Below are 57,671 nucleotides of genomic sequence, written 5' to 3'. Positions count from 1 at the left end.
ATTCTTTATACCTCTGGCTCAACAGGCCAACCAAAAGGAGTGGTTCATACTACCGGTGGTTACCTCGTTTATGCATCAATGACACATGAATACGTGTTTGACCTAAAAGAAGACGACATCTTCTGGTGTAGCGCTGATGTGGGCTGGATCACAGGGCACAGCTACATTGCCTATGGGCCATTAGTAAACGGCTGTACGCAAGTGGTTTTTGAAGGTGTACCAACGTATCCAACGGCGGGTCGTATGGGTGAAGTGATTGATAAGCACAACGTGACTATCCTTTACACTGCACCAACAGCTATCCGTGCTTTAATGGCGAAAGGTGATGAGCCAACAGCTACCTCAACACGTAATAGTTTACGTATCATGGGTTCAGTGGGTGAGCCGATTAACCCTGAAGCGTGGGCTTGGTATTACGAGCACATTGGTAACGAAAACTGCCCAATTGTAGATACGTGGTGGCAAACAGAAACTGGTGGCATCATGATCACACCGTTACCAGGTGCGACAGATATGAAACCTGGCTCTGCAACTCGTCCTTTCTTTGGTATTGCACCGGCACTTTTTGATGCTGAGGGTAATACACTAGAAGGCGCGGTTGACGGTAACCTTGTTATTTTAGATAGCTGGCCATCACAAGCACGTACAGTTTATGGCGACCATGAACGCTTTGAACAAACCTATTTCTCAGCATACCCAGGCGTGTACTTCACAGGTGATGGTTGTCGCCGTGATGAAGATGGTTACTACTGGATCACTGGCCGTGTGGACGACGTACTTAATGTATCAGGCCACCGCCTAGGTACGGCAGAAATCGAAAGTGCATTGGTTGCTCACGAAGCTGTAGCAGAAGCTGCTGTAGTTGGTTATCCGCATGACATTAAGGGTCAGGGCATTTATGTTTACATCACACCAAATGAGGGTGTTGTAGTCAGCGATGAACTAACAAAAGAAGTGCGTAACTGGGTTCGTAAAGAACTAAGCCCAATTGCTTCACCAGATATGATCCAATGGTCTCCGGGTCTACCGAAAACACGTTCTGGTAAGATCATGCGTCGAATTTTACGTAAAATTGCGGCAAATGAGCATCAACAGCTAGGTGATACATCAACTCTTGCCGATCCAAGTGTGGTAGATGAACTAATCGAAAACCGATTAAATCGTTAAAATCACGTTAAAAACTTGATTAGAAGTTGATTCTAAACGTAGTATATCGGCTGTCACTTAGAAATAGGTGCCAGCCGAATTTATTAGGAGTGAACCATGAGTCAGTTTTTAATAGCGGACGATCATCCGTTATTTCGTGAAGCGCTGAAAGGGGCATTAAGTGCTAAGTTCGCTGATTTAGAAGTGTTTGAATCGGAAAACTTTGAGACCACTTTACAGGTGTTAAACGAACAAGAAGATCTTGATATCTTACTACTAGACCTTCACATGCCAGGCAATGGCGATTTATACGGCCTTATTCGCATTCGCGAAGATTATCCTAGCTTACCAATTGCTGTTGTTTCTGGCAGCGAAGATATTAACGTTGTCTCTAAAGTAATGGCCTATGGTGCAATGGGATTCATTCCAAAATCATCATCGTCAGATGATATTGCCATGGCAATCAAACACATTCTTGAGGGTGATGTGTGGCTACCATCAGAATTAAAAGATAAAGTCTCTGATGTTGATGGCGAAGATAAAGAAATTGCCGCTCAAGTCGCATCGCTTACGCCACAGCAATATAAAGTTTTACAATACTTACACGAAGGCTTGTTAAACAAACAGATTGCTTACGAGTTACATATTTCTGAAGCGACAGTGAAAGCACACATTACTGCAATTTTTAGAAAGCTAGGTGTATATAACCGTACTCAAGCGGTATTAATTGCCTCTAAATTACAACTAGAGCCTATTGAGTCGGCATAACAAAGATAATAACAACAATAAAGAGGCCATACAGCCTCTTCATTTTATTGCTTAAGCGAACACCACGGTTCGATTTCCATTGATAAACAGTTTATGTTCAGACGCGAGTTGCAGCGCTTTGCAAAACACCGTTTTCTCAACATCTTTCCCCATTTTTGCCATCATCTCAGCGGTATCCGCATGGCTAACATGTGTCACATCTTGTAAAATAATCGGCCCTTCATCAAGCTCGTTATTAACAAAGTGAGCGGTCGCACCAATTATTTTTACACCGCGCTCAAATGCCTGATGGTAAGGCTTTGCACCAATAAAGGCAGGCAAAAACGAATGGTGAATATTAATAATCTTACCTTCAAAGCGCGCCACAAATTCAGGGCTTAAAATACGCATATATTTAGCTAGGCCGATAATGTCAGGCTGATAGCTGGCAATTAAATCACCCACTTGTTGATCATGCTCAGCACGGCTTAAACCTTCGTGCGATACTACATGAAACGGCACGCCAAAGCCTGCAGCCAGTGGCGCTAAATCTGCATAGTTGGCAATCACAGCCAGTACTTCGATGTTTAATGCTTTTTCGAATTGCTTAAGTAATACCCCCCCTAAACAGTGTGCTTCTTTGGTGGCCAGTAATACCACTTTGGTTTTTTCACTGCTGTGCAGCGCAAGCTCTGCGCCATCAGGAAGTAGCTCAGCAAGGCTTGGTAAAAAATCATCTGAAATAACGCCGCTTAACTCTGTACGCATAAAAAAGCGTTTAGCGTCTTTATCTACAAATTCGTTATTACGTGTAATGTTTAAATTATGCTGATGACAAAGACCGGTGATCTTGGCAATTAGACCAACATCATCATCGCATTGTGTGGTTAAAATCGTGTTCATAGTCCTCATTCTAATCCCGTTTGTGTGAGCCTCATTATTTGCTAATTTTTTAGCGCTGCATAGCGCAAATTGAACTATCTAATAATTTATCTGACTTCATTGTCTAACCTTACAAAATGTAATCATTATTTACTTTTCGTGTAAAAGTAAGCTGCTTTCACTATAAATGTGATTTTCTGTCCATAATTATGATTAATTGAGTGCCTTTCTATACCTTTTTCTACACTTTTTAACCTTAACGTAAGTAACTGTAAGTGAAGGTAATTGTTTGTAAAACATAGAATTTTATTGCTTTAGTTGAGTCAAAGTAGATTATTACAAACAATAAGGAATAAACTCCATGAAAAGTACTCTGCTTAAAACAATTGTTGCCACAAGTTTGCTTTCGGTGCTGGCTGCCTGTTCTAGTGACGACAGCAGCAATAGCAACAGCGGCTATGTGCAACTGTACAATGGCTCTTATAATAGCCCCTATACACGTTTATTTGTTGATGACACTGAACGTTCGGGCGCAGATTTTGGTGATGTATCAACCCGCCATAATTACAGCTCGGGTGAGTATGAGCTGAGTTTTCAGTATGTTGATGTCAACGATAGCTATATCACTATTGATGAAGAAACCATTAAAATTAAAGACGATCAAACCCAGTTGCTAGTAATGAATGGTGATTTTGCTGAGCCAACGTTTACTGAGCTAAGTGTGCCATCTTCAAGCGATGAAGATGAGTTTAATGTTGGCTTTTTTAATATCGTCGGCGAAGACAATATTTACGACGTTTACATTGCCACTGATGACGGGTTATTTGATAGCGCTGAGTTACTGATGACTTCGCAGTACCTGGTAGAGCCAGAACTAGCTACGCTTGAGGAAGGTTATTACACTATTTATGTCACTGCTAGTGGTAGCACTGATGTGATTTTTGAATCACCAAAATTGTATTTTAATGATGAAGCAACTTACATGGCGATGATCCGCCCAAGTTATGCAACAGAAGAAGACGGCATTACCCTTGATGTAGTGACGGCAAGTAGCTCGGTGACTCAACTAAACCACCAAGACGCACAAGGCCAGTTGCGATTTATTAACACTATTGATGATTACACACAAACCCAATTTAAAGTAACCAGAGGAACAACGTCTACTAATACCGAAGTTGTAAGCAACGATAGTTACTCTGAATACATGAGTATGTCACCAAATAGTTACAGCGTAGCCATGTTAGATGAGGCTGGCAACAAGATTGTTGATAACTTCTTAATGACATTAGAGCGTGAGCAAAGTGCGGTTGGTCTATTCTACAATGACAAAGACTACGGCCCTCGTATGATGACCATTGAAGAAAACCTAACACCTAGCAGCTACAGCCACACAGTTACTGTGGTGAATTTAATTGATAACTATGCAGGCCAACAGATTGACGAAGTCGATGTGTATTTCACTCTCAATGGTGAAACCGTTGATGATACTAGTAATGTCGTTGAAGGTTTAGATCAATACGACCAAAAAGAGCAGGTGGTTGATAACGAAGTTTATACAACCTATGTGGTGTTTGAAGACAACGGCCAGCAGATTGTGCTATTGCAACAAAGCGACATGGATTTTACCGAAGAAGGTAACTATATCTTGGTGATTGAACATGATGAAACCACTGACTCAGGTTACAAAATGACCTTAGAGCGAACGGTGACTGAGCAGTCTTAATTGGCTTGAACGCAATATCGTTGTTTCTTTACTCTTGCTAAGTGTTTATTATATAAACAATTAAGGTTTTTGCTTTTTTGTTTAAAGCGTACACATGGAGTGAGTATGGACGACGGTATTGCGTTACTAGTATTATTAGCACTAGTTGTTGTAGGTGGCTCGATTGCTGGCATTATTGCCTTTTTTCAACTCTCTAGTTTGAAGCGTGAAGTAGCTGCTCTTCGAGTAGAACTTAACGCGACATATATCCATAATCCACAAGCAAATACTGTAAATTCGTTTGATAATTTAAACGAAGATCTGACCGACACTTCAAAACGAGAACCAAAGCCTGAAGCCATTAATAAGCCAAGTGAGGCAATGGCTAAAAAGCCACAGCAAACGAAACCTAAGCCTGCAACTTTTAATCCGCTAGTTAGCCAACTAGTTACACAAATCAAAGCCAATTGGCTAACTTGGGTAGGAGCGGTTGCACTTGCCTTTGGTGGTATCTTTTTGGCCCGCTATTCACTTGAAGCCGGTTTATTATCCGAAACCATGCGACTCATACTTGGCGCTATTTTTGGCCTGAGTTTAATTGTTGCAGCTGAGGTTTTACATCGTAAAGGTATTACCTTTGAAGGATTTAGCAACTATATTCCCGCGGCGCTGGCAAGTGGCGGCTTTATTAGTTTGTTTGCATTGACCTTACTGGCCTACAGTCATTACGGCTTACTCCAAGCCTTACCAGCATTTAGCATTTTAACCTTGGTTTCTTTGGCTGCAAGCTGGATGGCATTACGTTTTGGCCCCGTGCTGGCTGTAATTGGTATTATTGGCGCTTACAGTGTGCCTGTATGGGTAGATACTGGGAGTAATGACTTTATTGCACTCCTTACTTATGTTGCTTTTGTCAGTGTATCAGCTTCGCTAGTCGCACATTACGTAAAACGGCATTGGTTGTGGTATTTGTTATGGGCGGGGCATTTAGGCTGGTATTGCTTGGTTGCAATGAGTGCAGCTAAAAACCTGCACTGGTTTATTAACCTTTATGCGCTGTTTAGCATTGTATTGTTAATTGCGATTCCACGTTTAGGGCTGAGTATTAAACAAGTTGAATACCGCCCACACCGCTTTAAAACACTTCTGAAACAACTGCCCGACAACCCTCTGTTATTAGCTGTTGTCATGCCACTTTATCTTTTACTCATCAGTCATAATGATCTGCTTACTTGGCAGCTTAGTATGTTGTCGTTAGTGGCTTTACTGTTGTTTTTGGTATTAAAAAACAGTGCATGGGATCACTGGCTGATAATTGCTGTAGTGAGTGTGGTGTGTTTGCTAACAGGGCAATACAATGCTGTTGATTACTCTGAGCAGCTTTTTGTTTTTAGACAAAATTACGGAGCAGGGCTGTTTTTTATTGCTTTGTTTGCTGGTTATGGTTTTTTGTTTGGTCGTAAATACCCTAAACGCTTTGGCTTTACCTTACTCGCTTCACTTTCAAGCTTTGTGATTATTAGTTGCTTATATGTCATCACTCCTGATCATGCCTTAATGACGGCATACCCGGTTTGGTGCTTTGTATTACTGGCACTGTCTGCTTGGTTATTTAAGTTATCAATTAATAGCACGAATCCAATGCAAGTATTTAGTTACTGGCTTGGCGGCAATGCCAATATTAGTTTGGCGTTAACCATGCTTCTTGAAGGGAGTAGCTTAACCTTGGCACTCGCTGCGCAAGTGTTGTTGATCAGTTTTTATGTCAATAAACATGCACTCAGCATTCCGACTTGGCCGCTAAAAGGTTTAGTTGGTGCTTTACTTGTTAGGTTAAGTTTTGCACCTTGGTCAGCTGATTACAGTGATGCGCTATTACTTGGTGTGCACTGGAGTTTAGTTGTTTACCCTGTGTCTGCTTGCTTATTTTACTTGGCAGCAAGACACTGGCAGCAGCAGTCTGTTCGGGTGTGGCTAGAAGGTGCTACGCTTCATTGTATCGCTTTATTCATTACCACAGAGACTAGCTATCAGTTAGTGGGGCACTATCCTGATTTTGAGAACTTGTCTGTGTATGAGCACATTTTGCTGACCTGTAACTGGGGTATATTGGGCTGTGTTTACCTGATGCGTTCACGTTTTACTGCGCAATTAGCTAAGCTCTATCAAATGGCAGGTTTTGCGTTATTAGCATTAAGCGGTTTGTTAGTTCTGAAAAGCTTTACCGCAGTAAATCCGTTTTTTGAGCCGATAAATATTGGCAGTTGGCCGATTATTAATTGGCTACTATTACTTTGGTTAGTTCCAGCCATCATTGCAATTTGGGCAAGCCAACTGACAAAATCTCAGCGCTTTTTGCATAAGTTTTTTAGTGCATTTGCAGGTGTGATGAGTGTTTTATATATCAATGCGGAAATTCGCCACAACTGGCAAGGGGAGTATATAAATCTTGCTTTACCGACCTCAGATGCAGAGCTGTATAGCTACTCTTTAGTTTGGCTTATTATTGGTGCTTTGGTGGTCGTGGCGGGGCAGTTAAAAACTATTACGGTTTTACAAAAGTTAGGCCTTGGTTTATTAGCGCTGGTGGTATTAAAAGTGTTTCTGATAGACATGGCAAACTTAACCGGATTATTACGTGCTATTTCGTTTATCGGCTTAGGCTTGTCGTTAGTTGCACTTAGTTGGTTGTTCCAAAAATTTAAGGCAAAGCCTACTGCTTTGCCTTAAATTAAGGAATACATGGTGTTAAGTGCTGTGGTTAAGCAGGGCTTTGAGTTTAGCGGGCTTAACGGGTTTGCTAAGGTAATGAATTTGCTCAGCTTTGGTTTGTTGTTTTAGCGCTTCATCACGTACTGCTGTGATTAAAATTGCCGGTACTGGGCTTTGCCAAATTTCTCTTAATGTTTTAATTAGCGTGATACCATCGCAATCATGGCCAAGCTGATAATCCATTAAGATCACATCAGGTGCGCCGTGGTCTTTAGCATAGGCCATGACAGTTTCAACTTGATCAAAGAGCTGATAATTGGCTTGCCATTTTTGCAACAGACTTGCCATAGCATTTAAATTCTCCGGATCATCATCAACCGCAATAATGTTCATTGCACTGCGATTTTCAACGCCTTTTTTAGGCGTGTCTTTTTGTTGAATAAACTGGCTTTCACCATATGGCACTTCAATACTAAAGCGGCTACCTTTGCCGGGCGTTGAAGTGACATCCATACGTAGCGAAAGCAAGTCGACCATCCGTTTTACTACCCCTAAACCAAGTCCAACCCCTTTGTTATCGCCCGCTTCAATACGGTAGAAATCATTAAATATTTTTGCTTGCTCCACTTCACTTATACCCGGGCCTGTGTCCCACACTTCAATACGTAAATGGTGTTTGCGTTTGCGACACGCAATTAAAACTCGGCCGCTTTCGGTGTACTTAACCGCATTTGACACCAAGTTTTGAATAATTCGTCGTAAATAGGTGATATCGCTGTGTACGATTGTCCCTTTTGAACGCACTGTAAGCTTTAAGCCTTTTTCACTCGACATAATGGCGTATTCATTTTTTAGCGGTGCAAGTATGTCATCAATACTAAAATGACGTGGCGTTGGGCTCATTGCCCCTTGCTCTAGCTTGGCAATTTCTAACAGTGCCGACATTAAATGTACGGTTGAATCTAAACTTGCGCCAAGCTTTTCAAAGTTGTTTAAGTTGTTGCTCGAAAGGGTTTTATCATCGATGGCAGCAAGGTAAAGGCGCGCCGCATTCAGCGGTTGTAAAATATCGTGGCTTGCTAAGGCTAAAAATCGCGTTTTACTATCGTTGGCTTGCTCAGCCTCTTTTTTCGCTAAAGTAAGTGCTTGCTCAGTTTGTACTCGGCTATCAATTTGCGCTTGTAAATCTCTATTTATGGTGCGTATTTCTTGGGTACGCGCTTCGATGCGGTTTTCAAGATCCATGTTTACTTCTTCGAGGGCGTTTTGCGTTTCGATATGCACAGTAATATCAGAGAAGCTTGTCACAAAGCCGCCATCAGGTAATGGGTTACCTATCATTTCAAATACTTGGCCATTTCGGCGGTGGCGAATAAAGTGATGAGGTGTGCCGTTTTTAAGATGCTGTACACGCTTTTCTACATGACGTTCAACCTCACCCGGACCACATTCACCGCGCTCTGCGTTATAGCGGATCACTTCTTCAATAGGTTGGCCAACCTCCAGAAACTCATCAGGGTAGTTAAACATTTCGGCATAGCGTTTATTCCAAGCAACCAAATTTAGCTCTTTATCAACAACCGAAATACCATGACTGAGGTTCTCAAGGGATGTGAAAAGTAAATTTTGATTAAATTGCAGTGCTTGTGTGGTTTCATCAAAAAAGTTAACCACTTCTTCAAATGCCATGCGTTTACCAGAGGCAACCGTGTGGATCAGCGCTTGTGCTGAAGATGCGCCTAGCACACCGGTTAAGGCTCGCTCACAATAAGCGATAAACTCAGGATCTGGATGTGCGTTGTTGTCATCCAAGTTATGTGACAACGCAAAGTGAGCCAGTACTTGTTGCGAGCGTTGAACGCCTAAAAAGGTTTGTAGCAGCACTTTAAAGTCGTAAACGGTGGCTTTAACGTTTTTATTTAAGCGTCTGGCAAATACAGCTTGCTCTTTAGGGTTAACAAAGGCTGCAGCCTGAATCTTATCAATTAAACGCTCATCTGCACCGAGCGAAAAACTAATATAACAGCCAATATTGGCAAACAAGGCGATTAGGGTGCCACGTGTAATAAGTGTTTGTTGCAGCTCCGTATTTAGGCTATTACCCGCATCTAAAATAGGTAACATTAAGAATAATACCCAACAAATGAAGCCTGCTAATAATCCGGCATAAACGCCATAAGCGTGGCCTTTTCGCCAGTATAAGCCGCCAACAATGGCTGGGAGTAATTGCGACACCAAAGAAAAAGCCACCAACCCCATACTTGCCAGTGCTTTACCATGACCAAACCATTGCTGGTAGAAATACGACAAAATCAAAATACCGGCAATGGTGAAGCGCCTCACTAATAAAATTTGTGATTTATAGCTGCTGGTAATGAGGTTACGTTTAAACTTACGGCGTAGCATTAACGCTAGTACCACATCGTTTGAGATCATGGTGCTGAGGGTGAGTGTAGCCACTACAATCATTGCCGTGGCTGCTGATAGACCACCAATAAATACAAAAGTCGTTAAGAAGGCATTTTCATGGATCAGTGGTAGGGCTAATACAAAGCTGTCGGGCGAAAATCCACTACCAATACCAGGGTGAATAGCGGCAGTTGCAATAGGAAAAATCATTGCCGCAGTTAGCAGTAAATACAACGGGAACGCCCAACGTGCAGTAAAAAGATGGCGTTTATCTTGGTTATCAACCACGGTGACATGGAACTGCCTTGGTAAACAGATAATCGCTGCTGCCGCCATCATTGATTGGCCGATAAAGTTGAAGCTAAAAAAGTCAAAATTATGCCAATGCTGCCAAACTGAACCTGTTAATTGCTCTGCTTGTACCTCACTGAGGTTAAACAAAGTGTATAGTGCAAGTCCTGCCACAGCGACTAAAGCTAGTAACTTCACCATAGATTCAAAAGCAACAGCGAGCATCAGCCCTGAGCGATATTCGGTAACATCCACTTTGCGGGTGCCAAAGAATATCGCAAACATTGCCATGATTAAGGTTGCAGATAACGCCAACATAGAGCCTGAAATACGGCTATCGTTTTGTAGTAATAAGAAACTACCACTGAGAGCTTTTAATTGCAGAGCAATGTAAGGAATCGTCGCTAATAAAGCGATAATTGTCACCATAATGGCGGTAGTTTGTCGTTTACCGTAGCGCGCTGAAATAAAGTCGGCAATCGTGGTGATATTTTGCTTTTTACTCACCAAAACTAATTTGCGCAAAAAACCTTGGCCAAAGAAAAATAGCAACGCAGGGCCAATTAAAATCGGTAAGTAATTCCAACTGTTAGTAGCGGCTGTTCCGACTGAACCGTAGTAAGTCCAAGACGTACAGTAAATGCCTAATGAAAAAGAATAAACAAATGGATGGTGACTAATTCTTTTTGCAAGAGGAGTGGTTTTGTCCCCCCAATTTGCCAACCAAAACAACACGCCAATGTAGGCGAGTGCAACAAATAAAAGCGCAGCTGTCATGTTTAAATTCAGTAATTATTGTAATAACACTACCTTACCAGAATTATGCGTGATTTCGATGGCTAGATTTTTTGCAATAAAAATTAATAAAAAGCAAGTTGTTGATAATAAATGGATAGTTCTGTTTTATGCACGGTTATTAGACTAATGTCGCAGATCATTCGTTTTTACTATTTTCGCTATTTCGCAAATTTATCTTTATAGGTTAAGTTGTTGTTAATTATTGTTTTTTACCATTCATTAACAAATAGTGTTTTACAGTTTACGTAAACGTAAGCTGACTGTTACGACTATGGTCTCAATTCCATAAATCAGAACCCTTGCTAACTTAGTTAATGACAACTAATACCACTCATTACTTTTTTGTAATGCATAAGGGGATAAAAATGGCTTTTAAAGATGAAGAACAAGCAAAAGCTTATTGGGCGGAAAACCTCGCACTGCTATTTAAACTATTAGCAATTTGGTTTGTCGTTTCATTTGGTTTTGGCATTTTACTAGTAGACGTACTCAATGAGATACGTTTCTTTGGGTTTAAACTCGGCTTCTGGTTCTCCCAGCAAGGCGCTATTTACACCTTTGTAGCTTTGATTTTTGTTTACGTTTTCAAAATGAATACGTTAGATAAAAAATACGGCGTAGACGAATAGGAGCTAAGCAATGGATGTTCAAACACTCACGTTTATTATCGTCGGTTTAAGCTTTGCGCTTTATATCGGCATCGCAATCTGGGCCCGTGCGGGGTCAACAAATGAATTCTATGTTGCAGGTGGTGGTGTACCGCCGCTGGCAAATGGTATGGCAACTGCTGCTGACTGGATGAGTGCGGCATCGTTTATCTCAATGGCGGGTATTATCTCGTTTGCGGGTTATGACGGTGGTGTATATCTAATGGGTTGGACAGGTGGTTATGTACTACTTGCGTTATGTTTAGCACCTTACCTGCGTAAATTTGGTAAGTTCACAGTGCCAGATTTTATCGGCGACCGTTATTACTCACAAACTGCACGCGTTGTTGCGATTTTATGTGCGATCTTTATCTGTTTCACATACATCGCAGGTCAAATGCGTGGTGTAGGTGTGGTTTTCTCTCGCTTCTTAGAAGTGGATATTGAGACCGGTGTTTACATTGGTATGGTGATTGTATTCTTCTACGCTGTACTTGGCGGTATGAAGGGGATTACTTACACGCAAGTAGCTCAGTACTGTGTACTTGTATTTGCTTACCTTGTTCCAGCAATCTTCATTTCAATGATGATGACAGGTCACTTCTTTCCACAAACAGGTTTTGGTGCAACGCTTAGCGATGGCTCAGGACAGTTTGTACTTGATAAACTAGATGGGCTCAGTACTGAACTTGGCTTTGCGCAATACACCGAAGGCTCGAAGAGCATGATTGATGTATTCGCAATCACAGGTGCGTTAATGGTTGGTACTGCAGGTTTACCGCACGTAATCGTTCGTTTCTTCACTGTTCCTCGTGTTAAAGACACGCGTATCTCAGCTGCATGGACACTTGTTTTCATTGCAATCGTTTATACAACAGCACCTGCTGTAGCGTCATTCGCTCGTGTAAACATGATTGATACAATTAATGGTAAAGACGGTAGCGGTACAGAGTATGCAGAAGCACCTGCATGGGTTAAAAACTGGGAAAGAACAGGCCTAATCACCTTTAACGATAAAAATGGTGACGGCAAAATGTTCTACTCAGCAGGTAAGATTGATGATCCAAACAGCGCAAACGAAGTTAAAGTTGACCGCGACATCATGGTACTTGCAAACCCTGAGATTGCAGACTTACCAGCATGGGTGATTGCATTAGTAGCAGCAGGTGGTATCGCAGCAGCGCTATCAACAACAGCAGGCTTACTATTGGTGATCTCGACCTCGGTTTCGCACGATTTATTAAAACGTACCTTAAAACCAGATATTAGTGATAAACAAGAGCTACTTGCTGCGCGCTTAGCAGCGATGATAGCGATTGTGATTTCAGCTTACTTTGGTATTAACCCGCCTGGATTCGTGGCCTCGGTTGTTGCCTTTGCCTTCGGCTTAGCAGCGGCGAGCTTCTTCCCAGCCATCATTATGGGTATCTTCTCTAAGAAGATGAATAAAGAAGGTGCGATTGCGGGTATGGTGACAGGTATTACATTCACAGCGGCTTATATTATCTACTTCAAGTTCGTAAGCCCTGAATTGAATGCACCTGCAAACTGGTTATTTGGTATTTCACCTGAGGGTATCGGTCTTATTGGTATGATTGTTAACTTTGTAGTTGCAGCTATCGTACTTAAACTAACGGCTGAAACACCAGTTGAAATCCAAGAAATGGTTGAAGGTATCCGTAACCCTAAAGGTTCTAGCGCAGCACACGCGCACTAATAAAACCATTTTATGAGAACACACTCTTGAAGATCAAAAGCCCGACTTAAGTCGGGCTTTTTATTTATTTAAAACAGGGGTAGTGTAGATATTGTCTCTATTTTATAGCGAGAATGACCATGAATACCGAGCAACAGGAAGTCGCCCAATTTGTGATGCAACAAACGCCGTTTAATCAGCTAGATAGCGCTGCATGCGAGTATTTTGTTAATCATCTCGATATTATTTATCTGACCCGAGAGAATCAAAATCAGTGGTTAAGCTCTGATAATTTACGGTTATTTTTAATTCGCTCTGGCGACTACGACTTAGTCGACCCAAAAGGCGATGTGATCACTAAGTTATCAAGTGGCGATTACTTTGGTTTTCCTTCACTGTTAACTGGCGAAGCGATTCAAAATAGCATTGCAGTGCAAAAGGAAGGCATTGTTTACATGCTAAACCAAGCGGCATTTGATTACTTACGCCGAGAGTACAAGGTGTTTGAGCAATACTTTGTTCGCGCCCATAAAAATCGTTTATTGTCGTCTCATTATAAAAGTCAAAACGACAGTTGGTCGGAGAAAAAAATTTGCGAATTGATGAATCGCAAAGCGGTCACTTTGGCGCCAGAGGCAAGTATTCGTCAAACCGCTAAAAAAATGAAACAGCATGGTGTTTCGTCGATTATGCTAACTGAACATGATCGCCTCGTAGGGGTCGTCACCGACAGAGACTTACGCAATCGCGTATTGGCCGATGAGGTTGACCCTCAAGAGTCAGTAAGTAGCATCATGACCTGTAAGCCCAAGTTTATTTTTGAAAATAATCGCGTGTTTTCGGCATTGCACTTAATGCTTAAGCACAATATTCACCATTTACCTGTACTTGATGAACATCACAAACCGCTTGGTATGCTCACCAGCACAGATTTGCTGCGTCAGCAAAAAAGCGATCCAGTGCAATTGATTGGACGAATTTATAAAGCGCATAGCGTGGTAGATTTAAAGCGTTATTCGCAAGAGATACCCGGCTTGTTAAAAGGCTTTTCAAACAATATTGATGACATCTCCTTGATTGGTAAATTATTAAGTGGCTTAACCGATGCACTGACTTCGCGGTTAATCCGTTTGTTCCAAGAAGATAATGGCGCGGCACCAACCAGCTTTAGTTTTATTTGTTTTGGTTCACAAGCAAGGGAAGAGCAAACATTGCATTCAGACCAAGATAATGGCTTGTTACTACCTGATGATTTAACAGACGAACAACAAGATTACTTTAAGCGTATGGGCGAGTATGTCTGTGAGCATTTAATTGAGTGCGGCATAAAACGTTGTCCTGGCAATATCATGGCGAGCAATGCAGAGTGTCGAATGGGCATTAATGCTTGGACAGAAAAGTTTCATAAGTGGATCACCTCACCGACACCTGAGGCGATGCTCAATTGTAAGATATTTTTTGACTTACGTTTTATAGAAGGTTCCACTACCTTATATGCACGCTTTTGTGAGCAGCTAAAACGCATTTCTAAAAATGACTTGTTCTATGCGGCTATGGCGAGCGACATTAAAAATACTCCAGTGCCCATTGGTTTGTTCAATCAGTTCAAATTAGAAAAAGACGATAAACAGCATAAATATCTCGACTTAAAAAAACGCGGTGTGGTGATCATTAACGACATAGTGCGTTTATATTCCCTCAAAGCGGGTATTCAGCGCGCTAATACCCAAGAGCGCATAGACGCGTTAATGAAATTTTCGCTACTCAATAAAGATGACCTATATAACTTAAAAGACTGTTGGCGCTTTTTAACTCAACTGCGTTTAGGCACGCAAATTAACGAAGAAGGACTGCCTAGCAACTGCATTAACCCAAATGCGTTGAATTCATTGGAGCGACATCAATTAAAAGAAGCATTTTATTTGGTTAAGCAAGCGCAGCAAGCCGCCGCATTTAAGTTTGCTCGCGGTAGTTTATAGGAGAGGGTATGGTTAAACGCTGGTTAAGTCGGTATTTAGCGCGAAAGCAACTCTTGGCAGCTGATGCCTATAAAGAGCGCTATGTAGTGATAGACATGGAATTAACGGGACTTGACCCTCGCCAGCACGAAATTGTCTCGGTGGCGTGGGTAATGATAGAAGAACAATGTATTAAACTCAGTGGTGCGCAGCACTTAATAAATAAAGACGTGCAAAGCTTAGAGCAAAGCCCGATTTATCACGGTATCGCTAAACATGATATCGCTGCAGGTGAGAGCCTCGAAACCATTCTTGGTAAGCTGCATCAGCATTTTGGTGAGTGCATTCTAGTGTTTCATAACGCGGCACTTGATTGGGGGTTCTTAAAACAGGCGTGCAGAACGCTTGGTTTAGATGCAAAAGCGCGTTTAATTCTTGATACCTTCGTTATTGAAAAAAAACGCCTGCACCAGCAAGGCCACGAAATTGGCCACGATGATTTAACACTTAGCGAATGCCGCAAGCGCTACAACTTACCGCATTACAGCTCGCACCATGCCCTCACTGATGCGATGGCAACAGCCGAGTTATTCTTAGCACAGTGTCATCAAATTAGTCGTGGTAAGGCATTGAAAGTAGGGGAGCTTATGTGAATCAGTTAGAATTAAAGGTGCCCCCAGTTGCGCTGGTTTTGATCATTGCGTTGATGATGTGGGGCACAGCAGAGTTGTTTACGAGTTTTAGCTTCTCGTTTTTTGCATCATCTTTTGTAGCACTACTCATTGCATTTTCAGGTGTGGTGTTTGCTTTATTAGGTGTTTATCAATTTCGCAAGCAAGGCACGACCGTTGATCCTCGAATTCCAGAACAGTCAGCAAGTCTTGTTACCAGTGGTGTTTATCAATTTAGCCGTAACCCAATGTATGTAGGTATGTTATTAATGCTAGTTGGTTGGGGAATCTATCTTGGTAATATTGCGAGTTTTATTATGCTGCCGATATTTATTCTTTATATGAATCGATTTCAAATTATGCCAGAAGAAACGTTTATGGCAGAGAAGTTTGGATTAGCATACCAGCAATACAAAAAATCTGTTCGTCGCTGGTTATAAAGGGTTAAAGAAAGAGACTGAGGTTGCTAACGCAGATTTATTTACCTTGCCCTCTTATAAAAACTCTTCAGGTCGATTACAATACCGCCATCTAAAAGGCAGCTGCCTTTATCTGCAAGCAAATAGAGTGGATTTTCTTCTTCATGGCAATCAAACTTGCAATTAATGGTTTTGGTCGAATCGGGCGCAATATCGTCCGTGCCCTGTATGAATCTGGGCTTGAAGATCAAATCAAAATTGTCGCTATTAACGAATTAGCCGACCCAAAGGGCATTGCCCATCTCCTTAAATACGATACATCTCATGGCCGCTTTTCATTCCCTGTTAATCTTGGCGAAGATACTTTAACGGTTGCTAACGACTCTATAGCCTTATTTGCAGAAGAAAACCCTGCAGAACTGCCTTGGCAAACACTAGATGTTGATGTGGTTCTTGAATGTACTGGGGTGTATCACTCACGTGAACATGCAGAGCTACACTTAGCTGCGGGCGCAAAAAAAGTATTGTTTTCACAGCCAGCAGATGCTGATGTTGATGCCACAATTGTGTATGGTATTAACGATGATGAGCTAAAAGCAGAACATACGATTGTTTCAAATGGTTCATGTACCACAAACTGTATTGTGCCAGTGATTAAAGTGTTAGATGACGCATTTTCGATTGAATCTGGGGCCATTACGACGATTCATGCCTCGATGCATGATCAACAAGTGATTGATGCGTATCATCATGATTTGCGTCGTACTCGCGCTGCAAGCCAGTCTATTATTCCGGTAGATACAAAGCTTGCACGTGGTATTGAGCGCATTTTGCCTAAGTTTCATAGTCGCTTTGAAGCTATTGCTGTTAGGGTACCAACTATCAATGTGACGGCGATGGATTTAAGTGTAACAGTGAATACCGATGTGAATTTAGCGACTGTCAATCAAGCACTGAAGTTAGCAGCAAAAGACCGTCTTGAAGGTATTTTAAGCTACACAGAAGAGCCATTGGTATCGGTAGATTTTAATCATGACCCACATTCTTGTATCATAGATGGCACTCAGACACGTGTTAGTCATAAACGACTGATAAAGTTGTTAGTGTGGTGCGATAATGAGTGGGGCTTTGCTAATCGTATGCTCGACACTGCGCGTGCGATGATGGCTGTAAGCCAATAATGTATAAATATAATATTAGTATCGTTAACTAAGGAGAAGTCCATGTCGGTCATTAAAATGGCAGATTTAGATTTAAACGGCAAACGCGTGTTAATTCGTGAAGATTTAAATGTGCCTGTAAAAGAAGGTAAAGTGACCTCTGATGCACGTATTCGTGCAGCATTACCAACTATTAAATTAGCGTTAGAAAAAGGCGCTAAAGTAATGGTGATGTCACACCTTGGCCGCCCTACGGAAGGGGAATATGATGAAGCGTTTTCACTCGCCCCTGTTGTTGATTATTTAAATAATGCTCTTGAGCAAACTGTTCGTCTTGAAAAAGATTACCTTGATGGCGTTGATGTAGCAGACAACGAAGTGGTTGTTTTTGAAAACGTTCGTTTTAACGTTGGCGAAAAGAAAAACGACGAAACACTGTCTAAAAAATTAGCTGCATTATGTGATGTTTACGTAATGGATGCATTTGGTACGGCTCACCGTGCACAAGCATCGACTCACGGTGTGGGCTTATTTGCTGATGTTGCATGTGCAGGTCCACTTCTTGCGGCCGAGCTAGACGCACTAGGTAAAGCGCTTGATAACCCAGCTCGTCCTTTAGTGGCTATCGTTGGTGGCTCTAAAGTATCGACTAAGTTAACTGTACTTGATTCGCTATCTAAAGTGGTTGATCAACTTGTAACGGGTGGTGGTATTGCTAATACCTTCATCGCGGCAGCAGGGCACCCAGTAGGCAAGTCTTTATATGAAGCTGATTTAATCGATGAAGCAAACAAATTAAGTGCAGCTGCAAAAGCGAATAATGGCGAAATTCCTGTACCAACAGATGTTGTTGTAGGTAATGAATTCTCTGAATCTGCAGTAGCGACACTAAAAGATGTGACTGAAGTAACAGATGAAGACATGATTTTTGATATTGGCCCTGATACAGCAAACCAATTAGCAAAAATTATTGCTAATGCGGGTACCGTTGTATGGAATGGTCCAGTTGGTGTATTTGAATTTGATCAATTCGGTAACGGCACACGTGCTATTGCAGATGCGATTGCTAACTCAAATGCATTCTCGATTGCTGGTGGCGGTGATACGCTTGCAGCGATTGATAAATACGGCATTGCCGATAAAGTTTCTTACATTTCAACCGGTGGCGGTGCTTTCCTTGAATTTTTAGAAGGGAAAAAACTACCAGCAGTTGCTATGCTTGAAGAACGTGCTAAGTAATTAGTGCGAAAGCCAGCGTAGTTGTTAAGTAATTACGCTGGTTTAGCTGTTTATAAAATACCTCTCACCCTCATTTTATTTACAGCTATTACGGTAGGCGACAGCTTCTCGCGATGCAGTGATGCATCAAAAAATAACTTATATCCGTTCAAACTAGATGGTAGGTAACTACTGTCGATACAATTTGGAGAATACCAAATGGCTTTAATCAGTATGCGACAACTTCTTGATCATGCAGCTGAAAATGGTTATGGCGTACCTGCGTTTAACGTTAATAACCAAGAGCAAATGCGTGCAATTATGGAAGCGGCTGACAAAACAAACAGCCCAGTAATTGTACAAGGTTCTGCAGGCGCTCGTGCCTATGCCGGTGCCCCTTTTATTCGTCATATGATTTTAGCTGCCGTTGAAGAATGGCCACATATCCCAGTTGTAATGCATCAAGACCACGGTACATCACCGGGTGTATGTCAGCGTTCAATCCAATTAGGCTTTTCATCAGTAATGATGGATGGCTCATTAATGTCTGATGGTAAAACCCCTTCAAGCTACGAATATAATGTTGATGTAACACGTCAAACAGTTGAAATGGCGCATGCTTGTGGTGTGTCTGTTGAAGGCGAGTTAGGTGTTTTAGGTTCACTTGAAACAGGTGAAGCAGGTGAAGAAGATGGCGTTGGTGCAGAAGGTAAACTGTCTACGGATCAAATGCTAACAGATCCAGAAGAAGCGGCTGACTTCGTTCGTAAAACGAAAGTGGATGCACTGGCTATCGCTTGTGGTACATCACATGGTGCGTACAAATTCACTCGTCCACCAACAGACGATATCTTAGCGATTGATCGCATCAAAGAGATCCATGCCCGTATTCCTAACACTCACTTAGTAATGCATGGTTCGTCTTCAGTGCCACAAGAGTGGTTAGAAGTGATCAACCAATACGGTGGTGAAATCCCTGAGACTTATGGTGTGCCATTAGAGCAGATCATCGAAGGTATTAAGTACGGTGTTCGTAAAGTAAATATCGATACCGATCTTCGTTTAGCATCAACAGGTGCAATTCGTCGTCACTTAGCTTTAAACCCAGCTAACTTCGATCCACGTAAATACTTAGCAGAAGCAACGAAAGCAATGACTGAGATCTGTGTTGCTCGTTACGAAGCCTTTGGTACTGCGGGTCAAGCGGCGAAGATCAAGCCTATCTCTTTAGATGATATGCACCTTAAATACTTATCGGGTGAACTTGATCCACAAATCAAGTAATTGATAATAAGTTGAAAAAGCCGGTTTTGTGCCGGTTTTTTATTGCCTTGATCAAGACGGATCATCGGTTTACTTACTCATGCACCTCAGGATCAGTGTTTTACTAACCCTGGCTTTCACGGATCATTATTTTACTAGTTGTAGACTGATCAGGGGCTTTTCTTTGTTCACCTTTTAAACAATGGGCTGATTGCCCTAACATTAAATCAACAAGTTAGCGTACTCTCTAAGTAAAAAACTGATCTGTGATTGATCAACTTAGTAAAAACCTGATCCTGATCTGATTTAGTTGGTAGATCAGTGATCCGTGATTTTTATTTGAAATATCCTCTCCTTGCCTTGACCAAAAGCCCTTTATGTTCGATTTTTAAGTTACTGCTTAAATTAAGGATCGCTACCATGAAAAAACCTGCCATGATGTTGTCGAGCTTTGCTATGTGCTTTATTTCCTTTCATAGTGCTGCCGAAGCAGTAGATGTATATGGACGGGCTCATTTAGGGATTGCTAACAGCGACACTGGAAATGGCAGTGAAACTTCCATAGAGAGCTACAACTCACGAATGGGGATCAAAGGTAGTGGTGATATAAGTGATGGTTTAAAAGCCGTATATAAATTTGAATTTGCGGTTAATGCCGCTGATCAAGACAGCGATGGTAAAACTGAAGAGAATATTACCGCACGTAATCAATATGTAGGTTTACAAGGCAGTTATGGGCAAATTGTGATAGGCCGTCATGATACTGCGTTGAAGGTCGCACAAGGCAAAGTTGATTTAATGAATGACTTTAATGGTGATATTAAGGCTTTGTTTAATGGTGAAAACCGTCTTGGTGATGTGCTGCATTATAACTCACCAATAGTTGGTAATATGCAGTTTGTAGTGACCTATATTGCTGAAGAAAACTCCAAACAAAATGATGAAACAGGTATTTCTGCAGCGATAACATATGGTGATAGCAAGTTTAAAAAAGCGCCTTATTTTGTAAGTGTTGCCCACGACAGTAAAGTAGCAGGTTACGATACAACACGGTTTACTGCGCAAGGTAAATTAGGTGAGCTAACCTTAGGCGGTATGTATCAACAAAGTGAAAAAGTATCGGGTTCAAACAAAGAAGATGGCTTTTTAGTCAGTGCCTCTTATAAAATTGATAAATATAAATTACTCGCACAATATCAAGACTCTGATGGTGACTTTGGTAAGCTCAAAGATTCAGGCAGTGGTACCTCAGTCGGTGTGGAGCGAAGCCTGTCAAAACAAGCACGTATGTATATGTGGTATACGCAATTTTCACTAGATAATAATTCTGATGAAGATCATTTAGCAGTCACTTTAAGGTATGATTTTTAGCCTGAAAAGGCTGTTTTTTCCTTAAAATTGCTTATTTTTACGCTGATTTTTTGAAGTTTTTGAATTACTCGTTAGACTTTCATAAAAATGTCATACTTAGTCATAATAATGAAACCAGTTCGCTAACGTAAGAGATAAATTGGAATGTCACGTAAAGTACTAGTCGTCGATGACGAAGCGCCTATCAGAGAGATGCTGGTTTTTGTTTTAGAACAAAATGGTTTTCAAGCAATTGAAGCAGAAGATTATGACTCTGCTATTGAAGCGATGGTTGAGCCATACCCAGATATGGTTTTATTAGATTGGATGTTACCTGGTGGTAGCGGAATCCAAATCGCTAAAAAGTTCAAGCAAAATGAATATACTCGTCAAATCCCTATCATAATGCTGACAGCGCGCGGTGAAGAAGAAGACAAAGTGCGCGGATTAGAAGTAGGTGCTGATGACTACGTAACAAAACCTTTCTCACCAAAAGAATTAATGGCGCGTATTAAAGCGGTTATTCGCCGTGTTTCACCTACTTCATTAGAAGAAGCTATTGAAGTTCATGGTTTACGCCTTGACCCAATTTCACACCGTGTAACATCAGAAGGTAGTGAATTAGATATGGGACCAACAGAATTTAGACTACTGCATTTTTTCATGACTCATCCTGAACGTGTTTACAGCCGTGAACAATTACTTGATCATGTATGGGGAACAAATGTATACGTAGAAGACCGTACTGTTGATGTGCATATTCGTCGTCTACGTAAAGCGATTGCACCATTGGGGCATGACCGTTTAGTGCAAACCGTTCGTGGTGCAGGCTATCGTTTTTCAAGTAAATTATAAGTGTCATAGGAATGACCTTAACAAGCTAATTTACATACTTAAGGTAAAGTGAGTGTATGTATCGAGTAGTGAATAAACAGGCGTTAGCAAAACGCCTGTTTATGTATTTCTTACCCTTGTTATTAGTTGGCGTACTTGTAGGTGCGCCTTTTTTGCTTTTATTTTTAGGCTCTTTTGCACTTCTAATTTGGCATTATCATCAATTATATCGCCTCAGCGATTGGCTTCTTAATCAACGTAGTTTTAACCCACCTGAAGGGGAGGGAGCGTGGGAGCAAGTCTTTGAAGGGATTTATCATTTACAACATCGTAACCGTAAAAAACGCAATGAACTGGCAGATTTAATACGCCGTTTTCGAGATGGTGCTGAAGCGGTACCTGATGCCGTTGTGGTACTACAAAAAGATCTCAGTATTATATGGTGTAACCAGCTAGCACTTAAAGTGTTAGGGCTACAATGGCCGACCGATCATGGCCAACGCTTAGATAATCTTATTCGCGATCCCAAATTTGCTAAGTATATGCACAAAGCCTGTTTCGATGAACCGCTCGAGCTTGATGGTGGCCACAGCTACGATCAAACTCTAGAGTTTCGTGTTATGCCTTATGCAAGTTCGCAGTTGATGATGGTGGTGCGTGATGTCACGCGCTTAAAGCAACTAGAACAAATGCGAAAAGATTTTGTGGCTAATGTGTCTCATGAGCTAAGAACACCGCTTACGGTGGTAACCGGTTACTTAGAAATGCTTGATTCAGAAAGCCTGCCACCTCCTGCAATGTGGCACAAAGCGCAAACGACTATGCTCGAGCAATGTAAGCGAATGGACAGCTTGGTTAATCAATTGCTGTCGCTGTCGCGGATTGAAGGGGCGCGTCGTCAAGATAACGACAAGCCTGTCAATGTACCGCAGCTGCTTACCTATATTCAAACTGAGGCACAGTCACTAAATCAAGATAAAGGTCATGAACTGATTTTTAACATTGATGCCAGCCTCGATATAAAAGGTGCTGAAGATGAATTGCGTAGTGCCTTTTCTAACCTTGTTTTTAATGCCATTCATTACACTAAGCCTGGCGGCAAAATTGTGGTTGATTGGCAGCGTAAAAATGACCAAGCTTTATTTAGTGTGACCGATAATGGCGATGGCATTGCGGCTGAGCATATAAACCGCTTAACGGAACGTTTTTATCGTGTAGACAAGGCTCGTAGCCGCACTACTGGTGGTTCTGGTTTAGGTTTAGCTATTACAAAACATGTACTTACACGTCATGACAGCCGTTTAGATATTCGCAGTCAATTAGGAAAGGGTTCAACTTTTTCGTTCGCATTTGGTAATGAAAAAATCGTATCGATAGTAGAAAAAATTGAAAAAACTGCAAAGTCATAAAAATGTCATTTTAGAGTAATCTAACTGTCATCTAGTGTCATTAGAGTAGACCGCAGTTAGGAAATGGGACGAACAAATCGGAGTAACCCCTATGAAATTCAAAAATCTCGTTGCCGCAATGGGTGTGGCTGTAACAACATTTGTATCAGCACAAGCAGCTGCAGTAGATAAAGATATGCCTGAGTACACAAAAACAAGTGGTATCTCTGGTAACTTCTCATCTGTAGGTTCTGACACGCTTGCAAACATGATGACGTTCTGGGCAGAAGAATACAAACGCTTCTATCCAAACGTGAACATCCAAATTCAAGCAGCGGGTTCTTCAACGGCTCCACCTGCATTAACTGAAGGTACAGCAAACTTCGGCCCTATGAGCCGTCGTATGAAGTCAAAAGAAATTGAAGCATTCGAAAAACGTTACGGCTATAAGCCAACTGAAGTACGCGTTGCAATCGATGCACTTGCTGTATTCGTACACAAAGACAATCCAATCAAAGGTTTACGTATTGACCAAGTTGACGCGATTTTCTCTTCTACACGTAAATGTGGTGCAGAAGCTCAAGTTAATCGCTGGAGCGATGTTGGTCTAGAAGGCGATTGGGCTGCAAAAGATATTCAGCTTTACGGTCGTAACTCAGTATCGGGTACTTACGGTTACTTTAAGAAAAAAGCACTTTGTAAAGGTGACTTCCGTAACAACGTAAACGAACAGCCAGGTTCTGCATCTGTAGTACAGTCAATCTCTTCGTCAGTGAATGCGATTGGTTACTCAGGTATCGGTTATAAAACATCAGGTGTACGTACAGTACCACTTGCTAAGAAAGGCGATAACTTTGTTGATGCAACATTAGAAAACGTAGCAACAGGTAAATACCCACTATCTCGTTTCTTATATGTTTACGTGAACAAGCACCCTAACAAGCCTCTTGCACCAATTGATGCAGAGTTCTTAAAAATGGTGTTATCTGTAGATGGTCAAAAAATTGTTGAGAAAGATGGTTATGTGCCACTTTCAGGCAAAATGGCAATGGCTGAACTTAAAAAGCTAGGCCTTCTGTAACAACCATACAGACATAGCTAAGAAAACCGCTCATTGAGCGGTTTTTTTCGTTTAGCTTTTGGCAAATAACTTTGCCTTGATACGTTGCTGAGCAATACGTACTTGCTTACGCTTTTTACCCGAGGGTGCCTTAAAGCTTTGAATTGGCATTACCGTAGGGTATTCATTCGGTAATGCAGGAACACTAAAGTCAGCATGTTCATCTTTTGGTAAACCAATTTCTTGTTGGTGTATACGAAGTGCCGCTAAAGTCTCATCGTTTTCAACTTCACTTGGGCATAAAAATAAACCCATTTTACGCATTTTAACACCTAAGCCGATGCTACTTGAGTAGCGTACAATCGGTGCAGCCAAAATAAGACCCACTAAAATAGGTGATAACCACCAAAAGAAGGTTGGTGTGAAGTAGTAAGCGACACCTCCCCAAATAATTGCGGTAATAGTCGAAAATAACGTATAACCAATCGCTTCTTTCCAAGGCACCATGCGGCCTTCACGAGGCTGTGCATCCCAACTGACTTTTTTACCCAAAAATACGCATACTACAAAATAGCTATGAAATACCATCATTAGCGGTGCAATCACAATCGCAAAAATGGTTTCGATGACTGAACCTGCAATAAGCTTCATGGTGCCGCCAAAGGCTTTGTTACGGTGTACTAAAGTTACAATAACACCCATTAATTTAGGCAGTAACAACAGCACGGCAGTAATAAATAATAACGAATCAATTAAATCTGTTTTGGCAATTTGCCAAGTAGGGAAAAGCTGATAAGCATGGTTAAAATACACGTCACTATTCAGCGCACGAGTCACCGCATCTAAGGTACTTAATGCCAGCATAGATAACCAAATTAACGATGAGATATAGGCTGTGGCACCAAATAAAAAGTGCATTTTACTCATTAGCTTAAGGCCAGATTTAGGCAATAAACCTAAATGCTGGATATTACCTTGCACCCAACGTCTATCACGAATCGCATAATCAAGAATATTACTTGGTACTTCTTCGTAACTACCTTCAACATCGCTCAGCAGTAACACATCCCAGCCACTACGATGAAGAAGTGAAGCTTCGACGAAGTCATGACTTAAAATTTCACCACCAAATGGGGCATTGCCTTTTAAAACTGGCAGACCGCAGCATTTAGTGAATGCCTCAACGCGAATAATGGCGTTGTGACCCCAGTAGTTTGCTTGGTTTGTTTGCCAAAAAGCAGAACCGGTTGCTAGCATCGGGCTATATAAAATTGAGGCAAACTGTAAAAAGCGACCAAAAAAAGTGTCTTGGCGAACTGGAATTGGAATAGTTTGGATTAAGCCTGATTTTGGATTACTGATCATGCTAGCAGTAAGCTCAAGCATACACTGACCCGTCATAATGCTATCAGCATCAAGCACAATCATGTGATCGTATTGGCTACCCCAACGTTCACAAAAGTCGGTTAAGTTACCTACTTTACGGTGTTTATTGTCTTCACGGCGACGATAAAAGGTATGCTTTGCTAAATCACCTAAGCGTTTAGTGAGTGCATTCCATGCTTTAAGTTCATTACGTGCAATTTCAGGGTCTTGCGTATCACTAAGCAAGTAAAAGTCGTAATGTGGCATCTGCCCTGTTTTTGCCAGCGAGCGAAGACTAACTTCAAAACCAGCTATCACACGTTCTGTATCTTCATTGTAGATAGGCATAACAATGGCTGTTTTAGTTTGGCTTAAAGCGTGCTGATTAATTTCGATTGGCTTTTGACGTTTTAAGGTCAACGGGTCAATACGAAATAATTGCAGGATGAAGCCCATACAGCCACTACAAAAGGCTGTAACAATCCACGCGAAGGTGACTGTAAATAATGCCAGTAAAGCGTACTCAAGCGGTGTCATGCCGTTAGAATTTAAAATATCGAACATGATCCACACGCCATAGGCGGTAATGGTGAGCGCTAGGCTCGAAAAAAGCCAAGCGCGTGTTTTTTTGAACGGCATTGCTGTTGCTTCTAATGCTTTACTATTGGACGTCGTTTGGATACCAGACATAGCTCCATACCTCGCTGATTTCTTTGTCACGTAGTTTTAACGATAAGCGCATATCTACAGGCTTATCTCCCTCTGGCGCCACTTTAAAGGCTACGCGCCATCCTTGATTATTTGGTAACTGCTGCACAGTTTTATCGCTCACTTGACCTGATGACAGGGTTAAATCGGCCATCATGGCAAAATTAGCTGAAAGTTGATTGATGTTTTCACCACTAAAATCAACGGTAAATTGACGATGGCTTTTCGGTGGTGGGTTTTTCTCACCTGGTAGCGCTGCACTGCCAATTCGGGTTCTTAACACGCTCGCTTTATCTTGAGTTGCCAGCGTGGCATTGAAAGTTGAAAGCTTGTAACTAAAGCTTAAGCTGTCACCGGCTTTCATTGGCTGCTCTGGCACCCAATAGCTAACAATATTGTCGTTGGTTTCTGTATCTGTTGGGATCTCAACTAACTCAACGCGACCTTTACCCCACGCACCAAGTGGCTCAATCCATATGCTCGGACGATTATGGTAATGCGCCTCGGTATCAAGGTAGTTATTAAAGTCACGGTCTCGTTGTGCTAAACCAAAGCCTTTTGGATTATCGTAGCTAAACGAAGTAACGCTTAATTTTTTTGGGTTATTCAGTGCACGCCAAACCCATTGACCTTGTTCTGATTGCATCAATAGACCATCAGAGTCATGCACTTCTGGGCGGTAATCATCAAAAAACTTGGTACTGTTTTCACCGTGATAGAACATGCTTGTTAAAGGGGCAATCCCAAGTTTTTTAATGTCTTTACGAGCAAAGATCTGCATCTCGGTTTTTACTTCAGTATTGGTAGAAGGTGTTAATTCAAAGCGATAAGCACCTGATACTGATGGGCTGTCTAATAGGGCATAAAGCACGATAGTGGTATCTTCGGGTGCTGGTTTTACTAACCAAAACTCTTTAAACACCGGGAACTCTTCACCTGAATTCAAGGCAGTATCAATAGCAAGACCGCGGGCTGAAAGACCATATACCTGATGCGGGCCAACTAAACGAAAATAAGAAGCGCCTTGGAATACTGCAACTTCGTCTTTGTACTCATTATTATTGAGTGGAAAATGCAAGCGAAAACCTGCATGACCAAGTTGTGTATCTGCAATTGCTTTACTGATCTCTTGTTCTAATGGTGCAGCGGTTGCATCGTAACGATAGTAATCTGTTTTAAATGGTAAACTTTTTACTTCAGCATTTTGCTCAACAGTATTAATAGCAACCGGTGAACGGTATAAAAAGCCTGGGTGGAATAACTGCACTTCATACAGGCTTTGATCTTTCCAAATTGCTTTATCAGTACGAAAACGGATTGCACGATAATCTTGATAGCCGATGCTTGTTAATGCTTCAAGCTCTAAATCTTTTGGTGCAGCATACGGTTCAGACGCTAATTTTTTTGCGCGAGCCTTGATGACTTCAAATAGCTTTTCTTGAGGAATCGTGATCATTGCAGGCTTAAGCTCAACAGCAGTATTATCCTTTACTTGCTGTTTTTCATTTTCGGTAGCTTGAACCTTGACGGCTGTTTGTTCTGTTTCAGTTGCTTTTGGCTGGTCTGGGTCTTCAATAGCGTAACTAGTACCTGCACTCATGGCTAATAATACGCCCAAGAAGGTCTTCTTTTTGACAGCGCTGAAGAGCTTAGTTCGGGTTTCTGGTCTCATTCAATTTTCCTTTAGCCGTAAATCACGTTAATTCATTCATATCTCTTAGCAATTACTGAACCCAAAATAAAAACTAATATTCTCAATGGCTTTGAGTTCGTACAGTAAATGCGAGTTGGTAAAAATTTGAAATTAGTGAGAAACAATTACACGGTTGCAGTTGTTTATTCGTCACCAATATGGAGAAGTTTAATGAACGAAAGCTTGCCCTAATATGAATAGCTTAAAGGACGAACAAAAATATGAACAAAATTACCATAGGCTTAATTGTGAAAGCGAAATTGTAATCGAGGAGGGGTGTGCAGGCACTGAAGGTGTTTTCAGTGCCTCGAAAAATCAGCTTATTTAACTTCACCTAATTTTTCTGCATTGGCTTTACATTGGTTGTAAGCTTCAATGCACTTGTTGCTACAGACTTTATGAACTAAGCCATCAGCCGTGCTTTGTTGTTCACAGCTTGCTTCGCATTGATAGTTTTGCTGAGCACATTGCTGCATTTCTGGATTGTCAATTTTGTTTGAGCAGGCAGACAGTAATGTCATAGCAAACAATGTTGCTGCAATTGCTGGTAGTTTTTTCATGCTTATCCCTAGTTTATGTCTATTCTTTGCAATCCATCTTACCCAGATTGTTGCTATTTAATCCAGCTCAACTTGTAAATTGTCAATTAAACGCACTGTACCTAAATAGGCGGCAGCTAAAATAACAAGTTGTTTATCAGCCGCGGTGGCTGGTTTTAGTGTTGAGCGCTCTGCAATCGAATAATAGTCAGGTTTTAGTCCTGCCATTTCGAGCTGAGTTTTTGCATCAGCCTCAAGTGTTGCGATGTCTGCGTTACCTTGTTTGAGTGCTGTTGCTGTATTATTTAGCGTGGCAAACAGCACTTTTGCGGTGTCTTTTTGCTCATCAGATAAATAGCCATTACGAGAGCTCATGGCAAGCCCTGATATTTCGCGACAAGTAGGTACGCCGATAATTTCAACTGGAATAGATAAATCGCGCGTCATGGTTTTAATGACTTGTAGCTGCTGAAAATCTTTTTCACCAAAACAAGCAAAGTCAGGTTGAACCAAATTGAATAACTTAGTAACAACCGTCGCAACACCTTTGAAGTGACCAGGACGTGAGCCACCACAGTAACCCATAGACACACCCGGTACATCGACAAAACTTTGTTCGCCTAAACCATTCGGATAAATAGTCTCAACAGAGGGGGTAAACACAATGTCAGTACCAAGATCTGCTAAACCTTGCTTGTCTTCGTTCAACGTACGTGGGTAGCTATCAAGGTCTTCATTGGCACCGAACTGCATTGGGTTTACAAAAATACTTACAACGACTTTATCAGCCAGTGTTTTGGCTTTTTCAACAAGTGAAAAGTGGCCTTGATGTAAATTGCCCATGGTTGGCACAAGCGCAATGCTCAGGCCTGCTTGACGCCATGCTTTTACTTGGCTGCGTAACGATTTGATTTCAGTGATTGATTGCATTTATTTAAACTCGTGTTCGGCACTTGGGAAAGCACCACTTTTTACATCTTCACAATACTTTTGCACTGCTGCTGGCATATTGCCTGTCTCTAATAAAAAGTTTTTTGAGAACTTAGGAATATAGCCTGCTGAAATGCCAACTAAGTCGTGCATTACTAAAATTTGTCCATCAGTTTGATTGCCAGCACCAATACCAATGGTTGGAATGCTTAGTTCATCAGTAATACGCTTAGCAAGCTCACTTGGTATGCATTCTAATACGATAAGTTGCGCGCCGGCTGCTTCAAGGGCTTTTGCATCACTGACCATTTTATCAGCTTGAGACTGCTCGCGGCCTTGAATTTTAAAGCCACCAAAAACATGGACAGATTGCGGTGTTAACCCCAAATGACCGCAAACTGGAATACCTTGTTGCGTCATAGCCTTGATGCTGTCATGCAGCCACTCACCGCCTTCAAGCTTGATCATATTAGCGCCTGCACGCATTAGCTCTGCAGCATTTTTACACGCATCAGTTGGGTTGGCATAGGTCATAAATGGTAAGTCAGCAATCACAAACAATTCACGACTACCGGCACGTACGCAGCGTGTATGATAAGCAATCTCACTGTTGGTTACTGCTAATGTGTCATCACCACCTTGCAATACCATTCCTAAAGAGTCACCGACTAAAATCACCTCGACGCCATTATCATGAAACAATTTAGCAAAACTGGCATCGTAGGCTGTTAATGCGGTGATTTTTTGTTGTTCTTGTTTCATTTTATTGAGAGTTGAAACGGTGATTTTAGACATAATTTCCTCTAAGGCTTTGCCTTGGTTGATTACTGCTGAGGGAGTTGTTGTAAACCGTTTAAAGGCAACGTTTTTGTTATATCAGCAAGTGATTGATTGTTCGGTAAAATGAGTGATGGCGCGATTTCAAGTAGCGGATACACCACAAATTCTCGCTCTGTTAGGCCGTAATGAGGCACGGTTAGACGAGGGGTGTCGATCACATCATTGGCGAACAATAAAATATCTATATCAAGGGTACGTGGACCCCAGCGTTCTTCTTTACGTACTCGACCATGTTCAAGTTCAATAGCTTGAGTTAAATCAAGTAGCTGTTCAGGTTGTAATGCTGTTTTAACACAGGCTACGGCATTTACATAGTCAGGTTGATCCTGTGGTCCCATAGGTTTACTTGCGTAATCGTGCGAGACACAGACAAACTCAACTTCCTTTAAGGCTTTTAACGCTTCAACGGCCGCATGAATTTGTTTACGTGGCGCATTTAAATTAGCGCCTAATCCTAAATAAACCGTGTTCATACTTAATCAGCTTTTTTCTTGCGAGGGCGGCGGCGACGCTTCGGCCCACCTTGATGGCCGAGGTTTTTAACCATTTCTTTTTGCCCGTTGATGTCTTGGCTTAGGTAGGTTGTCCACCAAGTTGCCAGCTCTTCGTGCTGCTCTTCGCCAGCTTGAACTCGAAGTAGTAAGAAGTCATAAGCTGCTTTAAAACGTGGCTGTTGCGTTAGCCTGTAGGCGCGCTGACCACCTCGTTTATCAAGACGTTGCTGAATATGCCAAATATCACGAGCACCTAATGTAAAGCGTTTTGGTACTGCAACATGTTGCGCGTTCTCACTGAGTACTTTATTCATTGCTTGCGCAAATGCATCGTATTCTGACAGTTGGTCGCGCTGTTGTAGTTTCTTCGCAATATTAAGTAGTGGAAACCACAATATAGCGGCAAAAATAAAGGCCGGAGTGACTTTTTTATCGGCATTAATACGCTTATCGGTGTTTTTAAACATTTGCAGAATAAACGCATGCTCAATGCCATCTGGGTTAGCATCTAAGATTTTATCAAGCGCAGGAAACAGCGCTTTGAATAATCCATATTGGCGTAGCATTAAATAGTTTTCTTCGGCTTTGCCGTTTAAGAACAGTTTAAGTGACTCTTCAAATAAACGCGCTGGCGGAATATGATCTAGTAAATTAGCAAGGCCTTTAATGGGTTTTTCTGTGGCAGGCGCTATGCTCATGCCCAACTTTGTTGCAAACCTAACCGCGCGTAACATACGCACAGGGTCTTCACGGTAGCGGGTTTCTGGGTCGCCAATCAGCTCGATTTGCTTCGCTTTAATTGCGCTGATACCGTTAGCGTAATCATAAATGCAAAAGTCGTTAATCGAGTAGTACAGTGCATTAATTGAAAAGTCACGGCGTTCAGCATCTTCTTCAATACTGCCGTAGACATTATCGCGCAGGAGTTGCCCGTGTTCGCTTGATTGGCTTATTTGATTTTTACTTTCATCCGCTTCATGGTGGCCACGCATGGTAGCAACTTCGATGATTTCGCGACCAAACACAATATGCGCTAGGCGAAAGCGACGGCCGATTAGTCTACAATTACGAAAGAGTTTTTTAATTTGCTCTGGAGTTGCATTAGTTACAACATCAAAATCTTTTGGTTGCTGGCCTAACAATATATCTCGAATACAACCACCTACTAGATAGGCATCAAACCCACCTTCTTTAAGGCGGTATAATACTTTGATTGCATTTGGGCTAAATTGTTTGCGTGAAATACCATGTTCACTGCGCTCGATCACCAAAGGTAACTCGCTCGTTTGTACAGCATTACTGGATGTCGTGGCATTTGGGCCAATAATCTGCCGACAAAATTGAAAAAGCTTGGAAATAATAATCTGTCTCCTACGACGCGGACTCTGCGACTCATCAAGTATAGCGCTTGTTTGTTACTTCGCCGATGAGAGATTGACTCGATAACGGAGTGTTTAATATGACGCTAAAGCAAGGTGTTGATGAATCGTACACTTTGGGTCGCTATCATATACCAGCGTGGCTGAAAAATTAAGTTACTCGACCTTTAAAATTGGCAATTTATTTTGTAATAGTAAGAAAGTCACAAAAAGCTGAGTTAGGATCCTCACTAACTTGGATTTCTAGGCTCTTAGGAACCAGTTCCATACGATAGGTTTTAATTGCCCACTCAAGCATTTGCTCAATGCTTAACGAGAGGATGGATGCCTCAGGCTGTAATCCTAAAAAGCGTAAGGCATCAAACAGTGCAGGTTTAGGATCTTTTTTAGAAATGGCCGGCGCATAATTTTGTTTTGACAATTTAAAACCCGGTTTTGCAACCGCAAGGGGTAAATGTGCATACTGCGGAGCCGGTTGATTAAGTTGCTTAAATAAGCTTAGTTGCCTAGCTGTGGGCTCAAGTAGATCCGCGCCGCGTACAACATGAGAAATACCTTGTGCAATATCATCAACAACCACAACCAGTTGATAGGCGAATAATCCATCACTGCGTTTAATTAGATAATCTTCTTGTGCAAGCTGGTTGTCTACATGGATCTCACCTTGAATTAAATCATCATAGTTGCTGGTAGCAAATTGCTGGGTTAAACGCAGCGCTGAGTCAGATAAAGAATGATTTTTATGTCGGCAATGACCTTGGTAAATGCCCCCGATAGCTTTAATTTCTTTACGGGTGCAATGGCATGCATAAACAAGGTTTTGAGAAATGAGTTCATCAACAATAGCTTGGTACTGTTCATGACGTTGGGTTTGGTAGATTACGCTTTCATCCCAGTGCAGGCCGTAAGCCTCTAGGGTGTGTAATATGTCGTCACTAGCACCATTTACAACACGCGTTGTGTCGATATCTTCAATGCGTACTAACCATTTTCCTTGATTGGCTTTTGCATCAAGGAAGCTCCCCACAGCCGCTATAAGTGAACCAAAGTGCAATGGCCCCGAAGGGGATGGCGCAAAGCGGCCACGATATTCACGCTTTTGCGTATTAACGGCTGTGGTAGGCATGGGCTAATTAAGCAAATGGGTGTAATTAACCGCGTCCAGATTGTTTTTCTTTAATTTCCGCAAGCGTTTTACAGTCAACACATAAGTCTGCTGTAGGACGCGCTTCTAAGCGGCGGATACCAATTTCGATACCACATGATTCACAAAAGCCAAAGTCATCTTCTTTGATTAGTTGAATCGTTTTTTCAATCTTTTTGATCAGTTTACGTTCGCGGTCACGAGTACGAAGTTCTAATGAGAACTCTTCTTCTTGTGCTGCACGGTCTACTGGATCTGGAAAGTTAGCTGCCTCGTCTTGCATATGCGATTTAGTGCGGTCAACTTCGTTACGTAAATCATTACGCCAAGCTTCTAAAATTTTTTTGAAATGAGCACGTTGTGCTTCATTCATATACTCTTCACCTGGCTGTTCTTGGTATGGTTCCAACCCGGCCTGAGCCAATAACCCTAGTCTTTTTTGGTCTGGCATAACTTTCTCCTAAATCCTTAATATTTTGCCCAGCGTTAGCCGGCGGCTATAAATAGCAGAATCATTAGATTGAGGCAAATTTATTTTAGCTTAATTTATATGCCTCGACCCCTGATTGCATAAATTGCCATGAGTAGAGCCACTACTCATAATTTTAATAAATTTGCTAAGTTATATAGGCAAAAAAAAATAATACAACTTAAATCGTGTTTTTTATTGTCATTTTAGTAAAAGAGTTGGTTAGCTCAGAAAATCACATTTTTCTTGCAGTTTAATTTCTTCAGCAGAAATTTTTGCTTTGTAAGCAATGACTTCAACACCATTTTCTATTGCATCTGTTAAAAGCTGAGCATATTTAGGATCGATATGTGCAGCCGCGCTTACTTGATTGATACCTTCATGTAAAACGGCAAAAAATAGCACTGCACGATACCCTTGCTGCGCCATCTCTATTAACTCTCGAAGATGTTTTTGGCCTCGCTCCGTTTTTGCATCCGGAAAATAACCTTGTCCAGATTCTGGGTCTGCTTGCGAAAGCAATGTCACTGATTTTACTTCTACGTAGCAGTGGGGTTTGTGTTCATCTGTTAATAAAAAATCGATACGACTATTTTCTTGGCCGTACTTTACTTCTGAGTTTAGGGTTTGATAGCCAGCAAGCTCTTTAATCACCCCATTTTGCACTGCCTCGTGGACAACTTGATTAGCAATAGCGGTATTGACACAGATAAGCTGATTAAACGTGTTTTCAGTTAATTGTAAAGAGTGGGGATACTTACGTTTAGTGTTGTCACTCGTTGAGTAATAAGCGTTAAAGCCGGGTTCTGCACAACCAGTCATTTTACCAGTGTTAGCACAATGAGCGGTAAACTCGTGACCACAAGGCGTTTTTAAATCAGCTAAGAAGCGCTTATAGCGCTTGAGTAAAGTGGCAGATTGTAATGGTGGCGTAAATTTCATGACGTTATTGGATCGCTTTTTTAATTTTTGTATGTAATTCAATACATGGACTGAACCACGTCGATATTGGCTATTTATCGCAAGCAGTTGGGAACTGACGCGTGCTGTAGTAAACTCGAGCGACAATTTCTAGCGCAAAGAGTATTCTAACATGTCAGAAAAATTTTTAGTTCAACTTAGCGAGCACAGTGCTGCCGCACATTGGGGCGAAAAAGCCACTCTTTCTTTTACTGAACAAGGCGCAACTGTTCATTTAACTGAGCATGATACACTTAAAAGTGTTCAAAAAGCAGCACGCACGTTAGCTAATCAAGGTTTAAAAAACATCGCGTTAGTGGGTGACGTTTGGTGCACAGAAACACAGTGGGCCTTTTATCAAGGTTTCGTTTCACCAAAGAATTTAGATGCGATTGAATTTGTTGAAAACGCAAAAACAGACAGCAAAGAGCTAGCTTCATTAAAGCAAGCGGCTACATGGGCTCGCCAAATGATCAACGGCACAGCCGATGATATCTTCCCTGAAAGCCTAGCTGGTAAAGCGGCTGAGTTTATTCAGTCGTTAGCGCCTGAGCATGTAAGCTATCAAATCATCAAAGGCGATGCGTTGTTGGAGCAGCAATGGATTGGTATCCATGCCGTTGGTCGTGGTAGTGAGCGTCCGCCAGTTTTATTAGCACTAGATTATAATCCAACGGGTGATGAAAATGCGCCAGTTGCAGCAGCTTTAGTGGGCAAAGGTATTACGTTTGACTCAGGTGGTTATTCAATCAAACCAAGTGAAGGCATGCTAGGCATGAAGTGCGATATGGGTGGTGCTGCCACAGTAACTGCAGGCTTAGCGCTTGCTATCAGCCGTGGTATCAACAAGCGTATTAAATTGTTCTTATGTTGTGCAGAAAACCTTATTTCAGGTCATGCCTACAAACTTGGTGATATCTTAACTTACAAAAATGGCACCACAGTTGAAATCGTTAATACTGACGCTGAAGGCCGTTTAGTACTAGCTGATGGCTTAATGGCTGCGGGTGAGTCTGGCGCGCCATTAATTATTGATGCAGCAACGCTAACAGGCGCTGCACTTGTTGCTGTTGGTCAAGAGTACAACGCACTGTTTGGTCTTGATAAAGAGCTAGTACGTGACGTACAGGAATTTGCAGAGCAAGAAATGGAAGCGGCTTGGCCTCTACCTCTTGAAAAGTGGCATCAACAAAACTGCCCATCACCATATGCAGATACAGCAAATAGCCGTCCTCAAAAAGGGGGTGGCTTCGGTGGTGCTTCTAACGCGGCTGGTTTCTTATCACGCTTTGTGCCAAATGAAGGCAAAGGTTGGGTGCACATTGACCTTGCTGCAGCATTTAACATGGGTAGCACAAGCGAGTGGGCTGCTGGCGCTACAACACAAGGTATGCGTACCGTTGCAAGAACATTACTAGAAAAAGCATAAGCAATTTCCTTGTAGCTAATTAAGCGCCTTAACTTTACCTAAGTTAAGGCGCTTTTTTGATCTAAAGAGTAATTTTACAAACTGATACAAGCTTTTTTGAGTAAATTAGTATAAAATCCCGCCCCACATTTTCTCATCCTGTGGTTAGTTTTTATTAAATTAGCTACACTTGAATGATCATTCACACTGGGGTCTCTATTTATGTCAGATAAGTGCTATATCACAGCGCAGCAGCTTCTTGAAGATTCATTTCGTGTTGCGGCACAAGTTTATAAAGATGGTTTCCGTCCTGATTTCATCATTGGTATTTGGCGTGGTGGCGCACCAATCGGTATCGCAGTTCAAGAATATTACGATTACAAAGGCATTGAGACTGATCACATCGCGGTTCGTACTTCTTCGTATTACGGTATTAACCAACAATCAAAAGAAATCAAAGTTCACGGTTTGCATTACATCATTGAAAATGCCAATGCAGACAACTCATTATTAATCGTTGATGACGTGTTTGATTCTGGCCGCAGTATTTTTGCATTGAAAGAAAAGCTTTCTGAGCTAATGCGTTTGAACTTACCACGTGATATTCGCGTTGCATGTCCTTACTACAAGCCTAAGAACTCAAAGGTAGATATGGTACCTGATTATTACATTCATGAGTCTGATGAATGGCTAGTATTCCCGCATGAGCTGTCAGGATTAACACCGGATGAGATTATTGAAGGTAAGTCTGATTTAAAAAATATCCACGATATTTTGTTAGAAAAGTAATCCAAGTATTTCTTCGCAGTTATGCTGTCATAACTGCGAAAAACTCTCTACATAGTCACTCAGTTTCTCAATATCAACAACTTGCAGGCCTTGATTACTGCGTTGTACTAAGCCTTTTTCAACAAGTTCTGTTACTACACGTCTATAAGCTCTTTCAGTTGTGGCAAAGCGCTCAGCTTCTGCATTAACCGTTGGATATGCACGCAGCAGAGTGGGGTTGTTATTTTCTGCTCTCAGTAAACAATCTTTAGCTATGTTATAGCTAAGTGGTAAAAGTAACTTATCTAAATTTATTTTTTGATTTTCTTGGAATTTTGCAGCAATAGTTTGCGCTGTATATAAGCTCAGTTCAGGCTTTTCTAACAGTAGTGAACGCCAGTGCTTTAGTTCTATTAAGTTATAACTGACATCACTAAAGCAAGTTACTGTGTAAATACAGGGTAAGTTATTGAGCGCTTCAATTTCACCAATCAGAGTGTTGTTGCAATCAAGTTGACCTAATAACAGGCGACGGCCATTACCCACATCATAGCTAAACGATACAGTGCCACTTCTCACTAAAACAAGTTTACTGAGTGGTTGATCTTGGTGGATAAGCACTTCTTTTTTAGCTTGCTGAAAACTACTGCCTGCAAATGTCAGTAGCTGGTCAACAAGGTAGCTTGAAAAATGATATTGAAACATTAACGCCGCTCTTCGGACAATTGTCCTATTTATTACATCTTAATGACGCTAGCATTAAGATTCAAAGAATTTATGCTAACTTACTAGTAAGGTGATACACGTTACTGATACCTTCATTTCCCGTGTAATGATTTTAAAGCTAAGATGATTTCTTAAGCTTTACAAGGTTTTTAGTAGGTTAGCTTTTTTATTTATTGTCAAAGTAGCACTGAGTGCGTCAAAAAAAATGACAAGCCCCAATGCTAACCTAAAGCCTAGGAGAGAACAATTGAGTTGGGAATATTTAGGCTATTTAGCATCTGCACTGTTAGTTGCTTCTTTGACGATGAGTGATGTGATAAAGCTCCGCTGGTTCAACCTAGCAGGGTGTATTGCTTTTACCTTTTATGGTCTTGCAATTGGTGCCGTTCCGGTGGCCTTCACCAATGGCTTACTGGCATTTGTAAATATTTACCACATCATAAAGTTAAAGCGTCAGCAAAAAACTGACGCTAAGAATCCTTAATCCTCTTTTTTATATTTAAGCTCGCCTGCAATCCAAGTTTGAGTAACGCTAATAGCGTGAATTTCTGATACAGGCACCTTGTAATAGTCTTTATCAATCAAAATAAAGTCAGCCCACTTTCCTTGCTCTAAACTACCAACTTTAAACTCTTGATGTGCGGCATAAGCACCACCTAAAGTAAAAGCACGCAGCGCTTCATCGCGAGATAATAATTCTTGAGGACGCCAGCCGCCTTCAGGCTGTTGATTGTGATCCATTCGTGTAATGGCTGAATATAAACCATCAAATGGGTCGGCAAGCTCTACAGGAAAATCAGAACCCGCTGCAATTACTGAACCTTGCGCTAAAAAGGTTTTCCAAGCGTAAGCCCCTTCAAGTTGTTTCTCAGTTAAACGCTGCTCAGCCATATGCATATCAGAGGTTGCATGAACGGGTTGCATTGATGGAATAATTTTTAGTGTCTTAAAGCGAGGTATGTCATCAGGGGCAACAATTTGTGCATGTTCAATGCGGTTACGCAGTAAAATGCCTCCTGATTTTTTAAACACATTTTCGTAAGCATCTAACACTACATGGTTAGCTTTATCACCAATGGCGTGGGTGTTCGCACTAAAGCCATGAGCAAAACTCAGGTTAAATAATTGTTCAAGTTTCTCTTGGGTTTCAAGCATTAAGCCATGATGATTTTTACGATCTGCATACTCTTCGATTAGAGCGGCACCACGACTACCCAAGGCACCGTCAGCGTATACTTTGACACTGCGAATAGACAGCATGTCGTTCATATCTTTATAACGACCAGCTTTAAGCATAGCTTCTAGCTTAGGATCGGCGGCACTAAGCATGGCGACGATTCTAACTGGCAGGGTATTTTGCTCAGAACGCTGCTTATATACTTGCCATGTATCATAATCGATACCAGCATCATGGGTTGAGGTGATCCCCAAACTTAGTAAATGCTCACCAGCATTGTCTAATGCTGTATTAATGCTGGCATGGCTTACTTTTGGTACATGCTTTGTAATAAGCGTTTCGGCTTTATCAATAAATACGCCTGATGGCTCACCTGAAGTCAGTTTGATGATTTCTCCCCCAGCAGGTGAATCGGTGGCTGCAGATATCCCAGCTAATTCAATTGCTTTTGAGTTAACCCAGACCGCATGGCCGTCAACCCGAGAAAGTACCACGGGTTTATCTTTTACATATTTGTCTAAATCAGCAGCGGTTGGAAACTGTCCGCCAGGCCATTGCTCTTGGTTCCAGCCGCGACCAATGATCCAGCCTTGTTTATCTTTAGCAAATTCAGTCAGCATTTTGCCAACCTCATCTGCTGAACGGGTATTTCTGACATCAAGTTGAGACAGATTATTACCTAAACCAATCACATGACCATGAGCATCGACTAAACCAGGTAAAAGAGTGGCTTGTTTACCATCAATAGTAGTAGCGTCAGGGAAGCTTTTTTTAATCGAGTCATCGCCAGTTTTTACGACTTTACCGTCTTTAAAAACCAGTGCTGAAAAGTGTTGGGTTTCACCTTGGTAGGTCGGTGTATAACCATTTACATTGTAGATAACTGTGGTGTTGGCAAAACAACTCAGTGAAGCTGTTGCCAGTAGGCTGATGATAAGTTTCATAATCTTTTAATTATTTTTTTAATGTATGAAAACAGTATCAGAGTTGCAGTAAACTGCAACTCACAGAAGAAAATTTCGACTAAAAATAACGGCTATTTACTGGCATAAGCCTTGTATTCTGAGAGAGATAGCTTGTTATCTTTATTATTATCGTAATTACTAAACCGAGACCATAAAGCTGGATCTCGAGCAGATTCTGAGCGGCTCAAGAAGCCATCTTCATTACGGTCTAGTTGTTTAAATTTTTCACCAATACTATCTGCAGCGACACTGATTGTACTAAATACGCAACACATTGCGAGGCTGGCAAAGGTTAATTTTGACATTGCTTTAACTCTTATTTGTTAAGTAGTGTTTAAATTCAAGAAGCGATATTTGTTGATCTTTATTTTCATCCCACTGCGCCATATGCTTTTTTAAATGCGGTTGAGATGAAAGTTCTTCCAAAGATAAAAAGCCGTTTTTATCTTTATCTAGGTGATCAAAGCGTTGTTTTACATCCAATGCTAAGCTGTTGAAGCTTATAGTAATTAAGGTACATGAAGCAAGCCAGAAAATTCTCATAATTACTCTCCTTTATTAGGGCGCGCTGCCCTTCGGGTTCTTCCTAGGGGCGATTAACTCTTTGTTGCTCGATTTTTACTTAGCCCACTAGGTTACAAATCTCGCGCTGCGATTGAATCGTCCCTAGAGTGAACAAATTTTAATCCACAAAGGTCAACACGCTTTGGTAAAAGTGCTTGCCATAATTTAAGTCCCAAAATTTAAATCCGTTTACACATTCCCTCTGGGATTATGGCAAGCACTTTAAGCCGTTAAGGTTTGAATTTCTCAAACTCTTGTTCAGACAGAACTTGATCGCCGTTTTCATCCAGATCGGTAAATTGCTTAAGTAAGTTATCGTGTTTGGTTGCTTCAGTTAATGAAATTTCGCCATCGGCATTGGTATCAAATTTCGCAAAACGCACATCCATTTGCGATGCTAAAACGGTGGCACTTATAACTAAAAACATCAACGAGAATGCTGCAAAAAGTTGTTTCATCACACACTCCTAATTAATAAATGATTTAAACTCTGCAAATGAAATTTGACCATCTTGATTGCTATCAATTTGAGTGAAGTTTCCATGTAATAAAGCGTCTTCAGAAGCTTCAGCATCACTCAAAAAACCATTGCTATCTTTATCTAATTCATTGAATGTATCTTTTAAATCAAATGCATTACTGCTCATTGAAATTACACTCAACAGCACGGCTAGTGTGTAGGTCCTCGTTTTCATTTGGTGTCCTAATAAACTTATTTGTAAGTGCTAATACAATAACTGTGCCAACTTTTATTCTTCTTTTTTATCAATGATTTATGTTATTTTACTGTTATTGGGAACGAAATAGTTACAGAGTAATGTGTCTTTTTTGCAACGTAATTATTGGTTTTTATTTTTTTTCTTAATTTTCAATTAGTTGTATTGTTGCAAAATAGCAACGTTGCGCCTGATTTAGGCAGTAAGTTGTCTTTTTTCAGTTCGGATTCAGCGAGTGTCTAAGTTCATTCACGAATAATGAATGCCAGCGTTTCTTATGAGGGTAAGTATGCAAAGTAGCATAGTAATTAAGTGCAAACAGTGTTTAAGCTGGCGACCAAGCCTAATTGGTCAGTTTGTATGTAGTATTTTACTTTCCTTATTACCATTGTGTTTAGTGGTGATTTTGTTTTTAAACGCACTGAATAAACAGCTGGCTGTTACGCAAGAAATTGTGGGTGATAATGATGAAATCACAAAGGTATTTAACAATTTAAAGCAAGACTTAAATAGCCTTGAAAGAGCAACGCGGCAAAATTGGGTACTCAAGAGTGAATCTTTAGATACATTAATTGAAAATAAGTGGAGTTCATCAATTCAGCGTATTGATGAACTGAACTTTTTAAGTCCTACGGCTGATTATATTTTGCAGTGGCGTCAATTAGCTGAGGTACTGCAATTTGCACAGCAGCATCTTTTATTTGAACAAAAGCAAGATGGTGAGTTATTTGCCCCCGCAAGTAAGTTAATTAGTGAGCAAACCAATTGGCTTAGAGAGCAAAACGAATTACGTATAACTAAAAACCAGCAGCAATTAAAAGCATTGCAAACATCTTTTATTAACTGGTTAGTAGCACTTATTCCTTTGACTCTACTTGTAGGCGGAGGGTTTTTATGGCGGATCAGTGGTCGTCTACGAGAGCTAACGAGCGTGATTGATAAGCTAGGTCAAGGCCATTGGCAGCAAAAAATAAATGTCCGAGGCTCGTCTGAGTTAGTTGAACTTGGCAACAAACTAGAATGGGTTCAAGCGCAGTTGTATATGTTGGAGCAGCAAAAAGATACGTTTTTGCGTCATGTAACTCATGAATTAAAGACCCCACTTGCTTCAATGGTTGAAGGAACTGATCTATTAACAGATGAAATTGTTGGCCCTATTAATGATGAGCAAAAAGCAGTCCTTGAGCTAATCACCCAAAGCATGGTGCGACTTAGAGCAATGATAGAAAGTTTACTTAGTTATAATGCGATTCGTACTAGTAAAGAGACAGTAACTGAGCTTAGTTTTGCCGCCATAAAAGATAAGATTGAGCGTCACTTTGAACATCGTCTAGTTGCACGTGAACAATCACTGTTATGGGTTGATGAGCTGCCTAAAAAAGCACTTTATATTTCAATTGAGTTACTAGAAATGATCTTGATCCAACTCACTTCTAATGCAATCAAGTTTTCGCCTGAACAAGGCTGTGTCACGATTAAAGCGAATTTCAAACATGGCAAACTTATTATCAGTGTTATTGATCAAGGACATGGAATTGATGATTCCGAAAAGGCCGCGGTATTTGGTGCGTTTTATCAAGGCAAAAATGCAAAACAGCAGAGCGAGATGGGCAGTGGCTTAGGTCTCACAATTGTTAAAGAAACCGTAGAGCAATTAAATGGCAAACTCTCTATTACAGATAACGAACCTCAAGGGTGTGTTTTTACTGCCGAATTGCCAATTCAATTAACCCAAGGAGTTAACTGATATGGGCTTAGCACATAAAGCCAGTTTTATCCTCATTGCATGCTCGATGCTTATCACGGGCTGTACATTAACGCAAAAGAAGCCCGTAGCAGAGGTGAAGACAGAAAATAATCAGGTCGCATCGCAAGGAAAACCTAATCCTAAACCGCGCCCGAAAAGCGAGCCAAACTACCCGCCAGCAAGTACTGTGATTGCTTGGCATGCAGCACAGTGTGGTGGTTATAAAGCTAGTACGTCAAAGCTAAATTTTGTCGGTGAGAATGAATTGAAAAGCCTTTTTAAATCAATATGTTTGTTAAGTTCTACAGAACCTGAAAAAGCACTTGCTCAACTTGAAAAAAGCGATCACGCCTATTACTGGCCTGACGATATAAAGCAGTATCTTTGGTTGCAAAAGCAACATTTACAGCAAAGCTTAGCAGCAAAACAAGCAAAGCAAGCGCTAAGTGATGAAATGGAAAAAACCTTGTCGTCGCTTGCGACTATCGAACAACAACTTCTGCTACGTGAAGAAACCAAGGAGCAGTAATCATGAGTGAAGAAACAAAACCACGGGTTTTATTAGTTGATGATGATGCCAGCTTATTAAAATTACTGGCTATTCGGATTGAATCTAAAGGCTATCAGGTAAGCACAGTCGAAAGTGGTATTGAGGCGTTACAAGCGTTAAAAAATCAAACCTATGATGCGGTGATCACCGACTTAAGAATGGATGAAATGGACGGCATGGCTTTGCACCGTCAGCTACAAAGTCGTTATCCTTCAATGCCAGTGATTATGATGACAGCACATGGTTCGATACCTGATGCAGTTGAGGCAACTAAACAAGGTATATTTGCTTTTATTACCAAGCCTGTAGATAAAGATGAGCTGTTCGACAGCCTTGCTAAAGCTATCGAAATTCATGGTGTACACGGCGATGAAACACCGACACAAACCAATATTGTCACCCGTAGCGGGGCGATGTTGCATTTACTTGAACAAGTTAAATTGCTTGGTCCAACGCAAGTGAATGTGTTGATCTCTGGTGCCAGCGGCACAGGTAAAGAGTTGCTTGCACAAGCAATACATCAACACAGCCATGTTAGTGACGGGCCATTTGTGGCAATTAACTGCGGCGCTGTGCCGGGGGAGCTTTTAGAGTCTGAATTATTTGGGCATAAAAAAGGCGCGTTTACAGGTGCAGTCAAAGACCATCAAGGTTTGTTTCAACAAGCACAAGGTGGTACCCTTTTTCTAGACGAAATTGGTGATATGCCGCTAAATTTACAAGTAAAACTGCTTAGGGTTTTACAAGAGAAAACCATTCGTCCTGTGGGCTTTCAAGAAGAGATCCCAATTGATGTGCGAGTGGTGTCGGCGACCCATAAGAACCTCCCAGAGGCAATCAATAATCAGCAGTTCCGAGAAGATTTATATTACCGATTAAACGTGGTGAACTTAAAACTGCCTCCGCTTTGTGAACGCCGAGAAGATATTAGTTTGCTAGCACAGCATTTTGCAGGTCTTATTGCTAAACGTATGGGGCAAGAGCAAAAGCAGTTTGCTAACGATGCGATGCATGCACTGGTTCGCTATGACTGGCCGGGTAATATTCGTCAATTACAGAATGTGATAGAGCAGGTAGTAGCTCTTACACCGGGTAAAGTGATTGCAGCTCAGTTGGTAGAGAGTGCATTAAACAGTAATATTAGTATTGCTGAACCGCTTTCGTTAAATGATGCAAAAAAAGAATTTGAGCGAGATTATTTAATTAATACGCTGAAGATGTCAGCAGGTAATGTTGCCGAAGCCGCAAAACTTGCGAAACGTAATCGCTCAGATTTTTATAAATTAATTAAAAAGCACAACATTAATGTTGAAAGCTTAATATAAGGAAAAACATGGCGCTTTTTTTAGTCTATCTGGGCGGTCGTATTCAAGGTTGCCACATTGAAATGCACGACGTTCGATTTGTCGTAGGCGATAACATTGAACAAACCTATTCAAAACTTAAAGCACAATGGGTGGGTGATAAAAGCAATGTGCACATGGATAGCTATATGCAAATTCAGCATATTGATGGCTATCAGGTCGAAGTGGTTGATACCCAGCATAACCAAGCTGAAAAACTATACTTTGTAAATTTAGGTGCCTATCGAGCTGATAGTCTTGCTGAGCAACATGATTTTGCATTGTACGTTGCGCGTAGTAGTGAAGAAGCTAAACAACGCGCTAAAGAGTCTTTATTGGCTGGGATGACTCATCTTCATAAAGATGATTTACACGATGTAGACGATTGTTTTGCGATTGATTTGTTAGATAGTAACTTATCAATCAAATTAACGCCAAGCGGGCAAGCACAAGCAATGAAGCCCGATTGGTTTGGCTATCACGTTCTGTAATACCAATCCGCAATAATACTTAATCATTTTGAGGGATTAAACCTGTCGCTACCTGCGTTAAAAATTTCTGATTTAAAACAACTAAATAACGAAATGTTTGCCTTGCTATCAACGAGGTTTTCTTGCCTCAAAATAGACCACTTAATTAAGCGAATTGGTATAAGCTATTCTTGGTTATCGTTTTTACTGGCAACTTTAAAGGCGATAATCACCAACCCAAACAAGGCAAATGGCAGTGCAGCGAGTAAATACTCAACGGTATGGCTGTCTTGATAGTTAGGCTGAAGTAGGAAGTGACCTGCAACGCAAAGTAAAATTGCCACGAACAAAACGGGCAGTAAAATCAGTTCTTTTTTAGGTGAGTGTTTTTTCATTACAAAGCGTGATATTCCAAAGGTGCGCCATTGTAATGAGCTACCCTTAGCTAGGTCAAATAAGTTGCTTTGTAGTTTGCTTTATATTGCGCTGTATCAACTTTTTTAGTGTCAGCTTTAACAGGCTGCTTTTTTGGAGCTGCTGGTTTATCAGTTGTTTCATTATAGCTAAATAGCCCCATAATGAATTCAATCTCTTCACGTTGTAATCCAGATCGCATGATGCCCTCCAAAAAATAATTTGCCGTTTGTATTACAAATATTACGTCCTGTTATCTGAATTATCGGTGAATATTGCGCCACTAAACTGTAATCATATGTAACGCAAATGTGTTTATTTAATAGGCAGTTCCACAGTAAACACAACACCTGTGCCATCATCTAAATTTTCTGCTAATACTTTACCGTGATGGTAATCGCAAATAAGCCTTACAATATAAAGACCTAAACCCAAGTGGGGCTGCTGCTGATGTTGCTGACTTCTCACTGAGACCATTGAGTCGAAAATATGTTCAACTAATCCATCAGGTAATAGAGGCCCTTGGTTGCTAATTGTTAGTACTGCGTGTTGATCTTGTTTGGTTAAACTCACGGAAATTGTGCTTTGTGGGGTTTTAAACTCAAGAGCATTGTTGATGAGCTTATCGAGCAATTGGGCAATAAACTCTGGTGCACCGCTGACATTTAACGGCTCTTTATCAAGCGACAAGGTAAATAGACTTTCACCATAGGTTATTTGATAGCCCTGCATGCAGCCGGTGATCACCTTGGTCAGGTCAAACTCTTCTGCCTCGGCACTTTGAATACTTTGTTCAAGGCGCGTTGCTTCACTCATGGTGGTAATTATTTTGCCTAACCGCTCAACCCCTTCACTGGCACGGTCGAGGTATTTTTGACTCACTTCAGATTGCGGCTGCATTTGTAGGTTTTCAAGCGATGACCGCACAACAGCCACAGGCGTACGTAGTTCATGGGAGAGTCGTGATGACATATTTTCTAAGTAATCAGTATAACCACTTAAGCGACTAACAATGTTGGCAAAACTGCGAGAAAGGTCGCCAATTTCGTCATTCGAATCGGCATAAGTAATTTTGCCGGTGATGCGCCCTTGAGCATCAATAGCTTGCTCGGCATTGTCACGTAAGCGGCGAATACGGCTAGAAATTCTAGAAGCAAAAAAGAACAGTGTCACAGTGCCAACAAGCATCACCGCTAAAATGACATTAAAGAGCTTCTCTAACGATTTATTACGTAGGGTGCGCACACCGTTGGTGGTTTCTTCTGCGATTACTGCACCAATGACTTTATCTTGGATCCAAATAGGGTAGGCCGCCGATAAAATAACGGCTTTGTTATCTGGGGTTAAGCGCCATGATGATGCGGGTTTCCCATTTAAAGCACTGGCTATGTGAGTACCTTGCATTGCAGCGACATCATGTAAGGTATCAAGAAACTCATTTTCTGGGCGAGTTAAAATTTTATAGTAAAGTGGGTGTAAGTAATCTTGCTCAAAGCGTTGCCACCAGGTTGTTGCTGGCTCCTCTTTTAGGCCGTCTGCCCACACGCCATCGGCATGATGAATTGAGCCTGATTGCGCAAGTACACGATGATGGTTATCGACGACCCAAATTCGACTGCCACTGTGGCCCATGCCCTTCAAAATACGGTTAATTTCTGGCGAAGGCACCAAAACAGAGCCGATATCATTGGGATTTTGCAGGTTTGAAGTCGACATAAGCTGAGGCTCAACCTTGTCTTCATCCCAGTCTTCAATAGCAAAACCGAGCTTATTACCTAACATCGAAAGCGGAAAACGCAGCTCTATGTTGTAACCCGTGTCGGTGCTTTTAAAGTAGCCTTGGATTTTCGTGACCGGCTCTTGTGTTGTAGCATCAAAAGCATTGACCCAGCCATCTTGACGGGCAGCCACCACATAACTTTTAAATTCACCTTCAGGTGTTTTTAACATGATCTGTAAGTGATCATTACGGGTAAAGCTAAGCACATTTTTAGCACGATACACCAGCGAGCTATCTGTGACTTTAAATGCCGCATAAAGGTAGTTTTCGTATTTGCCCACCATGTGATCAAAACTTAGATCGCTTGGTTGATGATCTTTGCTTAACCCCTGTAAATAGCGTTTGTCATAATGCCAAAATAAGCTTTGATAAGGTTGCCATTCCGACAATTTGCCATCAAGTTGAATCGGGTTATTAAGGTTATAGGCGTATAAATCTCGGCCTTTTACAACTTGATCTAAAAAGTTGGTTTGCGAGTCAAACAAAGCAGGGCGTTCATGTAATGCGGTAGCGAGTGCACGGGTAGTGCCCACTAAGGTTTTTTCTTGCCCTTGTCTTAAGAATTTTTCCATTTCCCAAACATACTCATAGCCAAGCCAAGGCAATAAAAATAAAAAGCAGGATAAGAAAATAAACTTTGTTCTAAGCCCCAAACGCAGCATTAAGCTTGCTCCCAGCGATAACCCATACCGTAAACGGTATCAATGCAGTCAAATGCATCGTCTAGGGCGATAAACTTTTTACGAATGCGTTTTATATGCGAGGTAATGGTGCTGTCATCAACATAAATTTTCGCATCACTCATTAATTCGTTGCGGCTTTTTACATGGCCTGGACGCTGCGCAAGTGAATGCACCATCCAAAACTCTGTCACGGTTAAATCAACCAGTTGCTCTTGCCAAAACACCTGCATGCGCTGGGTATCTAACTTTAATGGGCCGCGATGCAAAAGAGCGGTTTGATCGGCGGGTTGATCGAAGGCATCAAGGCGTCTAAACAAGGCACCAATTCGAGCAGCAAGATGCGCCATACTGATGTCTTTGGTTAAGTAATCGTCGGCTCCCATGCGCAGGCCACATACGGTATCAATTTCGCTATCGCGGGCGGTTAAAAATATAATCGGTAAGGTTTTAGAAAGACTGCGTAATGTTTGGCAAAGTAAAAAACCACCATCCACTTCATGGCCAAGGCCAATATCAACAATGGCTAAATCTGGTAAAGATTGACTAAATGCCAGTTCAGCACTGGCTCTGTCAGCAAAGCCTACAACTTGATAGCCCTGAGCACTGAGCATTTCTGTGTAGTTTTCGCGGATTGCTGTTTCATCTTCAACGATTGCTATTTTCTTCATTGTTAATACTTACTTAAATTCTTTCTATAGCGAACTATACCTAATTTTTTGCCTTGCGTACTGGCAAAAACGCGATTGCCATTTTTCTGCCACAATTGCTCAGCAGTTTGCCTTTTTTGATCCCCTTTATTGCCATTTCGACTTGTTTTAATAGCTCCATACCAAGTTCGCAACACCAACCAATGTTGCCAAGCAATTAAGTAGAAAAAGGATTAAACCATGAAAAAATTAATTATCGCCGCTGTTATCACGTCTGCTGTATCTGTAGCCCCTTTTGCAGACGCTGCGAGTAAAACAAAGCAAGAAACACCAAAAGAAACAGCCATTGGCTTAGGTGCTGGCGCAGTTGTCGGTGGTTTGTTAGGAGGCCCAGTGGGCGCATTTGTTGGCGCGTTTGCTGGCGGTTTAATTGGCGAAAAAGAAGCCGCAGACAACACTATTGATGAACAAGCCCACGCATTAGTTGTAATGAAAGAGCAAACCGCAGATTACCAACAAGTGATTGCCGATAACGCAGCCCTAAGTGAGCAGCTTGAATTATTAGCTGACGAAAAAGAGCAGTTACTACAAGCCCAATTAAACACCTTATTGGCTATGACGGTACAGTTTAAAACCGGCTCTAGTGAGATAGCCCCGCATTTTGCTAATCAACTCGACAAAGTCGCGCAGTTACTGATTGCCCAGCCAAATCTGGTTATCGACTTAAATGGCTTTGCAGATCAACGTGGTGATGAATTGGCTAATTTAATGCTTTCAAAACAGCGTGTAAATGCTGTGCAAAGCTACTTAATTAAACAAGGCGTACCTCATACGCGCTTAACCGCAACCGCCTTTGGTGAGCAGCAAAGTGTTGCCGATTCAAATAACTACGAAGAAAACGTGTTTGACCGCCGAGTAACTTTAACGACACGCCCTGTGTCACAAAGCAGCTTACGCACAGCGCAAAGTAACCACTAATTCATCGGTCGATGGAGTGACATATTATGTTGAGTAACCGTACCAAAAGACTCCTTTTTGGGAGTCTTTTTATCCTCTTTTTAGGTTATGCAGTTAACCCTGCATTTGCAGCCAATGCCAGTGCCGAACTGCGTTTTTATGATGACTCAAACAGCCAAGTATCGTCGGGTTTATTAGTGAAAAACGACGTCACTATGACGCTCACTGGGCTTATCAATCATGTTGTTGTTAAACAACGTTATCAAAACCCGCACCCGTTTGCGGTAAATGCCCGTTATGTGTTTCCGTTACCTGATGAAAGTGCTGTTCATGCCATGCAAATGCAAATAGGTGAGCGCATTATCACTGGTAACATTGCCCTTAAGCAGCAGGCAGAACAGCAATTTGAGCAAGCTCAAAAACAGGGTAAACGGGCTGCTTTAGTTCGTCAGCAGCGTGCGAACATTTTCTCTACTGATGTGGCAAACCTTGGAGCTGGGGGAGAGATTGAAATTACCTTGCAATACCAAGAGATAATCGGTTTTCGAGATGGTGTATTTTCACTGCGTTTTCCAACCACTATCACGCCGCGCTACGAACCTTTAACGGCAGAACTGCAGCAAAGAGCGTATCTAGAAAATAAAGACACAGATCAGCAGAACGACGCAACAGCTAACAAAGCGCAAGTGGCATCAGCTTGGCTAAAACCTGTTTTTCATCGTGCACAAAGCCAAGAGTCTGATGCGAGCCTCAACCTTGCTATTTCGATGGATATTGGCCTTGAGCTCAGTGATATCAGCGCTAATTTAGTGGGTATGCAAATCGATAATCCAAGTTTTGGTCGCTATCAATTATCACTTAATCGTGATGTTCCAATGGATAGAGACTTTGAGCTTACATTTAAACCCCTTGATAAAGCCCACTCACAGGCTGCATTTTTTACCGAAACAGTAGCAGGGCAAGAATATGGTTTACTGATGTTAGTACCGCCAAGCGATCACTTTACCTCGCAAGCTCGTCTGCCTCGCGAAATGGTATTTGTTGTTGATACCTCCGGCTCAATGCATGGCCAATCAATGGAGCAGGCCAAACAAGCCTTATTTTATGCTTTATCGTTATTGGATGAAAATGACAGTTTTAACATCATAGGCTTTGATAACGAAGTGTCGGTATTAAGTGATACGCCAATGATTGCCAATGACTTTAACATTCGCCGTGCAGAGCGCTTTATTTATGGCTTACAAGCCGATGGCGGCACCGAAATCGCAAAAGCATTGACTCAGGTACTAGATGGTAAACAGCATGATGGCTTTGTACGCCAAGTGGTGTTTTTAACCGATGGCAGTGTGGGTAACGAAACGCAGCTATTTAAACAAATTCAAACAGATTTAGGTGACAGCAGGCTCTTTACCGTCGGTATTGGTAGCGCGCCTAATAGCTTTTTTATGACCAGAGCTGCCGATATTGGCCGTGGTACATTCACTTTTATTAGTAGTACCAACCAAGTCCAGCCCAAAATGCAGCTGCTCTTTGATAAGCTGGCGCATCCTGCGGTTACAGAGCTTGCTCTTGAAGGCGACAAAGCAGCACTTGAATATTGGCCATCGCCATTACCTGACTTGTATTTTTCAGAGCCGGTTTTGGTTGCCGTAAAGCTTGATGGCAGTCAGCACTTAACGTTAAAAGGGCAAACAAACACAGGGCCACTCACCATTAATTTAGCAACCGCCAATGCTGCAAACGGCGAAGGTATCGCTAGACTCTGGGCCAGACAAAAAATTAAGTCGTTGCTGCTTTATAACGAAAAACAGGCGGTACGCGCAGAAGTCGAAGCACTGGCACTTCAGCATCATTTACTTAGCCCTTTTACAGCCTTTATTGCAGTTGATAACTACGCGGGTAATGAGGTTGCAGAGCGTTCAATGCAAGTGCGAAACAAACTTCCTAACGGCATGACGCTACCGCAAACCGACGGACAAAGCCGGGTGTTTATGTTACTTGGATTGTTGTTGCTTTCATTCTCGTGGTTATGGCAATGGCGACGTTAAAAAAAGCGCTGCCGGTATGCAGCGCCTTACTTGGTATCGCATTGCTTGTTAATGGCGGTTATATGCAGGCAAAAGCTTGGCTTGCACAGGCATTGATTGAGTCGGCTTGGCAGCAAGCTTTGCAAAGTCCTAATCAGCAAGTAAGGCCTTGGTTTTACGCCGATGGTTATGTCACTGCACACATAAATTGGCCAAGTCAGCAGCAAGAATTGACTGTACTTGCTGGTGCATCGGGGCGAAACCTCGCGTTTGCCCCCGGGCATTTTTTACCAAGTGGTGAACTTGGCAGTTCAAAAGGGGTGTTAATTGCGGGTCATAACGACACCCACTTTGCATTTTTAAAACATGTTGCAGTGGGTGAGCAGTTCACTATGCAGTTGCAAAATGGCCAGATTGAACACTATCAAGTTCGCAGCATTGATGTTATTCATCAAAGCGAACAGGGCTTTTTAGCACAATCAGGCCTGTATTTATTAACCTGTTACCCTTTTGACTCGTTAGCTTCCGGGACTGAGTTTAGGCTATTGGTGTCGGCTGATAAATTATCGTCGTCTACGTCAACTTTCAGCTCTTGATGACGTTGACTAACAATAACACCGGCGAATACCACTGCGATACTCAGCCATTGCCAAAGTGTGAGTACTTCGCCAAGTAGAATGGCTGACAAAATTAACGCAAAAATTGGAATGAGGTTTGAGTAAGCAGCAGCGGTTAATACCGACACTTTACTGATGGCGTAGTTGTACATGCCATAGCCGCCTAAAGTGACACATGAGCCTAAATATAAAATGCTCAATAGGGCACTTAAATCGTGCTGATTTTCGCTGGGTAGTTCGATGAAAAATAAAAAAGGCGCAAAGAACAAACTACCACTAAACCCTTGAATTGCAATTAAAGTAAGTGGTGAATAGCGGGTCACTAAGTGCTTTACACTGACGGTATAAAAGGCGGCGCACACCATCGCCATCAATTCTAAAAAGTTACCGAGCAGTGGGTTAGGGGCTTGCTCTGTGCTTGGTGATAATAGCGTTAATAAAATACTGCCACCAATACACAAGGTAAAACCAACGACGATGGCTTTACTGATGTACTCTTTTAATATTAAGAACGCCAAAATAGCGACGATAATTGGTAAACAAGAGACAATTACCCCAGCTTGCGATGCAGAAGTATATTCAAGAGCATGCCCTTCAAATAAATAATAAAAACAAGGCTCAGCCAGTGACATACCAATTAAATACTTCCAGTCACCTTGTTTGAACTCAAAGCGGATCACATAGCGCCATAAACATAAGCTAATCAATAATGTGGTTAGCATTCTTAAAAAAATGACTAATACGGGATCATAAACATTGATTGCATGCTTTAAAGCAATGTATGAGCTACCCCATAAAAAGGTCGCAATAATTAAGCATAAACTGGCTGGCATAGGTGTCGCTATTGAGTAAAAAAACGAGAGCGCGATCCTAGCATGAATTTTTTTAACTTGTTCAAAAACTGTTAGCTGGTATATATAAATTCTCTATTTTAATTACAGAATATAAGAATCAAATGCAAAGGCCACACGTCGTTGTTGTAAAGCTGGGCACAAGCGTGCTGACAGGCGGTACCGACAAATTAGATAAAGCACACATGGTTGAACTTGTTCGCCAATGTTGTGAATTAAAAAAACAGGGTTATCAGGTTGTTTTAGTATCAAGTGGCGCGGTTGCCGCAGGTCGCGAGCAACTTATTACTCCCTGTGGCCGTTCTTTGATTGAAAAACAAATGCTTGCCGCTATCGGCCAAGGGCAGCTTATTCATATTTGGCAGAGCTTGTTTGCTTTGTATGGTGTGAATGTTGGGCAAATGCTCTTGACCCGCGCCGATGTAGAAGACCGTGAACGTTACTTAAATGCCCGCGATACCTTAAATGCGCTACTCGCTCATAATGTGGTACCAATTATTAACGAGAACGACGCCGTGGCCACCGCCGAAATTAAAGTCGGCGATAACGATAACTTATCTGCTTTAGTCGCAATTTTAGCGAATGCAGAAAAGCTGTTACTGCTAACTGACCAAGAAGGTTTATTTACCGGTGATCCGCGCTCTGATGTGAATGCCACACTCATCAATGAAGTGACGCATATTAATGATGAACTCAGAGAACTCGCTGGTGGCAGTGGCACAACCCTAGGTACCGGAGGTATGGCGACCAAACTGCAAGCGGCCGGTATTGCACGTCGCGCCGGTGTTGAAGTCATTATTGCCAAAGGCGCTGGCAAAAATGTGATTTTAAATTGCATGGCCGATAAGCTCCCAGGTACACGATTTTTAAAACTCACCGCACCAAAAGATGGCCGTAAAAAGTGGCTTCTTGCTGGGCCTAAAAGTAGCGGACAATTAGTGATTGATGATGGCGCAAGCGCCGCACTTAAAGAACGTGGTGCAAGCCTTTTGGCTAAAGGCGTAAAAACAGTGCGAGGGCAATTTGAACGTGGTGATGTGATTGAAGTAGTGACGAGTCAAGGCCAGTGTATTGCTAAAGGTCTCGTTAATTTTAATCATCAAGAAATTGATCAAATTAAAGGTTGCCATTCATCGCAAATCACCCAGTTGCTTGCGTTTGCGCCGAGCAGTGAAGTTATTCACAGAGATGATATGATTTTGTTATAGTTTTTTAGTATTTCTGATAAAGTTAACTAAACTAAAGTTATATATAGTTTTGGGGACTTTATAGATGGCGTCTAACGCTTGCGGACATGACTGGGTTGTAGAAATTACGCAACAAGAAGAAGAGGCTGGACTTGACGAGGCGCTTATAAAATCTGTGAGCGAATTGGAAGAGTTTTCGCGCTATGCAATCTATATTAACAAAGTCTTCAAACCCGGTTTCCCAGCCCGTCTACTAAATAAAGACTCGTTGATAGAAGAGCTTACTGAGTCTGAAGTTAATGAACTTATTGATAAGGTTAGCCGTAACAAAATTCGTATAAGTCGAAACTATGGCTTTATTTCGACTTACATACCTGTTTATTACATGGGTAATGTGGTTGGCGTGCTTGTTGTTGAGTCAGAAAAAGAGTTGTCAGAGAGATGTAGCATGTTGGCAATTTATATGCTCAACATTTATGCCAACCAACTAGCGCTGCTTTATAAATCACAATTGGATCCCCTCACTGAGTTACTCAACAGGCAAACTTTTGATAAAAAAGTCATCGATATCGCATCAACTACTGTAAAAGGACAAAGCGAATTAGATCCCCATCATCGCCAATGGTATCTTGCTATTGTTGACATTGACCACTTTAAAAAAGTGAATGACAACTATGGTCATGTTATAGGTGACGAAGTGATTTTGTTAGTCGCTCAACTGTTAAAAAATAACTTTCGTATTGAAGATTACGTGTTTCGTTACGGTGGTGAAGAGTTTGCAGTGCTATTTCAAGCAAGCGACGAGTTAGATGCACGTAATGCACTCAATCGTTTTCGCGGATGTGTTGCCGAATACCCGTTCCCACAAGTGGGTAACTTAACCGTGAGTAGCGGTTTTATGCCGATTTATGAGTTTGAAATGGTTGCCAGTCTTGTGCAAAAAGCCGATCAAGCCTTGTATCACTCAAAAAACAAAGGCAGAAATTGTGTTACAGCCTATTCTGAATTAGATATCCCAGATTCTCAATGCAGTGATGACTCAATAGAGCTGTTTTAGCCTGTTGCAGCGTCTCTTGCTGTGTTAAAATTGGCCACTATTTTTAGAACCCTATGAGAAGGTGAGATGAAGTTTGTTCGTTGGTTGTTAGGCCGCATCATTTTGTTTTTTGATTTTGTATTCACGCCACGTAGTAAAAAGCGTCCGGCTGCTGAGCAAGCGGCGCTTGATTCAGTGACATCACAATTTAAGTTATATCAATTTAAGGCCTGCCCATTTTGTGTGAAAGTTCGTCGTGCAATTAAGCGTCAAGGTCTTTCAGTTGAAACTCGTGATGCCAAAAGTAACGAGCAATTTCGCCAAGAGCTTTTAGAGCAGGGCGGAAAAATCAAAGTGCCTTGTTTACGTATTGAAGAAAACGGCCAAGTAACTTGGCTGTATGAATCAAACGATATCATTGCTTATTTAGATAAAGTCGCTGCATAAAGCGGCTTTACACTTCGATTATAGCCCGTGCTGTGCTAGCATTTGGGCAAATTTTTTAATTGTCTTTTGAGAGATATAACCATGACAATTCGCACCCGTGTTGCTCCGTCACCGACAGGTGACCCGCACCTAGGTACAGCATACATCGCATTATTTAACTACTGTTTTGCTAAGCAGCAAGGCGGTGAGTTTGTGTTACGCATTGAAGATACAGACCAAGTTCGTAGTACGCCAGAATCAGAGCAAGCTATTATGGATAGCTTGAAATGGTTAGGCTTAAACTGGGATCACGGTCCCGATGTAGGCGGTGAGTTTGGTCCATACCGTCAGTCTGAGCGTAGCGATTTATATAAGAAATTCGCGCATCAACTCGTTGAACAAGGTAAAGCGTTTTATTGTTTTGCTACGAGCGAAGAATTAGATCAAATGCGTGAAGAGCAAATGGCCGAAGGTCTGCGCCCTAAATACGATGGTCGTGGTTTAAACCTTTCTGAAGATGAAATTAAAGCAAACCTTGAAGCGGGTAAGCCTTACGTAATTCGTATGAAGATCCCAAGCGAAGGCACGTTTAAGTTTAACGACTACCTACGTGGCGACATTGAGATCCCATGGGAAAATGTAGACATGCAAGTGCTACTTAAGGCCGATGGTTTCCCAACTTACTTCCTTGCCAACGTTGTTGATGATCACCACATGCAAATTAGCCACATTTTCCGTGGTGAAGAGTGGATCAACTCAGCGCCTAAGCTATTAAAATTATATGAAGACTTTGGTTGGGAAGCGCCAGTACTTGGTCACTTACCGCTTCTTCGTAACCCAGATAAGTCAAAATTATCGAAGCGTAAAAACCCAACTTCAATCAACTACTATAAAGAAATGGGTTACCTACCAGAGGCACTATTAAACTATTTAGGCCGTATGGGTTGGTCAATGCCAGATGAGCGTGAAAAGTTCACTTTAGATGAGATGATTGAGCACTTCGATATGAAGCGTGTGTCGCTAGGCGGCCCTATTTTCGACATCGATAAGCTTAGCTGGTTAAACGGTATGTGGATCCGTGAAAACTTATCTGATGCAGAACTAATGCAACGTTTTGTTGATTGGAAATTTAATACTGAGCTATTCGCCAAAGTATTGCCAGAAGCAAAAACGCGTATTAATACGCTTTCTGACATGGTTGACCTTGCCGGTCACTTCGTGGGTGGTATTCCAAGCTATGATCCTGCGCTATTAACAGCGGGTAAAGCTGATGAAGATGTAATCCGTCAAGCATTACAGTTCTTCATCTGGCAATTAGAAGGTTTACGCAGTTGGGAAAAACCAGCGATTTTTGCTATCGCAAAAGAAGTTGCGACTTTCCATGAGTTGAAGATTAAAGACTTCCTTGAGCCAATTTTCGTGGCTATCACAGGTAAGACATCTTCAACATCAGTACTTGATGCAATGGAAATTTTAGGTTCAGACCTTTCACGTGCTCGTTTACGTGTAGCATTAGCACATATTGGTGTGTCTAAAAAACAAGCGAAAAACATCGAACGTGCCTATCGCGATTATCCGCAAGCTTAATCGCAATATAACTTTCAAAAACCGAGCTTTATGAAGTGACCCCATAAAGTTGGACTCTTTGCTAAGCGGTTGCCAAGGCCTGATTTCGATACTGTATCGGACTCAGGCCTTTTAGTTTCAGCTTAATACGCTCATTGTTGTAATAGTGGATAT

Annotated in this window: 54 protein-coding genes (1 of these 54 running past the window's edge); 30 read left to right on the top strand and 24 right to left on the bottom strand. The window is 41.6% G+C overall.

Features of this window, described 5'->3' with window-relative positions:
- Both acs and AAEU31_RS06445 read left to right on the top strand, forming a co-directional pair.
- Positions 1 to 1,167: the 3' portion of an acetate--CoA ligase gene (gene acs / locus AAEU31_RS06450; RefSeq protein WP_253038308.1), read on the top strand. The gene continues 774 nt to the left of window position 1, outside the view; only the last 1,167 of its 1,941 coding nucleotides appear in the window; its start codon lies beyond the left edge, outside the window; its stop codon occupies positions 1,165 to 1,167.
- Positions 1,168 to 1,263: 96 nt separating this feature from the next.
- Positions 1,264 to 1,914: a response regulator transcription factor gene (locus AAEU31_RS06445; RefSeq protein ID WP_421966809.1), complete on the top strand. Its 651-nt coding sequence runs from the start codon at positions 1,264 to 1,266 to the stop codon at positions 1,912 to 1,914.
- A gap of 51 nt (positions 1,915 to 1,965) precedes the next feature.
- Here AAEU31_RS06445 and purU read toward each other — a convergent pair whose 3' ends face one another.
- Entirely contained in the window at positions 1,966 to 2,796 is an 831-nt protein-coding gene (purU, locus tag AAEU31_RS06440; protein ID WP_055021009.1) for a formyltetrahydrofolate deformylase, read from the bottom strand.
- A gap of 340 nt (positions 2,797 to 3,136) precedes the next feature.
- Between purU and AAEU31_RS06435 the strand changes: the two genes are divergently transcribed.
- The gene (locus AAEU31_RS06435) at positions 3,137 to 4,498 is read left to right on the top strand and encodes a hypothetical protein (protein ID WP_421966808.1); all 1,362 of its coding nucleotides are present in this window, start codon (positions 3,137 to 3,139) and stop codon (positions 4,496 to 4,498) included.
- A 105-nt stretch (positions 4,499 to 4,603) separates the two neighbouring features.
- A complete protein-coding gene (locus tag AAEU31_RS06430; protein ID WP_421966807.1) occupies positions 4,604 to 7,207 on the top strand; it encodes a DUF2339 domain-containing protein in 2,604 nt (867 codons plus the stop codon).
- A gap of 18 nt (positions 7,208 to 7,225) precedes the next feature.
- Here AAEU31_RS06430 and AAEU31_RS06425 read toward each other — a convergent pair whose 3' ends face one another.
- On the bottom strand, positions 7,226 to 10,666 hold the full coding sequence (locus AAEU31_RS06425; RefSeq protein WP_421966806.1) for a PAS domain-containing hybrid sensor histidine kinase/response regulator: 3,441 nt from the start codon (positions 10,664 to 10,666) through the stop codon (positions 7,226 to 7,228).
- A 386-nt stretch (positions 10,667 to 11,052) separates the two neighbouring features.
- On the opposite strand from AAEU31_RS06425, the gene AAEU31_RS06420 reads away from it, so the two are divergent.
- The 12 genes from AAEU31_RS06420 (at position 11,053) to AAEU31_RS06365 (ending at position 24,372) form a co-directional block, all read left to right on the top strand.
- Complete coding sequence (locus AAEU31_RS06420; protein ID WP_054551160.1) at positions 11,053 to 11,316, top strand: DUF4212 domain-containing protein; 264 nt, start codon at positions 11,053 to 11,055, stop codon at positions 11,314 to 11,316.
- A 10-nt stretch (positions 11,317 to 11,326) separates the two neighbouring features.
- Positions 11,327 to 13,051, top strand: a complete 1,725-nt coding sequence (locus tag AAEU31_RS06415) for a sodium:solute symporter family protein (protein WP_421966805.1) — start codon at positions 11,327 to 11,329, stop codon at positions 13,049 to 13,051.
- A gap of 119 nt (positions 13,052 to 13,170) precedes the next feature.
- A complete protein-coding gene (locus AAEU31_RS06410) occupies positions 13,171 to 15,009 on the top strand; it encodes a DUF294 nucleotidyltransferase-like domain-containing protein (protein ID WP_421966804.1) in 1,839 nt (612 codons plus the stop codon).
- 8 nt (positions 15,010 to 15,017) lie between these two features.
- Positions 15,018 to 15,641 carry a 3'-5' exonuclease gene (locus AAEU31_RS06405; RefSeq protein WP_421966803.1) on the top strand — a complete coding sequence of 208 codons (624 nt, stop codon included), beginning with the start codon at positions 15,018 to 15,020 and terminating at the stop codon, positions 15,639 to 15,641.
- Positions 15,638 to 16,099 (top strand): methyltransferase family protein, encoded by a 462-nt coding sequence (locus tag AAEU31_RS06400; RefSeq protein ID WP_135925997.1) that lies wholly within the window; start codon positions 15,638 to 15,640, stop codon positions 16,097 to 16,099. Before AAEU31_RS06405 ends, AAEU31_RS06400 begins: the two co-directional genes overlap by 4 nt.
- Positions 16,100 to 16,242: 143 nt before the next feature.
- Complete coding sequence (epd, locus tag AAEU31_RS06395) at positions 16,243 to 17,259, top strand: erythrose-4-phosphate dehydrogenase (protein ID WP_135925996.1); 1,017 nt, start codon at positions 16,243 to 16,245, stop codon at positions 17,257 to 17,259.
- A 42-nt stretch (positions 17,260 to 17,301) separates the two neighbouring features.
- Positions 17,302 to 18,477, top strand: a complete 1,176-nt coding sequence (locus AAEU31_RS06390; RefSeq protein WP_135925995.1) for a phosphoglycerate kinase — start codon at positions 17,302 to 17,304, stop codon at positions 18,475 to 18,477.
- 198 nt (positions 18,478 to 18,675) lie between these two features.
- The gene (gene fba, locus AAEU31_RS06385) at positions 18,676 to 19,740 is read left to right on the top strand and encodes a class II fructose-bisphosphate aldolase (protein ID WP_421966802.1); all 1,065 of its coding nucleotides are present in this window, start codon (positions 18,676 to 18,678) and stop codon (positions 19,738 to 19,740) included.
- Positions 19,741 to 20,139: 399 nt separating this feature from the next.
- Complete coding sequence (locus AAEU31_RS06380) at positions 20,140 to 21,090, top strand: porin (protein ID WP_421966801.1); 951 nt, start codon at positions 20,140 to 20,142, stop codon at positions 21,088 to 21,090.
- Positions 21,091 to 21,234: 144 nt separating this feature from the next.
- On the top strand, positions 21,235 to 21,924 hold the full coding sequence (gene phoB / locus AAEU31_RS06375; RefSeq protein ID WP_054551169.1) for a phosphate regulon transcriptional regulator PhoB: 690 nt from the start codon (positions 21,235 to 21,237) through the stop codon (positions 21,922 to 21,924).
- A gap of 56 nt (positions 21,925 to 21,980) precedes the next feature.
- The gene (gene phoR / locus AAEU31_RS06370; RefSeq protein ID WP_135925992.1) at positions 21,981 to 23,312 is read left to right on the top strand and encodes a phosphate regulon sensor histidine kinase PhoR; all 1,332 of its coding nucleotides are present in this window, start codon (positions 21,981 to 21,983) and stop codon (positions 23,310 to 23,312) included.
- A 91-nt stretch (positions 23,313 to 23,403) separates the two neighbouring features.
- Positions 23,404 to 24,372, top strand: a complete 969-nt coding sequence (locus tag AAEU31_RS06365; protein WP_138558380.1) for a PstS family phosphate ABC transporter substrate-binding protein — start codon at positions 23,404 to 23,406, stop codon at positions 24,370 to 24,372.
- A 51-nt stretch (positions 24,373 to 24,423) separates the two neighbouring features.
- Here AAEU31_RS06365 and mdoH read toward each other — a convergent pair whose 3' ends face one another.
- The 10 genes from mdoH to sfsA form a co-directional block, all read right to left on the bottom strand.
- Positions 24,424 to 26,406 carry a glucans biosynthesis glucosyltransferase MdoH gene (gene mdoH, locus AAEU31_RS06360; protein WP_421966800.1) on the bottom strand — a complete coding sequence of 661 codons (1,983 nt, stop codon included), beginning with the start codon at positions 26,404 to 26,406 and terminating at the stop codon, positions 24,424 to 24,426.
- Entirely contained in the window at positions 26,378 to 28,096 is a 1,719-nt protein-coding gene (locus tag AAEU31_RS06355) for an OpgD/OpgG family glucan biosynthesis protein (RefSeq protein ID WP_421966799.1), read from the bottom strand. Before AAEU31_RS06355 ends, mdoH begins: the two co-directional genes overlap by 29 nt.
- A 341-nt stretch (positions 28,097 to 28,437) precedes the next feature.
- A complete protein-coding gene (locus AAEU31_RS06350) occupies positions 28,438 to 28,638 on the bottom strand; it encodes a hypothetical protein (protein WP_372799652.1) in 201 nt (66 codons plus the stop codon).
- 96 nt (positions 28,639 to 28,734) lie between these two features.
- Entirely contained in the window at positions 28,735 to 29,586 is an 852-nt protein-coding gene (panC, locus tag AAEU31_RS06345; RefSeq protein WP_135925988.1) for a pantoate--beta-alanine ligase, read from the bottom strand.
- Entirely contained in the window at positions 29,587 to 30,381 is a 795-nt protein-coding gene (gene panB / locus AAEU31_RS06340; protein WP_138558378.1) for a 3-methyl-2-oxobutanoate hydroxymethyltransferase, read from the bottom strand.
- 29 nt (positions 30,382 to 30,410) lie between these two features.
- A complete protein-coding gene (folK, locus tag AAEU31_RS06335; RefSeq protein ID WP_135925986.1) occupies positions 30,411 to 30,899 on the bottom strand; it encodes a 2-amino-4-hydroxy-6-hydroxymethyldihydropteridine diphosphokinase in 489 nt (162 codons plus the stop codon).
- A 2-nt stretch (positions 30,900 to 30,901) separates the two neighbouring features.
- Positions 30,902 to 32,188, bottom strand: coding sequence for a polynucleotide adenylyltransferase PcnB (gene pcnB / locus AAEU31_RS06330; protein WP_235383261.1), 1,287 nt, complete (start codon positions 32,186 to 32,188; stop codon positions 30,902 to 30,904).
- Between the two features lie 292 nt (positions 32,189 to 32,480).
- Positions 32,481 to 33,425, bottom strand: a complete 945-nt coding sequence (gene gluQRS, locus AAEU31_RS06325; RefSeq protein ID WP_421966798.1) for a tRNA glutamyl-Q(34) synthetase GluQRS — start codon at positions 33,423 to 33,425, stop codon at positions 32,481 to 32,483.
- 25 nt (positions 33,426 to 33,450) lie between these two features.
- Positions 33,451 to 33,894 carry an RNA polymerase-binding protein DksA gene (gene dksA / locus AAEU31_RS06320; RefSeq protein WP_135925983.1) on the bottom strand — a complete coding sequence of 148 codons (444 nt, stop codon included), beginning with the start codon at positions 33,892 to 33,894 and terminating at the stop codon, positions 33,451 to 33,453.
- Positions 33,895 to 34,134: 240 nt separating this feature from the next.
- On the bottom strand, positions 34,135 to 34,854 hold the full coding sequence (sfsA, locus tag AAEU31_RS06315) for a DNA/RNA nuclease SfsA (RefSeq protein WP_421966797.1): 720 nt from the start codon (positions 34,852 to 34,854) through the stop codon (positions 34,135 to 34,137).
- A gap of 151 nt (positions 34,855 to 35,005) precedes the next feature.
- On the opposite strand from sfsA, the gene pepB reads away from it, so the two are divergent.
- A complete protein-coding gene (gene pepB / locus AAEU31_RS06310; RefSeq protein ID WP_135925981.1) occupies positions 35,006 to 36,301 on the top strand; it encodes an aminopeptidase PepB in 1,296 nt (431 codons plus the stop codon).
- 201 nt (positions 36,302 to 36,502) lie between these two features.
- Positions 36,503 to 37,069 (top strand): phosphoribosyltransferase, encoded by a 567-nt coding sequence (locus AAEU31_RS06305; RefSeq protein ID WP_138558375.1) that lies wholly within the window; start codon positions 36,503 to 36,505, stop codon positions 37,067 to 37,069.
- Positions 37,070 to 37,096: 27 nt separating this feature from the next.
- Here AAEU31_RS06305 and AAEU31_RS06300 read toward each other — a convergent pair whose 3' ends face one another.
- On the bottom strand, positions 37,097 to 37,753 hold the full coding sequence (locus AAEU31_RS06300; RefSeq protein WP_135925979.1) for a Crp/Fnr family transcriptional regulator: 657 nt from the start codon (positions 37,751 to 37,753) through the stop codon (positions 37,097 to 37,099).
- Between the two features lie 268 nt (positions 37,754 to 38,021).
- Here AAEU31_RS06300 and AAEU31_RS06295 point away from each other — a divergent pair, with 268 nt between their 5' ends.
- A complete protein-coding gene (locus AAEU31_RS06295) occupies positions 38,022 to 38,258 on the top strand; it encodes a YgjV family protein (protein ID WP_421966796.1) in 237 nt (78 codons plus the stop codon).
- Here AAEU31_RS06295 and AAEU31_RS06290 read toward each other — a convergent pair.
- The 5 genes from AAEU31_RS06290 to AAEU31_RS06270 all read right to left on the bottom strand — a co-directional run bounded on the left by AAEU31_RS06290 (position 38,255) and on the right by AAEU31_RS06270 (position 41,175).
- Positions 38,255 to 39,895 (bottom strand): amidohydrolase, encoded by a 1,641-nt coding sequence (locus AAEU31_RS06290; protein ID WP_421966795.1) that lies wholly within the window; start codon positions 39,893 to 39,895, stop codon positions 38,255 to 38,257. The two genes, AAEU31_RS06295 and AAEU31_RS06290, sit on opposite strands and share 4 nt — an antisense overlap.
- A 92-nt stretch (positions 39,896 to 39,987) precedes the next feature.
- Positions 39,988 to 40,221: an EF-hand domain-containing protein gene (locus AAEU31_RS06285; RefSeq protein ID WP_135925976.1), complete on the bottom strand. Its 234-nt coding sequence runs from the start codon at positions 40,219 to 40,221 to the stop codon at positions 39,988 to 39,990.
- A gap of 4 nt (positions 40,222 to 40,225) precedes the next feature.
- On the bottom strand, positions 40,226 to 40,459 hold the full coding sequence (locus tag AAEU31_RS06280) for an EF-hand domain-containing protein (RefSeq protein ID WP_138558372.1): 234 nt from the start codon (positions 40,457 to 40,459) through the stop codon (positions 40,226 to 40,228).
- Between the two features lie 251 nt (positions 40,460 to 40,710).
- On the bottom strand, positions 40,711 to 40,938 hold the full coding sequence (locus AAEU31_RS06275) for a hypothetical protein (RefSeq protein ID WP_421966794.1): 228 nt from the start codon (positions 40,936 to 40,938) through the stop codon (positions 40,711 to 40,713).
- A gap of 9 nt (positions 40,939 to 40,947) precedes the next feature.
- Positions 40,948 to 41,175, bottom strand: a complete 228-nt coding sequence (locus tag AAEU31_RS06270; RefSeq protein WP_135925973.1) for an EF-hand domain-containing protein — start codon at positions 41,173 to 41,175, stop codon at positions 40,948 to 40,950.
- A gap of 310 nt (positions 41,176 to 41,485) precedes the next feature.
- Between AAEU31_RS06270 and AAEU31_RS06265 the strand changes: the two genes are divergently transcribed.
- From AAEU31_RS06265 to AAEU31_RS06250, 4 genes are read left to right on the top strand one after another with little or no spacing between them, the layout of a single operon-like run.
- Entirely contained in the window at positions 41,486 to 42,943 is a 1,458-nt protein-coding gene (locus AAEU31_RS06265) for a sensor histidine kinase (RefSeq protein ID WP_421966793.1), read from the top strand.
- Between the two features lies 1 nt (position 42,944).
- A complete protein-coding gene (locus AAEU31_RS06260) occupies positions 42,945 to 43,472 on the top strand; it encodes a hypothetical protein (RefSeq protein ID WP_421966792.1) in 528 nt (175 codons plus the stop codon).
- A gap of 2 nt (positions 43,473 to 43,474) precedes the next feature.
- Complete coding sequence (locus AAEU31_RS06255; protein WP_135925970.1) at positions 43,475 to 44,818, top strand: sigma 54-interacting transcriptional regulator; 1,344 nt, start codon at positions 43,475 to 43,477, stop codon at positions 44,816 to 44,818.
- Positions 44,819 to 44,826: 8 nt separating this feature from the next.
- A complete protein-coding gene (locus AAEU31_RS06250; protein ID WP_421966791.1) occupies positions 44,827 to 45,327 on the top strand; it encodes a DUF1543 domain-containing protein in 501 nt (166 codons plus the stop codon).
- A gap of 164 nt (positions 45,328 to 45,491) precedes the next feature.
- Here AAEU31_RS06250 and AAEU31_RS06245 read toward each other — a convergent pair whose 3' ends face one another.
- The 4 genes from AAEU31_RS06245 to pdsR all read right to left on the bottom strand — a co-directional run bounded on the left by AAEU31_RS06245 (position 45,492) and on the right by pdsR (position 48,851).
- Positions 45,492 to 45,701 (bottom strand): hypothetical protein, encoded by a 210-nt coding sequence (locus AAEU31_RS06245; RefSeq protein WP_054551195.1) that lies wholly within the window; start codon positions 45,699 to 45,701, stop codon positions 45,492 to 45,494.
- Between the two features lie 50 nt (positions 45,702 to 45,751).
- Positions 45,752 to 45,922 (bottom strand): hypothetical protein, encoded by a 171-nt coding sequence (locus AAEU31_RS06240; protein ID WP_158685596.1) that lies wholly within the window; start codon positions 45,920 to 45,922, stop codon positions 45,752 to 45,754.
- 113 nt (positions 45,923 to 46,035) lie between these two features.
- Positions 46,036 to 48,162, bottom strand: coding sequence for a proteobacterial dedicated sortase system histidine kinase (gene pdsS / locus AAEU31_RS06235; protein ID WP_421966790.1), 2,127 nt, complete (start codon positions 48,160 to 48,162; stop codon positions 46,036 to 46,038).
- Positions 48,162 to 48,851: a proteobacterial dedicated sortase system response regulator gene (gene pdsR / locus AAEU31_RS06230; RefSeq protein WP_421966789.1), complete on the bottom strand. Its 690-nt coding sequence runs from the start codon at positions 48,849 to 48,851 to the stop codon at positions 48,162 to 48,164. Before pdsR ends, pdsS begins: the two co-directional genes overlap by 1 nt.
- Positions 48,852 to 49,070: 219 nt before the next feature.
- On the opposite strand from pdsR, the gene pdsO reads away from it, so the two are divergent.
- From pdsO to AAEU31_RS06215, 3 genes are read left to right on the top strand one after another with little or no spacing between them, the layout of a single operon-like run.
- Entirely contained in the window at positions 49,071 to 49,808 is a 738-nt protein-coding gene (gene pdsO, locus AAEU31_RS06225) for a sortase-associated OmpA-like protein PdsO (protein WP_421966788.1), read from the top strand.
- Between the two features lie 26 nt (positions 49,809 to 49,834).
- A complete protein-coding gene (locus tag AAEU31_RS06220; RefSeq protein WP_421966787.1) occupies positions 49,835 to 51,835 on the top strand; it encodes a marine proteobacterial sortase target protein in 2,001 nt (666 codons plus the stop codon).
- Positions 51,823 to 52,410, top strand: a complete 588-nt coding sequence (locus AAEU31_RS06215; RefSeq protein ID WP_421966786.1) for a class GN sortase — start codon at positions 51,823 to 51,825, stop codon at positions 52,408 to 52,410. Before AAEU31_RS06220 ends, AAEU31_RS06215 begins: the two co-directional genes overlap by 13 nt.
- On the opposite strand, the gene AAEU31_RS06210 is transcribed toward AAEU31_RS06215, so the two are convergent.
- The gene (locus AAEU31_RS06210) at positions 52,317 to 53,264 is read right to left on the bottom strand and encodes a DMT family transporter (RefSeq protein WP_421966785.1); all 948 of its coding nucleotides are present in this window, start codon (positions 53,262 to 53,264) and stop codon (positions 52,317 to 52,319) included. The two genes, AAEU31_RS06215 and AAEU31_RS06210, sit on opposite strands and share 94 nt — an antisense overlap.
- A gap of 122 nt (positions 53,265 to 53,386) precedes the next feature.
- Between AAEU31_RS06210 and proB the strand changes: the two genes are divergently transcribed.
- From proB to gltX, 4 genes are all read left to right on the top strand, one after another.
- The gene (proB, locus tag AAEU31_RS06205) at positions 53,387 to 54,490 is read left to right on the top strand and encodes a glutamate 5-kinase (RefSeq protein ID WP_421966784.1); all 1,104 of its coding nucleotides are present in this window, start codon (positions 53,387 to 53,389) and stop codon (positions 54,488 to 54,490) included.
- A gap of 64 nt (positions 54,491 to 54,554) precedes the next feature.
- Positions 54,555 to 55,526, top strand: a complete 972-nt coding sequence (locus tag AAEU31_RS06200) for a GGDEF domain-containing protein (protein ID WP_135925963.1) — start codon at positions 54,555 to 54,557, stop codon at positions 55,524 to 55,526.
- A gap of 66 nt (positions 55,527 to 55,592) precedes the next feature.
- Positions 55,593 to 55,952 (top strand): glutathione S-transferase N-terminal domain-containing protein, encoded by a 360-nt coding sequence (locus AAEU31_RS06195; RefSeq protein ID WP_135925962.1) that lies wholly within the window; start codon positions 55,593 to 55,595, stop codon positions 55,950 to 55,952.
- Positions 55,953 to 56,033: 81 nt separating this feature from the next.
- Positions 56,034 to 57,518 carry a glutamate--tRNA ligase gene (gene gltX, locus AAEU31_RS06190; RefSeq protein ID WP_135925961.1) on the top strand — a complete coding sequence of 495 codons (1,485 nt, stop codon included), beginning with the start codon at positions 56,034 to 56,036 and terminating at the stop codon, positions 57,516 to 57,518.
- 61 nt (positions 57,519 to 57,579) lie between these two features.
- On the opposite strand, the gene AAEU31_RS06185 is transcribed toward gltX, so the two are convergent.
- On the bottom strand, positions 57,580 to 57,671 hold a 92-nt coding region (locus AAEU31_RS06185; protein ID WP_421966909.1), incomplete at its 5' end, for an IS3 family transposase.

It is taken from the genome of Pseudoalteromonas thalassia, assembly GCF_049257215.1.
GTDB classification, from domain to species: domain Bacteria; phylum Pseudomonadota; class Gammaproteobacteria; order Enterobacterales; family Alteromonadaceae; genus Pseudoalteromonas; species Pseudoalteromonas lipolytica_C.
This window is presented reverse-complemented; position numbering and strand designations above follow the sequence as displayed.

What these genes read in the sequence shown, in the direction of transcription:
- AAEU31_RS06445 (WP_421966809.1), top strand. Translation starts at nt 1,264, where the DNA reads ATGAGTCAGTTTTTAATAGCGGACGATCATCCGTTATTTCGTGAAGCG.
- purU (WP_055021009.1), bottom strand. Translation starts at nt 2,796, where the DNA reads ATGAACACGATTTTAACCACACAATGCGATGATGATGTTGGTCTAATT.
- AAEU31_RS06435 (WP_421966808.1), top strand. Translation starts at nt 3,137, where the DNA reads ATGAAAAGTACTCTGCTTAAAACAATTGTTGCCACAAGTTTGCTTTCG.
- AAEU31_RS06430 (WP_421966807.1), top strand. Translation starts at nt 4,604, where the DNA reads ATGGACGACGGTATTGCGTTACTAGTATTATTAGCACTAGTTGTTGTA.
- AAEU31_RS06425 (WP_421966806.1), bottom strand. Translation starts at nt 10,666, where the DNA reads ATGACAGCTGCGCTTTTATTTGTTGCACTCGCCTACATTGGCGTGTTG.
- AAEU31_RS06420 (WP_054551160.1), top strand. Translation starts at nt 11,053, where the DNA reads ATGGCTTTTAAAGATGAAGAACAAGCAAAAGCTTATTGGGCGGAAAAC.
- AAEU31_RS06415 (WP_421966805.1), top strand. Translation starts at nt 11,327, where the DNA reads ATGGATGTTCAAACACTCACGTTTATTATCGTCGGTTTAAGCTTTGCG.
- AAEU31_RS06410 (WP_421966804.1), top strand. Translation starts at nt 13,171, where the DNA reads ATGAATACCGAGCAACAGGAAGTCGCCCAATTTGTGATGCAACAAACG.
- AAEU31_RS06405 (WP_421966803.1), top strand. Translation starts at nt 15,018, where the DNA reads ATGGTTAAACGCTGGTTAAGTCGGTATTTAGCGCGAAAGCAACTCTTG.
- epd (WP_135925996.1), top strand. Translation starts at nt 16,243, where the DNA reads ATGGCAATCAAACTTGCAATTAATGGTTTTGGTCGAATCGGGCGCAAT.
- AAEU31_RS06390 (WP_135925995.1), top strand. Translation starts at nt 17,302, where the DNA reads ATGTCGGTCATTAAAATGGCAGATTTAGATTTAAACGGCAAACGCGTG.
- fba (WP_421966802.1), top strand. Translation starts at nt 18,676, where the DNA reads ATGGCTTTAATCAGTATGCGACAACTTCTTGATCATGCAGCTGAAAAT.
- AAEU31_RS06380 (WP_421966801.1), top strand. Translation starts at nt 20,140, where the DNA reads ATGAAAAAACCTGCCATGATGTTGTCGAGCTTTGCTATGTGCTTTATT.
- phoB (WP_054551169.1), top strand. Translation starts at nt 21,235, where the DNA reads ATGTCACGTAAAGTACTAGTCGTCGATGACGAAGCGCCTATCAGAGAG.
- phoR (WP_135925992.1), top strand. Translation starts at nt 21,981, where the DNA reads ATGTATCGAGTAGTGAATAAACAGGCGTTAGCAAAACGCCTGTTTATG.
- AAEU31_RS06365 (WP_138558380.1), top strand. Translation starts at nt 23,404, where the DNA reads ATGAAATTCAAAAATCTCGTTGCCGCAATGGGTGTGGCTGTAACAACA.
- mdoH (WP_421966800.1), bottom strand. Translation starts at nt 26,406, where the DNA reads ATGTCTGGTATCCAAACGACGTCCAATAGTAAAGCATTAGAAGCAACA.
- AAEU31_RS06355 (WP_421966799.1), bottom strand. Translation starts at nt 28,096, where the DNA reads ATGAGACCAGAAACCCGAACTAAGCTCTTCAGCGCTGTCAAAAAGAAG.
- AAEU31_RS06350 (WP_372799652.1), bottom strand. Translation starts at nt 28,638, where the DNA reads ATGACATTACTGTCTGCCTGCTCAAACAAAATTGACAATCCAGAAATG.
- panC (WP_135925988.1), bottom strand. Translation starts at nt 29,586, where the DNA reads ATGCAATCAATCACTGAAATCAAATCGTTACGCAGCCAAGTAAAAGCA.
- panB (WP_138558378.1), bottom strand. Translation starts at nt 30,381, where the DNA reads ATGTCTAAAATCACCGTTTCAACTCTCAATAAAATGAAACAAGAACAA.
- folK (WP_135925986.1), bottom strand. Translation starts at nt 30,899, where the DNA reads ATGAACACGGTTTATTTAGGATTAGGCGCTAATTTAAATGCGCCACGT.
- gluQRS (WP_421966798.1), bottom strand. Translation starts at nt 33,425, where the DNA reads ATGCCTACCACAGCCGTTAATACGCAAAAGCGTGAATATCGTGGCCGC.
- dksA (WP_135925983.1), bottom strand. Translation starts at nt 33,894, where the DNA reads ATGCCAGACCAAAAAAGACTAGGGTTATTGGCTCAGGCCGGGTTGGAA.
- sfsA (WP_421966797.1), bottom strand. Translation starts at nt 34,854, where the DNA reads ATGAAATTTACGCCACCATTACAATCTGCCACTTTACTCAAGCGCTAT.
- pepB (WP_135925981.1), top strand. Translation starts at nt 35,006, where the DNA reads ATGTCAGAAAAATTTTTAGTTCAACTTAGCGAGCACAGTGCTGCCGCA.
- AAEU31_RS06305 (WP_138558375.1), top strand. Translation starts at nt 36,503, where the DNA reads ATGTCAGATAAGTGCTATATCACAGCGCAGCAGCTTCTTGAAGATTCA.
- AAEU31_RS06300 (WP_135925979.1), bottom strand. Translation starts at nt 37,753, where the DNA reads ATGTTTCAATATCATTTTTCAAGCTACCTTGTTGACCAGCTACTGACA.
- AAEU31_RS06290 (WP_421966795.1), bottom strand. Translation starts at nt 39,895, where the DNA reads ATGAAACTTATCATCAGCCTACTGGCAACAGCTTCACTGAGTTGTTTT.
- AAEU31_RS06285 (WP_135925976.1), bottom strand. Translation starts at nt 40,221, where the DNA reads ATGTCAAAATTAACCTTTGCCAGCCTCGCAATGTGTTGCGTATTTAGT.
- AAEU31_RS06280 (WP_138558372.1), bottom strand. Translation starts at nt 40,459, where the DNA reads ATGAGAATTTTCTGGCTTGCTTCATGTACCTTAATTACTATAAGCTTC.
- AAEU31_RS06275 (WP_421966794.1), bottom strand. Translation starts at nt 40,938, where the DNA reads ATGAAACAACTTTTTGCAGCATTCTCGTTGATGTTTTTAGTTATAAGT.
- AAEU31_RS06270 (WP_135925973.1), bottom strand. Translation starts at nt 41,175, where the DNA reads ATGAAAACGAGGACCTACACACTAGCCGTGCTGTTGAGTGTAATTTCA.
- AAEU31_RS06265 (WP_421966793.1), top strand. Translation starts at nt 41,486, where the DNA reads ATGCAAAGTAGCATAGTAATTAAGTGCAAACAGTGTTTAAGCTGGCGA.
- AAEU31_RS06260 (WP_421966792.1), top strand. Translation starts at nt 42,945, where the DNA reads ATGGGCTTAGCACATAAAGCCAGTTTTATCCTCATTGCATGCTCGATG.
- AAEU31_RS06255 (WP_135925970.1), top strand. Translation starts at nt 43,475, where the DNA reads ATGAGTGAAGAAACAAAACCACGGGTTTTATTAGTTGATGATGATGCC.
- AAEU31_RS06250 (WP_421966791.1), top strand. Translation starts at nt 44,827, where the DNA reads ATGGCGCTTTTTTTAGTCTATCTGGGCGGTCGTATTCAAGGTTGCCAC.
- AAEU31_RS06245 (WP_054551195.1), bottom strand. Translation starts at nt 45,701, where the DNA reads ATGAAAAAACACTCACCTAAAAAAGAACTGATTTTACTGCCCGTTTTG.
- AAEU31_RS06240 (WP_158685596.1), bottom strand. Translation starts at nt 45,922, where the DNA reads ATGCGATCTGGATTACAACGTGAAGAGATTGAATTCATTATGGGGCTA.
- pdsS (WP_421966790.1), bottom strand. Translation starts at nt 48,162, where the DNA reads ATGCTGCGTTTGGGGCTTAGAACAAAGTTTATTTTCTTATCCTGCTTT.
- pdsR (WP_421966789.1), bottom strand. Translation starts at nt 48,851, where the DNA reads ATGAAGAAAATAGCAATCGTTGAAGATGAAACAGCAATCCGCGAAAAC.
- pdsO (WP_421966788.1), top strand. Translation starts at nt 49,071, where the DNA reads ATGAAAAAATTAATTATCGCCGCTGTTATCACGTCTGCTGTATCTGTA.
- AAEU31_RS06220 (WP_421966787.1), top strand. Translation starts at nt 49,835, where the DNA reads ATGTTGAGTAACCGTACCAAAAGACTCCTTTTTGGGAGTCTTTTTATC.
- AAEU31_RS06215 (WP_421966786.1), top strand. Translation starts at nt 51,823, where the DNA reads ATGGCGACGTTAAAAAAAGCGCTGCCGGTATGCAGCGCCTTACTTGGT.
- AAEU31_RS06210 (WP_421966785.1), bottom strand. Translation starts at nt 53,264, where the DNA reads ATGCCAGCCAGTTTATGCTTAATTATTGCGACCTTTTTATGGGGTAGC.
- proB (WP_421966784.1), top strand. Translation starts at nt 53,387, where the DNA reads ATGCAAAGGCCACACGTCGTTGTTGTAAAGCTGGGCACAAGCGTGCTG.
- AAEU31_RS06200 (WP_135925963.1), top strand. Translation starts at nt 54,555, where the DNA reads ATGGCGTCTAACGCTTGCGGACATGACTGGGTTGTAGAAATTACGCAA.
- AAEU31_RS06195 (WP_135925962.1), top strand. Translation starts at nt 55,593, where the DNA reads ATGAAGTTTGTTCGTTGGTTGTTAGGCCGCATCATTTTGTTTTTTGAT.
- gltX (WP_135925961.1), top strand. Translation starts at nt 56,034, where the DNA reads ATGACAATTCGCACCCGTGTTGCTCCGTCACCGACAGGTGACCCGCAC.